The following is a 42537-nucleotide window of genomic DNA, read 5'->3' on the forward strand; positions in this document are numbered from 1 at the left end:
CGTTCCTCGGCCTGCTGTGGCCCCGGCTCAAGCGGTTCCAAGCGGGCGCGGTGGCGGTGGCCGCCGCGGTCGTCGCCACGCTCGCGACGCCGGTGCTCATGCCCGGACTGCCGGTGCTCGTCGCCGCGATCGTCGCCGTGATCGTCGCCGTGATCGTCGGCTGGTTCGACCTGTTCTCGAGGCGGAGGGGCACATGACGACCTGGCACGTCATCCTCATCGCCGCGGCGGCGACGCTCGCCCTGAAGCTCGGCGGCTACCTCGTGCCGGCCGGCCTGCTCGAGCGTGAGCGGCCCGCCCGCATCGCCGACCTCCTCACCGTCGCCCTGCTGGCGGCGCTCATCGCCGTGCAGACCCTGGGCGCCGGCCAGGCGATCGTCGTCGACGCGCGGGTGCCCGCGCTCATCGTCGCGGCGGCGCTCTTCGCGCTGCGCGTGCCGTTCCTCGTCGTGGTGATCGTGGCCGCTCTCGTCGCGGCGGGCATCCGCGCGCTCACCTGAGCGGATCGGCTCAGTCCTCGAGGTGGTCGACGCCCGGCATCCACGACACCCCGGGCTTGCCCCATCCGAGCTTGCGAGCGATCTTCGCCGCGATCCGCTGGTCGCGTTCGCCGAGCCGGTCGACGTAGAGGGTGCCGTCGAGGTGGTCGTACTCGTGCTGGAAGATGCGGGCGAGCCAGCCCTCCGCCGCGATCTCGAACCGCTCGCCGTCGAGGTCGGTGGCTCGCAGGATCGCGCGATCGGCGCGGCGCAGCCCGAACCGCTCACCGGGGAACGAGAGGCACCCCTCGGACTCCTCGTCCTCGTCGGGTTCGCCGGCGGGCGGCGGGGAGATCCAGAGCTCGGGGTTGATCGCCACGCCCCGCCACTTCGTGCCGTCCTCGTCGGTCCAGCCGTAGGTGAAGAGCCGCAGCGGCACGCCCACCTGCGGGGCGGCGAGGCCGACGCCGGGCGCGGCATCCATCGTCTCGAAGAGGTCGCGCACGAGGGAGCGCAGGTCGTCGTCGATGGTCTCGACGGGAAGGGCGGGGGAGTGCAGCACGGGGTCGCCGGAGATGCGGATGGGGAGGACGGCCATTCGCCAAGGATATCCACGGCGGACCCGGTAGGGTCGATGCGTGGATCCGGACCTGAGCGACCTCTCCGAGCAGATCGCACTCGACCCCACGTCGTTCATCGGAATTCCGTTGGCCCTCGTCGGTGCGGTATTCCTGTCCCTCGGTGCTCAGTTCCAGCACCGCGGCGTCGTCAAGGTCGAGGCGCGCACCGTCGACTCGCTCGGCAAGGGGCTGAACGGCAAGCAGCTCGCGTTGCTGCTCGCGCGCCCGTCGTGGGTGCTGGGCACGGTCATGCTCGGGCTGGCCATCATGTTCCAGCTCGGAAGCCTCTACTTCGCCCCGATCATCGTGGTCCAGCCGCTCGGGGCGATCGCGCTGGTGATCACGTCGATCCTCAATTCGCGGCTGAACCACGTGAAGCTGAACCGCAAGTCGATCACCGCGATCTTCATGTGCGTCGGGGGCGTGTTCCTCTTCGTGGGCGTCGCCGCGTTCACGGCCGTCGACAAGCCCGTCACCGACCGGCAGCTCGTCACGATCCTCATCATCCTCGCCGTCGTGCTCGCCCTGGCCGGCGTCGCGTTCGGGCTGCTCCGCCGCCGCATCCGTGCCATCTTCTACGTCATCATGGCGGGAGTGCTCTACGGCTTCGTTGCGACGCTCGCCAAGGTCGTGCTCGGCCGCATTCAGCAGGGCGAGGTCGAATGGCTCACCTGGACCTGCCTGCTCGGCCTGCTGCTGGCGACGGCGCTCGGCGCGTACTTCGTGCAGAACGCCTATGCGACCGGGCCTCCCGACCTCGTGATCGCCGGACTGACGGTGGTCGACCCGATGGTCGCGGTCGTGATCGGCATCGTGGTGCTGGGCGAAGCGTCGCAGGCCCCGCTCTGGGCGAACCTGGTGTTCCTCCTCGCCGGCGTGATCGCCGTGTGGGGCGTGTTCATGCTGGCCCGCAATCACCCGCAGACCCGGCTCTGACCGCCGTCGCGACATGCGCGCCCGCCGACGCGCCGACGCCGATGCGTAGACTATGTTCGGATTCAGTTCGCGAGGGTGACCCCCAGGACGACCACTCATCGAGGCCGATCGCCTCCATCCCAGAATTGCGAGGAACCACGCCACGTGTCTGACACACCCGGTGCGACTGCCCCCGCCGGCACCGACGGCGCGGAGACGGAACGTCCGCTCACGATCCTGATCGGCGCCGACACCTTCGCGCCCGACGTGAACGGCGCTGCGCGCTTCGCCGAGCGCCTCGCCGCCGGACTGGTCGAGCGCGGGCACGACGTGCACGTGATGGCCCCCGCCGCGAACCGCAAGCACGGCACGTGGAAGGAGGTGCACGAGGGTCAGGAGATCACCGCACACCGTCTCTACAGCTGGCGCTGGTACCCGCACGACTGGCTGCGGTTCGCGCTGCCGTGGCGTATCAAGCAGAACAGCTCGCGCGTCATCGACGCGGTGAAGCCCGATGTCGTGCACTTCCAGTCCCACATCATCGTGGGCCGCGGTCTCTCGCTCGAAGCGCAGAAGCGCGGCATCCGCATCATCGGCACCAACCACTTCATGCCCGAGAACATGCTGGAGTTCACCCTGCTGCCCAAGGCGTGGCAGGAATGGGCGGTCGGTCTCGCGTGGAAGGCGGCGGGCCGCACGTTCGGCCGGGCCGAGGCCGTCACCACGCCGACGCGCCGGGCCTCGCAGTTCCTCGAGAAGCACACCGGGCTCAGGGGAGTGCATGCGATCTCGTGCGGCATCGACGCGCACAAGTACTCGCCCGACTGGTCGCCCCGCACGGAGAACCGCATCCTGTTCGTCGGCCGCGTGACCGGCGAGAAGCAGATCGACGTGCTGCTGCGTGCGATCACGCTGCTGCCCGCCGAGCTCGACGCCAAGGTCGAGATCGTCGGCGGCGGCGACCAGCTGCGCAACCTGCAGCACATGGCGTCGGAACTCGGCATCGCCAACCGCGTCACCTTCACCGGGTACGTCACCGACGACGAACTGCGCGAGGCGTATCACCGCGCCTCCGTGCTGGCGATGCCCTCGATCGCCGAGCTGCAGAGCATCGTGACGATGGAGGCCATGGCCTCGGCGCTGCCCGTTGTCGCCGCGAACGCGATGGCCCTGCCGCACCTCGTGCACGACGGCGAGAACGGGTACCTCTTCGACCCGGGCAGCCCCGACGACCTCGCAGCGAAGCTGCGCACCGTGCTCGAAGCGTCGCCCGAGGAGTACCGCACCCTCAAGGAGGGCTCCCTGCGGCTCATCGCGGCGCACGACATCCAGCGCACGATCTCGACATTCGAGAGCCTGTATCGTGGAAGGCCGGTGACCGACCCGGTCACGGATGTCGCGCCCGCAGCACTCCCCGAGTGAGGCGCCGCGAGGGGCGGTAGCTCAGCCGGTCAGAGCAGTGGACTCATAATCCATCGGTCACGGGTTCAAGTCCCGTCCGCCCTACTCTGAAATCTCGTCTCATCAGGATTTCTTGTCCCGAACGAAGGGACGAGATTTGATGCGCAACACGTTTATCCGACACTCTTGGTCGAGAAGCGGTTTCGTAGGCTTCCCTGGACGTCGGGTGGTCGTCAGGATCAATACTGCCCTGAACTTAGTTCCGGTCTCGCTCACGGTCGCACAGGCACACGCGTTGCTGGCTCAGGGTCGTCAGTTCGTCACCCGACCGGTAGCGGATCCCCTTGCGGGGCCTCCGGATGCTGTGTGGCCGCTCCCTCAGGCCTTGCCGCCCGTCTCACGGCCGTCCTTAGCGCGGGTGAGATCGGTCTCCGCCCGTGCACCATCGACGCCCCTCGCGACCTCGCCGCCCATGCGCTGGTCGAGCGCGCTACCCCTGCCGAACCGATTCCACAGCGTTACGCCGACGGCGGCGAGCACGATGACACTGCCGATCACGATCCAGCTCACCAAGTCCATGGGAACTCCCGTCAGCCCGCCGCCTCATCGCGGCACCCTGGGGCGGAGGATACGCCCCGGTTGGATGGTCGGCGGCATCGGCAGGACGAATGGCGCCGCCGAGCCGACCCAAAGCGAGAGACCCGACCCGGAGAATTTGATCGGAGTTCAGCGTTCCCCTTGGTGCTGGGCTCGTCCGCTGAGCCGACCGACTCGCGGATCCCAATCGAACCCCTGACGTTCAGTTGGTCGTGGTGGTTCGAGTTGTCAGAGCTAGGCGGACGCGCGGCAGGTCTTCGCGGGCGATGACAACGGTGGTGGCTACGTGCGGGAGCAGTTGCGCGCCGATTGCGTAGACGAGCGGGTCGGTATCAATCTGGGCTGCCGGAGGTTCCGCCCCGTCGATCTCGAGCATGGCACGAACACGACGGGATAGGCGTCCTCGAATCGCATTTCTCCACGCGAGTCGGGGCTCTCAGCGACTGCGTGAGAATCGCCCCGGTCCGCTCACTGAGCAGGCTGCTCGGACGTCGAATACCGGATGGATGAGCTCTTGGCTTGATGAACCGCGTCCATCGGTTCGAGCCGCGGTCCTCGTCGCATCTTGTCGACGTCGATGATCGCCTGCGCGAAGGCGTCGGGCGCTTCCTGCGGCAGGTTGTGGCCGATCCCGCCGGTGATCACGCGATGCGCGTACGGCCCGGTGAACTTCGCCGCGTAGGCCGAGGCATCCGGGTGGGGTGCGCCGTTGGCGTCGCCCTCGAGCGTGATGGTCGGCACCGAAATCGTCGGAGTCCCGGCGAGTCGGTCCTCTACTTCGGCGTATCTCGGGTCGCCGTCGGCGAGGCCGAGGCGCCAACGGTAGTTGTGGATCACGATTTCGACGTGGTCAGCGTTGTCGAGCGCGACGGCGCTGGCGTCGAAGGTCGTGTCGTCGAACGCCCACTTCGGTGATGCGAGCCGCCAGACCAGCTTTGCGAAGTCGCGGCGGTACCGGTCGTACCCTGCCCGTCCCCGCTCGGTAGCGAAGTAGTACTGGTACCACCACTGCAGCTCGGCGGCCGGCGGGAGCGGTACGGTGCCGGCGGCCTGACTGCCGATGAGGTAGCCGCTTACCGAGACGAGGCCGATCGTGCGCTCCGGGTGCAGTACGGCCAGGATGTCGGCGGTGCGGGCACCCCAGTCGAAGCCGGCGACGATCACGCCCTCGATGGCGAGCGCGTCGAGGAACGCGATCGCGTCCGCCGCGAGCACGGACTGCTGCGCGTTGCGAGCGGTGTTGGCATCCCGGAAGACCGTTTCACCGTGCCCTCGCAGGTAGGGCACGAGCACCCGGTATCCGGCTTCCGTGAGCCGCTTGACCGACAAGCTCATCAGCCTTGGGCGCGAACCAGGTTCATTGCCCGGCACAACGCTCCAGCTCATCGAGTGGCATCGAGAACTGGCACCGATGATCATGGCCAAGAACTCCCGATCACGTTGAGATTCTTCGAGATCCCGGCTCGGGCCGAGGCGGCGTATCCATTGGTCCGCGGTTGTGCACCGGGCGGATCCTCTTCGAGTCTTCTCGATACGTGCCCGTTCGACTCGGATTGGTTGGCGAGGTGTCCCTCAGAGGAGTTCTTTCGGGGGGCGTGCCAGATCGCCTGCTCGATCTACGGACCCTTCTCGCGGACCAGTCGAGCGAGTACTTTCAGCCTCCGCGGTCCAGCTGGCGAGGAGCTGGAGGGCGTCGTGTGAGGGGCTTCCCGGTTCGGCGGTGTAAGCGATCAGCATCAGTTCACGTGCTGAGGAGAGTTCCATGGCTTCGTAGCTGAGGTCGAGGTGGCCGACGGTGGGGTGGGTGATGCGCTTGATCCCGGTGCGGTGTTCGCGGACATCGTGGGAGGCCCACAGCGTGCGGAACGCCTCGCTGCGTGTGGAGAGTTCGCCGACCAGGTCGCTGAGCGGGCGGTCGTGGGGCGCGCGGCCTGCTTCGGTGCGCAGGAGCGCGACGGTCTGCTGCGCGGCGTCGTCCCAGTCCCGATAGAACGCGGGGGCTCGTTCGTCGAGGAACACGAATCGACCGAAGTTCGCCGGGCGTTGCGGTTGCACGTACAACTCGGAGAAGACCGCGCGGGCGAGCCGGTTCGCGGCGATGATGTCGAGGCGACCGTTCTGCACGAACGCCGGCACATCGTGCATGGCGTCCAGGAGCTGCTGCACGCCTGGACGCACGTGCTGCGGCCTCGCCGGACCGCGGCGTCGTCGCGGGTGGATGCCCTCGTTCACGGTCCGAACGAGGTCGTAAAGGTGCGCGCGCTCGGCGCCGTTCAGCTGCAGGGCCCGGCTGACGCCTTCGAGCACGGCTTCGGACACTCCTTTGGCGTTGCCGCGTTCGAGCCGGGTGTAGTACTCGACGCTCATCCCGGCGACCAGGGCGACTTCTTGGCGGCGGAGCCCGGGGACGCGGCGTCGGCCGCCGAAGTCGGGCAGGCCGACCTGGCCGGGGGAGAGCCGGGCCCGTCGTGTGGTCAGGAACTCCCGGATCTCGTTCGGAGTGTCCATGCCACCGAATCTACGTCAGCGACCGCGACCGCAGGGGGTCCCTGGTGTTAACCGGATCGGCCGGGTCTGCCTCGGTTCGGTGAGCCGATCTTGACTGGGTACATCACACACGACCGGACCGGGATCCGACCGATACCGGAGCCACGTCCCAGTTCCGAGAGAAGGAAGCACCACATGAAGAACGCACGTCTCGGCGGCCTCGAGGTCTCCCGCATCGGCCTTGGCGCGATGACGATGGCCGGCACCTACACAACCGGCGGCGTGCTGGATGACGACGAGTCGGTCCGCACGATCCATCGCGCTCTGGATCTCGGGGTCACCCACATCGACACCGCGGAGATCTACGGCCCGTTCCTCAGCGAGGAGATCGTCGGACGCGCGATCAACGGCCGGCGTGACCAGGTGAAGATCGCCACGAAGTTCGGGCTCGTCTCCCACTTCGGTGCCGGGCCCGGCGTGGTCGACAGCAGCGCCCCGAACGTGAAGGCCGCCGTGGAAGGATCGCTGCGCCGGCTCGGAACCGAGCACATCGACCTCTACTACCAGCACCGGGTGGATCGGAGCACTCCCATCGAGGAGACCGCCGGCGCCGTTGCCGAGCTCATCACGGAGGGCAAGGTCCTTCACTTCGGCCTGTCCGAGGCCTCCCCGGAGACGATCCGGCGGGCGCACGCGGTGCAGCCGGTGACGGCGCTGCAGACGGAGTACTCGTTGTGGACCCGCGACGTCGAGGCGGAGATCCTGCCGCTTCTGCGGGAATTCGGGATCGGGTTCGTTCCCTACTCGCCGCTCGGTCACGGGCTGCTGACCGGGCAGATCCGTTCCGCCGCGGACATCCCCGAGAACGACTGGCGCAAGACCAACCCACGGTTCACCGGCGAGAACTTCGACCGGAACCTCCGAATCGTCGACGAGGTCCGCGCGATCGGAGCAGAAATCGGCGCCACCCCGGCGCAGACCGCGCTGGCCCGGATCCTCACCCGAGGCGACGACATCGCCCCCATCCCCGGCACCCGCCGCGTTGCACGCGTCGAGGAGAACACCGCGGCTGACGGCATCGAACTCAGTGCCGAGCAGCTAGACCGCTTGAACGCACTGCAGCCCGCCGCGGGGGAACGACACGACGAAGCCAACATGGCCTCCATCGACCGCTGAACCTACCGATGGCACGTGGCAGAAGGCATGGAGGCCACTCTGCGGCCAATCACCCGTTCATCGTCGGCAGGGAGTTCACCGAGTCCCTCGGCGTGTCCGGAGACAGAATTCCTTGGAAGGATCGCGTTCCAGGCACGTCCCGGCAAGTATCCGCGCAAGCTCGTGGACGCGCGGTCCGGATGATCGTCGAGGATGCCCGGCCCGGCACCGGCTCGGTCTTGGAATCGGCATCTCGGAGGCAATGCGGACATGGATCGCCGCCACCAGCTCGACGCGGGCGTGGCAGATCCCGCACTCGCCGGGCCGGCGGACCCTACCCATGGTTTGATCCGCGCACTGCTCCCGCCGAGACGGCGCGTGCAGGCCGAGGAGTTCCATCAGTCACGGGTTCAGTCCCGTCCGCCCTACCAATTGCTCTCGATCAGGGATTCTGGCCCAGCGGAGCGAACCGTGAGTGACGCCGAGCGGTGGCGTTCCGGACGTTATCGACGAGACTGGATTCGCCTCGTCCGGGTTCGCTTCCGCCTTGGGGATCTGGTCGCTGGGGTGCGAGATCAACGCCGACCGTGCCGGCAACACTGCATGACCCGCGCCGGGTGATCACGGTCCGGTGATGGTGCCGGTGAACGCGGGGGCGTCGCGGATGGTCGCTACGTCGTCGAAGGTGCCGATCGGGACGATTCCGTCGTAGTAGCCGACGTTGTCGTAGTAGAGGACGAGCGCCTGGCTGGGGGCGTAGTAGCCGATGGTGCCCGGTTCGGCGTCGCTTCCGGGCGGCATGCCATCGAGTGAGAGTGGGGCCGGAAGTGGAGCGATCTTCTCTTGCCCGCCGAAGTCGCCGAACGAGAGTTGCAGCGGAAGCTGGACGAGGAGCGAGGCCGTGGCGGCGTTGTCCTGCAGGGATCCGCGGACGGTCGTGCCGCCGAAGGTGATGAGAACGGAATGGTCGGTGGACACGGATGCCTCCTCGGTCAGGGCAGGTGCTTCGGCGCCCGAAGTGGGCGGCGGCGCCGGCGGTGCCGTTGATGCCGTGGATGGTGTCGCGTGCGTGATGCCCGGCAAGCGAGCCGCGTCGTCGGCTCCCGCGCAGCCCGAAGAGACGAGGATCACGGCAAGCACGGCGCTTCCATGCGTGAAGGCGACGCCGCCGCGTCCATCGGTATGGGTCATCATCGCGCCCCTCGTCTTCTCATCAGCCCAACGTCCTCTCTCATCTGTTCAGAACGTGAGCAGCACCTTGATCGCGCGCCGCTCGTCCATGGCCTTGTAGCCCTCGGCCGCCTGCTCGATCGGCAGGGTCAGGTCGAAGACGTCGCCCGGGGTTATCCCGTCGATCATGATCAGGTCGATCAGCTCAGGTAGGAACCGCCGCACGGGGGCCGGCCCGCCGTGCAGGTGCACGCCCGAGAAGAACAGCTCCAGGCCGTCGAGCGCGACGCCGTGCGCGACGCCGACGTATCCGACGTGCCCGCCGGCGCGGGTCGCGCGCATGGCCTGCATCATCGACTCCTGCGTGCCGACGGCCTCGACGGTCGAGTGCGCGCCGAGCCCGCCGGTGAGTTCCTTGACCTTCGCCACGCCCTCGTCGCCGCGCTCCTCGACGATGTCCGTCGCGCCGTACCTGCGCGCGAGCGCCTGCCGGTCGGCATGCCGGGAGAACGCGATGATCCGTTCGGCGCCGAGCTGCTTCGCGGCCAGGATGGCGAGCAGCCCGACCGCGCCGTCGCCGACGACCGCGACGGTTTTGCCCGGGCCGGCTTCGGCGGCGACGGCGGCGAACCACCCGGTGCCGAGCACGTCGGATGCCGCGAGCAGACCCCGCTCCTGCTCGGGCGTCGGCCGCGTCGGCGTGGCGACGAGGGTGCCGTCGGCGAGGGGGACGCGGAGGTACTCCGCCTGGGTGCCGAGTGAGCCCATGGGCACTGCGTGGACGCAGTGCGACTGGTACCCGGCCCGGCAGATCGCGCAGGTGTTGTCGGAGGCGAAGAACGACCCGACGACGAAGTCGCCGACTGCGACGTTCCGCACGTCCGCACCGATCTCCTCGACGATGCCGACGTACTCGTGACCCATCGGCACCGGCCACTCGGCGTCCTCCGCCCCACGGTACGGCCACAGGTCCGACCCGCAGATGCAGGCCGACGTGACGCGGATGATCGCGTCGGTCGGCTCGACGATCGTCGGCTTCTCACGGTCCTCGACGCGGACGTCGCCGGGGCCGTACATGATGACACCACGCATCGTGCGTGCTCCTTCTCTTCTGGGGTTATCGGGCTGATGGCGTAGGCGCGGCAGCGGGCTCGGGGTCGATGGCGGCCGGGTCATGACCGGGGTGACGCCGCGGGCCGAGTACGACGACGGATGCTGCGGCCAGCGCGATCGCCACCACGGCGACGATGCCGAGCGGCAGCATGGTCGCCGCGCCTCCGATGCCGACGAGCGGGGCGACGACGCCGCCGAGCGCGAAGCGCGCCATCCCGAGCAGCGACGATGCGGTACCCGCCATCCTTGGATGGTCGGCGAGCGCGATCGTCGTCGTGGGCGGGGTGGTCACGGCGACACCGCCCACCAGCAGGAACAGCGAGACGATCACCATGCTCGCGGGCACCGCGACGAGCCCGCCGAGGAGCACGCCGAGTGCGCCGGCACCGCACATCGCGAGGCCGGAGACAAGTGTGGCGTGGAGACTCCACCGCTGGCTCGAGCGCGCAGCGAGCCATCCGAAGGCCATGAACCCGGCGGAATTCAGCCCGAACGCGAGGGCGTACTGCTGCGGGGTGAGCCCGTAGATGCCCTGCAGCACGTAGGTCGCCCCGGCGAGGTAGGCGAAGAGTGCGGCATATGCGAGGCCGCTTGCGAGCACCGCGCCCACGAAGCGGCGGTCGCCCAACAAGGCATGGTAGTCACGTGCGATCTGCGCGAACCCGCCGCGGGTGCGGCGGTCGACGGGCAGCGTTTCGCTGAACTGCATGGCCACGGCGAGCAGGATGACGCCGCCGATGGCGGCGAGGAACACGAAGAGGCCGCGCCAGTCGGTGACGATCGCGAGCAGCCCGCCGAGCAGCGGGCCGACGATCGCTGCGAGGCCGCTCAGCACGGTCACCCGCCCGAAGTACCGGACCAGCGCGGCGCCCGAATAGAGGTCGCGGCCGGCGGCCTGCGCGATGACGATGCCGACGCCGCCCGCGAGCCCTTGCACGAAACGCGCGACGATCAGCACCTCGACGCTCGGTGCGATCGCGCACCAAGCCGAGGTCACGATGTAGGCGACGACGCCGATGAGCAGCGGCATCCGTCGCCCGAACCGGTCGGACAGGGGCCCTGCGATCAGTTGGCCGAGTGCCAGGCCGATGAGGCAGGCGGTGACGGTCAGCTGCGCCATCGACGTGGCGGCGCCGAGCTCCCGCGTGAGCGCCGGGAGCACGGGCAGGTACAGGTCCATCGAGATCGGGCCGAACACCGTGAGCAGGAGCAGCACGGCCGGAAGCATCCGCCCGGCAGTCGGGGGCGCGGCTGGCTGCGACCGGAGCGGTGACGTGGAAGCGGGCATGTCATCGAGTGAACCGGGTCGCGCGGAATCGGGGGAGTCCCTGAGGAGAGGTGTACCCGGAGGGCACCCCTCGCCGGCGGCATCCGACTTACGCTGTGGGCATGGACAACCGAAGCGAGGTGCGCGAGTTCCTGATGTCGCGCCGCGCGAAGCTCACCCCCGAGGCGGTGGGCCTGCCGGCCGGGCCGAACCGCCGCGTCGCCGGGCTGCGCCGCACCGAGGTGGCGGTGCTCGCGGGCGTCAGCGTCGAGTACTACTCGAAGCTCGAGCGCGGGGCGATCGCGGGCGCGTCCGCTTCCGTCCTCGAGTCGGTGGCGACGGCGTTGCAGCTGGATGACACGGAGCGCGCGCATCTCTTCGACCTCGCCCGCGCAGCTGACGGCATCCCCACGTCGGGACGGTCGCGCACTCGCACGGCTCGCCAGGCGCCGGCCCGCCCGAGCCTCGACTGGACGCTCGATTCGATCACCGGCGGCATCGCGTTCGTGCGCAACCAGTACCAGGACCTGCTCGCCACCAACGCCCTCGGCCGGGCGTTCTACTCACCGCTCATCGGCGACGGCGGCCGCACGCCGAACCTCGCCCGCTTCCAGTTCCTCGACCCGGCCGCCCGCGAGTTCTACCCCGACTGGGACAGGTTCGCGGAGATGTGCGTCGCCATCATGCGCGCCGAGGCCGGCCGCAACCCGCACGACCGTGCCATGCAGGACCTCGTCGGTGAGCTCTCGACGCGGAGCGAGACGTTCCGTCGCCTGTGGGGCGCGCACGACGTCCGCACGCACGGCACGGGAACGAAGCGGTTCGTCCACCCGGTGGTGGGCGAGCTCACGTTCGCGTACGAGGAGTTCGCGCTCACGGGGGAGCCCGGCCTCGTGATGCTCGTCTACACCGCCGAGCCGGGATCGCCGTCGGCCGAGCGAGTCGCGCTGCTCGCGTCGTGGACGGCGAGCCATCCACTCGTACGTGGAGGTACTGCGCCGTAGCGGCAGCCCTTGCACCGAACGGCTCGCGCCGACGATTCACCGGGGCCTGCGGAGTGAGCCGCCACGTCGAGGTGCGGGAGGGTGTTCACCGCCCCCGGTGGTCGGGCGTGGCGCTCGTTCGGTAGCGAAAGCCACAGGAGCACGAGGGACGTAGTGAAGAGCAGGGCGAAGACCCCGCCACAGCGGCGGCGGGCGGCGAGCTCAAGGCTCGCGGGGCTGGAGAATCAGCCGAGTTCGACATTCGATCTCCTTCGCAACTGCGCTCCCCGAGTCAGCCAAAGGTGCCGGACGAAGTGGATCCGAGGTGCGATGCTGAGCTGTCGCCGTGTTCCGGCATCCGGGCTGCGCGCCGATAGTCAGTAGTCATTCCGCGACGGCCGGTTGGGGCGATCGAAACCTACGTCTGCAGGCCCGCGTGCGCATCATCCGAAATGGGTGACCGATCGAGCTTGCCCGCTGCTGGTCCGGACGAACGAGATCTGATCGGATTTTCGCCCACTTGATCCGCGCACGTTTATCCAACATTTTTGACCCGAGATGGCCCGAGGGTGGTCGAGCTGATCCAGTCGCCTCGGGAACAGACAGCGACGATCGCGGCAAGGAATTCCTGATCACGCCGAGATCAGTCGAGGTATCCCGGCTCGCGCCGAGGTCGCGGACCGGGAGCCAGCAGCTCCGCAGCACGGAAGCGGTCGTGCGACAGGAAGGACGCCGCCAAGAGTCGGAGCGACTCGTGAGCTCCTTGCCGCGCTTGTGCAAGGAGGCGGCGCATTTTGCGTGGACAGCACTTCCTGCGTGGCGAGTTGGAGGACGAGCGTATCGATCGGGATCGCGGGCGGGCCGTGACCAGCGAACGAGGCCAGAGCAAGGGCGATTGACGTCTGACTCGTGCAACGTTGAGGGTCTGAGCGCGGGCCGGGGGGCCATTCTCAGCGAACATGCGGGCCGTCCAATGGGGGTCGATAGCCTTGGCGCCGACCATGTCCACATGGCTTTCCTCCTGCACGACGCACGGGGCCTCGAGCGCGGGTCGCGCGAGATCGCGGCGCCCGAGCGGCGCAGGGCCGCGCGTCGCCTGTGGCGGGTGGACCTGCTGCAGGCTGCCGCGGTGGCCACTGTGGCGATGGCGGTCGCGCTGTTCCTCGCCGACGGCGGCGCCGCGGGGATCGGCGACCCCGGCGGCGCCCTGACGGCGCTCGGGATCGTGACGGGGCTCATCGCGACGGACCTGGTGCTCGTCATGCTCGTGCTCGCGGCCCGGGTGCCGCTCATCGAGCGGTCCGTCGGGCAGGATGCCGCGATGGGGCTGCATCGCCGGCTCGGCAAGCCGGTGCTGGTCCTGCTGCTCGCGCACACGGTGCTGCTCGTGGCCGGGTACGCGGTCGCCGACGGCAGCGGGCTCATCGGCGAGGTCGTGTCGTTGTGGAACACGCCCGACATCCCGCTCGCGCTGCTGGGCCTCGGACTGTTCGTCGCGGTCGTGGTCACCTCGCTGGTGGCCGTGCGCCGACGGTTCCGGTACGAGGTGTGGCACGGCATCCACCTGCTCGTGTACGGGGCGGTGCTCGGCGCGCTGCCCCACCAGTTCAGCCTCGGCGGGCTGTTCGCTGAGGGGACGTGGCAGCGGTGGTACTGGCTGCTGCTGACGATCGCGGCGTTCGCGGCGGTCGTCGTGTACCGGTTCGGCGTGCCCGTGTACCGCACCCTGCGGCACCGGCTCGTGGTCGAGGCGGTCGAGCCGGTCGGGCCGGTCGGCGACGGCGTCGTCTCGATCCGGCTGCGCGGCGACGACCTCGAGCGGCTCGGCGCCACCGGCGGGCAGTTCTTCGTGTGGCGGTTCCTGACCCGAGGGCAGTGGTGGCAGGCGCATCCCTACTCGCTGTCGGCGGCGCCGCGGGGCGGAGCCCTCCGGATCACGGCGCGCGCCCTCGGTCGTGGGTCGGCGGGGCTGGCGAGCATCCGCCCAGGCACGCGGGTCGCGCTCGAGGGGCCGTACGGCATCTTCAGCGAGGCGTCCCGCAGCCGGAGCCGCCTGGTGCTCGTCGCGGCGGGCATCGGCGTCACGCCGGTCAGGTCGCTGCTCGAGTCGGCGCGGTTCCGGCCGGGCGAGGCGACCGTGCTCCTTCGCACCAGGAGCGTCGACGAGGGCTGGCTGCTGGAGGAGCTGCGCGAGCTCTGCCGCGCGCGCGGCGCCACGCTCATCACGATCCCGGGTGCGCGCGGTGCGGGATGGCTGAGCGCCGACGCCGAACAGCAGGGCCTCTCGCTCAAGGAGTTCGCGCCGTCCGTCGTCGACTCCGACGTCTACGTGTGCGGTCCGCTGGGCTGGTCCGAGGCGGTCGTCGCCGAGGCCCGGGCAGCGGGCCTGCGTCCCGAGCAGATCCACCACGAGAGGTTCGACTGGTGAGGGCACGAGCTTTCGTCATCGCGTCTGCGGCCTCGGCCGCGGTCCTCCTCACGGGTTGGCAGCTCGGCACCGCGGGCACCGATCCCGCCGCGACCACTGCGTCGAACGGCGGCACCTCGAAGACGACGGGCGGCACGGATGCCTCGTCTGGCTCGTCGAGTGGAACGACCGACGCGACGGATGCCGCCGCCACCGGCTCGACGACCCAGCAGGCCGGGTCCGGTGTCGCCGACGGCACCTACCCGGGCACGACCGTCGGCACGCGGTTCGGCGACGTGCAGGTGCAGGTCACGATCTCGGGGGGCGCCATCACCGACGTCACGCCGTTGCAGCTCACCGACCATGACGGACGCTCGGTGTCGATCAGCAACCGGGCCGCGCCGATCCTGCGGGACGAGGTGCTCCAGTCGCAATCCGCGTCGGTGTCATTCGTCAGCGGCGCCACCTACACGAGTGACGCCTACGTGCAGTCCCTCCAAGCCGCGCTCGACGCCGCGGGGTTCTGATGGTGCAGGCCCGTACGCTCCCGCCCAACGCGTTCGCCGCGATGGGCACGGTGGTGAGCGTGCGCGCGGGCGGAAGCGACGTGGTGGCGGCACGCGCGACAGTGATCGCGGCATCCGTCTTCGAGCGGTGGGACCGCCGGTGCAGCCTCTACCGGCCCGACTCCGAACTGAGCCGGGTCGCCAGGGGCGAGCTCGCCCTGAGCGACGCGTGCGTGGAGCTCCGCGACGCCTACGCGCTCGCCGTGGCGTGGCGGGCGCGCACCGGCGGCGCGTTCACGCCGCATCGGGCCGACGGGGTGATCGACCTGAACGGCGTCGTGAAGGCCCTTGCCATCGCCGAGGCGGGGGAGGCGATCGGGGCGACGGGTGTCGACGAGTGGGGAGTGGACGCGGGCGGGGACGTGCTCGTGAGTGGGCTGCGGGCAGGCGGCTCGCCATGGATCGTGGGCATCGCGGACCCGGGGGACCGCGGAGCGATGGTGGCGTCGCTGCCGCTCGGAGATGCCCGACGCGCGATCGCCACCTCGGGCACGGCCGAGCGCGGCGACCACATCTGGTCGCCCACCGACGTGAGGGATGCGTCGTTCGTGCAGGTCAGCGTCGCCGCGGCCGACATCGTCACCGCCGACGTCGTCGCCACCGCGATCATCGCCGGCGGCGAGGCAACCCTCGACGAGCTGACCGCCTGCGAGCAAGTCGACGTCCTCGCCGTGCGAAGCGACGGCACGCTCCTCGCCACGCCGCGGTGGCCGCGGGCTGCGTGATGAGATGCCTTCGGAGATGCGGGAACGTGGTCATTTCGGCCGAAGGGGAGGCCCCGCCGATCCGCATCGAGGCCGAGGGCACGCGGTCCGAGCTCGCCACCGGCGAGGTACGGGTCTTCTTCCTGTGACGTCACTGATCCGGGCGCACGATGATGGTCGGCGTCGTCACAGCGAGCAGCACGTCCTGGCTCACGGACCCGAGCAGAAACCGGGCGACACGACTGCGACCGTGGCTTCCGATCACGAGCACCGAAGCGTCGCGAGACTCGGCCAAGAGCACTTCTGCCGCGCCACCCTGCTCGAGACGTCCCCGCGGGGCGGCGTCGAGCGCGTTCGCGAAGGCGAGCGCGTCGTCGAGGATCTGGCGGTGCATCTCCTCGACCATCCCGATGCCCTCGGCATGCTCGTCGTAGGCGCTCTCCCAGAGCGACGGAGGCTCCCATGCGTGCACGAGGGTCACCGCCTCCCCGGATCGCTTCGCCTCGTCCGCGGCGATTGCGATGGCGTCGATCGAGGTGGCTGAGCCGTCGACGCCGACGATCACGCCGGATCGTTCGCTCGCGCCGTACTCGTCGGGGATCACGGCCACGGCCCCAGCCCCCGGCTGTCCAGCCAGGCGCCCACCGAAGCTCCATCGCCCTGGCCGGCCACGGGTACGTGCGCCGACGACCGTGAGCGTGCCCGCTGCGACGTAGTCGTCGAGCTCTTCGAGCGGGTCGCCCTGCACCGTCACTGTCGTGAGCCGAAGTTCGGGGTGCCGTTCACGGATGTCGTCGGTAGCCTCCAGCAGCTGGGCGCGTGCTTCGATGAGCTGGCCGCCAGCGGGGAGCCCGTCGCTCGAGCGGGCGCGCCCGGGAACGACATGGACGACGACGAGCGGAATTCCGTCTGCATGCGCGAGTGCCCACTGCAGCGCACGTCGGGACGAGTCGCTGCCGTTCCATCCGACCACCATCTTCTCGAACACGCCGGTCACCTGCCTCTTGGAGCGCGAGTCGCTTTCTGCCCACGGTCTCATCGGCGCGGGCGCTACCGTCGGGACGAAGGTCATATCCGGCGCCCCCCGTCTGGGACATCGCGTCGCGGGACCAAAGCCCTTGGCTGCCACCACCGACCGGCGACACGTGGCGATGATCGTGAAATCATGACCACGACGTGAAGGGTCGAGCGCAGCTCGAACATGGAGCATCTCGTCGAGTAGGGCTGACAGGGTGCACGAGCCCGCACGATTCGAGTGCTGCCCCTGCGACCCGCCGTTGCGGGAGGATCGACGTATGGCCCGCACCTTGAGGCTCGCCGTTCGATATCGGCTGGTCACGCTGACGATCGCGATCGGCGTGATCGGCATCATCCTCGCCGTCTCGGGCGCCGCCGCGGCGGTCCCGTGGGTGTTCGGCCTCTACGCGCTCGCGATCGCTGCATGGCAGGCGGTCGGTATGGTGCGCGACATGCTGCGCGGGCATTGGGGCCTCGACATCTTGGCGGTCACCGCGATCGTCGCGACGGTGCTCGTCGGCGAGTACATCGCCGCCCTTCTCGTGGTGCTCATGCTCACGGGCGGTGAGGCGCTGGAGGACTACGCCAGCCGCCGCGCGAAGCGCGAGCTCGATGCCCTGCTGACTCGGGCACCGCAGCTGGCGCATCGCATGCAGGACGACCACATCGTCGACATCCGCGCCGACGAGGTGCGCCCGGGCGACGTCCTGCTCGTGCGTCCGAGCGAGATCGTTCCGGTCGACGCGACGCTCAGCTCCGTCGAGGCCTCGATGGACGAGTCGTCGATCACGGGCGAGAGCGTGCCTGCCGAGAAGGTGGCCGGCGACCAGGTGCTGAGCGGCTCGGTGAACGGCCAACTCGCAGTGGAGATCATCGCCTCGGCGACCGCTGCCGACAGCCAGTACCAGCAGATCGTCGCGCTCGTCGCAGAAGCCGCCGACTCGAAGGCGCCGGTCGTGCGGCTGGCCGACCGATACGCGGTGCCGTTCACCGTGTTCTCGCTCGCGCTCGCCGGCGTCGCGTGGTGGCTCTCGGGCGATCCGGTGCGGTTCGCCGAGGTGCTCGTGCTCGCGACGCCGTGCCCCCTCCTGATCGCCGCGCCCGTCGCGTTCATCGGAGGGATGAGCCGCGCCGCACGCAACGGCGTGATCGTCAAGGGCGGGGGAGTGCTCGAGCAGCTTGCTGGCGCGAAGACCGCCGTCTTCGACAAGACCGGCACGCTCACCTACGGCGCGCCGACGCTCGTCGCGATCCGCCCCGAGAACGGCTTCGGAGCCGACGAGCTGCTCGGCCTCGTGGCATCCGCCGAGCAGTACTCCTCGCACGTGCTTGCGGCCTCGATGATCGACGCCGCACGGAGTCGCGGGATTCGGCTCACCGAGGCCGACCGAGCGAGCGAGCAGGCGACGAACGGCGTGCAAGCGAGCATCGAGGGTCGCGAGGTCGTGGTCGGGAAGTTCACGTTCGTCGCTGACCGTGCACCGGATGCCGCGCGCACCACGATCGCCGCGGGCGAGCTTGCGGTGTACGTCGCCATCGACGGGCGCTTCGCCGGCTCGCTGCTCGCGAGCGATCGCGTGCGCGACAACGCGAAGGCCACGCTGGACCGACTCGACGAGCTCGGCGTACACGAGACCATGATGCTCACCGGCGATGCACAGGCGACGGCCGACCACATCGCCGCGGAGATCGGCATCACGAGCGTCCGCGCCGAGTGCCTACCGGCCGACAAGGTGCATGAGGTGGCGGCGATTGCGAAACGCCCCGTCATCATGGTCGGTGACGGCGTGAACGATGCACCGGTGCTCGCGGCCGCCGACGTCGGTATCGCCATGGGAGCGAAGGGCGCGACCGCCGCGAGCGAGTCGGCCGATGCGGTGATCCTCGTCGACGACATCTCCCGCACCGCGAAGGCAGTGGAGATCGGGCGTGACACGGTGCATATCGCCCTCCAGAGCATCTGGCTCGGGATCATCGTGAGCGTCGCGCTGATGATCGTCGCAGCCTTCGGCCTCATTCCCGCGACGGCCGGTGCGCTGCTCCAGGAGGTCGTCGACCTGGCGACCATCCTGGCCGCCCTCCGCGCGATCGGCGTCAGACGCGACGAGAAGGCGGCGGTTCAGTCGTCGGCGGCTGAAGCGACGTCGCACTCGCGATCGCCACGGTGAGTGGCGCCGTCGTTCCTCGGCCGAGCTGATGGCGTCACAGGACGCAGCGGCACCCGCGCTCGACCTACTCGCCCAGCATCTGCTCCATCTGCTCGATTTCAGCGGACTGGCTCTCGACGATAGCGCGTCCGAGCGCCGCCACCTCGGGGTTCTCCGAGTTCAGGATCATCTGCGCCATCTGGATCGCACCCTCATGATGATCGATCATGCCCTCGAGGTACAGTCGGTCGAACTCGGCTGCCGTCGCACCTTCCAGTGCGGCCATCTCGCGCACGCTGAGCATCCCGCTCATGCCCACGCCCATGCCGTTGTCACCCACGGTCATGCGCCCTTCCGGCTCCTCGAGCCAGTTCTCCATCAGCTCGATCTCGGCACCCTGGGCATCGCGGATGCGCTCGGCCAATCCCCGAACGTCGGTGTCGGTCGCCTTCGCGAGCGCGAGTTCGGACATGTCGACGGCCTGCTGATGGTGAGGGATCATCATTCTGGCGAACATGATGTCCACGCGGCCGAACTCGTCCGACTCGCTCATCATGCCGCTGGCCGGTTCGGAGCCGTTCATCATCCCCGCGTGACGGTCGTCGTCGGGGCCGTCGAAGTCGATGGTGCAGCCTGAGAGGGCGACGCCGACCGTGATGACGACTGCGGCGATCCCGGCCGCGCGGTCCTTTCCTACCGACATGATCGTTCCCTGCAAGGTCAGCCGTCGTGCACGACCAGGACCGGGCAGTGGGCATGTGCGCTGCACGCGGAGCTGACCGATCCGAGGAGCAGGCCAGTGAAACCGCCATGCCCGCGCGTGCCCACGGCCAGCATCATCGCGTCCTTCGACTGTTCGATGAGGACGTCAGCCGGTCGACCTCGTTGGATGGCTGCGGTCACCCAGTCGGGGATGACAGTGCCGAAGGCAGCTTGCATCGCTCCTTCGACGACGCGCGTCGCGTCTTCCTCTGGAGTGACGTCCGACTCCGGGTAGTAGTAATTGCCATAGAGCAGCGTCGGGTAGTTCCACACGGCGAGCGCGTGGACGGCGACGCCGAGCCTGCCGCCCAGCTCGGCGGCGAACCGGAGTGCGGCGACGGATTGAGCGGATCCATCGACGCCGACCACGATCTCGCCGCCGGTCCCCTTCGGCTTCGCGGCGGGCGCCTCTCCCGGCGTGGTGGGTGTTGACATAGTGCGAGTGTCGGATGCACGGGGCGGTCGGGTTGGGTCGAAGGTCACATCGCCCCCGCGGCATCGCTGGGACATACGGCCCATGGCGCGGGCCAAGGGTCGTCGAGGACGTCGAAGGAACTCGCCGCCGTCGCGGCGAATCCCGTGCATCCGTCAGCTGAACAACGTGCGTGCCGAGCGGGCGGTGAGTGCCGCGACGGTGGCCGCCATCAAGAGACCGGCGACCGTGTAGATCCCAAGCAGGACGGCGATCTCGGTCGAGTCGTCGACGATCGGCGATGGCGCGAACGTCCAGAGGATGGCGATCGCCCAGGCCCCCATGTTCACGGGGATCCATCGCTTCGAATGCGTCCGCTGCCGAATGACCAGCCATTGCAGCACTGGGATGCTCGCCAGCAAGGCTGTCGCACCCGCGACGACCAGGACCATGCCGGGTGGCATGGCGAGTGGAACGCCCAGCGTGCTCGGAAGCAAGCCGATCGCCCACGCGATCATCGCCCCGAGTGCCGTTGCGGCGATCCACTTCCGGGGAGTCGGGCGGCGTGCGCCCATTCCGGCGAGCTGCGCCGCCCCGAGCATCGCCCCCTCGACCGCGCCCGCGCCGACGAGTACGAGATACCGCCATGGGTCTTCCAACGCAGAGCCGACCACGGTGAGTGCGACGGCAGCGACGAATGTGAACCCGAGTGCCTCGCCCGATGTGACCGCGACGATCCAGCGGCCGATGGAGAAGGGAGGGTCTCGCGGCGCGTTCGTGGGGTGCGAGGGCGGCGACGACGCTGCGCTCCGCGGCTCCTCAGCTGTCGGCACGAGGCTGCGCGTCGGCACGGGCGAATGTCCGGCCGTGAATCTCGGTGGGTGTGATGCGGACCCAGCGATCCTTCTCCTCGGGCGCCCATGGGGTGATGCCGAGTCGTTCCGCGGCGTACACCTCGCCCTGGCGGTCGAACTCTTCCGCGAGCCCTTTCACGACGACGCTGAAGGCGTCGGTCTCCGTGAAGGCGTCCACCTCGAACGCGACACGGTCGTTGATCGTGAGCTCGAGCAGCTTGGTACCGGCTGCCGTCCGGAAGACGACGGTCCCATGGTCGACCCCGTGATTGACCGGGAAGATGTCGATTTCTCCGGCGGCTGTCGCCGCGACGCGTCCGTATGGCGCGGCTTCGATCCGCTCCCAGCATTCTTCGGCCGAGAGCTCACGGGTGGCCCGAGTGTCATCGTTGGGTTCCATGCTGACAGGCTCCGTCAATCCGCGGGTCGTTCGCGGGTCGAAGGTCCCGCCGACGACACGACCCGGGTGTCGCCGTCGACGCCGTCGGCTTGGGGCGGGCTCACGAACGTGGCACGTCGATGTGTCGCCCGCGCGGTCGGGAGAAGGCCGAGTTGGAGCAGTACGAGGCCGAGTTCTACCGACCCAGCCGTGAAGTACACGGCCTGCAGGAAGCTGAACGGTATGACCATCATCTGCACGAAGATCCAGATGAGCGCGGCATAGCCGGCCGCCGCTGCAGCGAGCAACGCCGACGATCGCCGACGCAGGAGCAGGACGAACGCGATCGCGTTGACGCCTCCGAGTACCAACGTGAGGAGGAGGCCGGGCACGAGGTAGGACGAGAATGGCGAGCCCTCGAGATACTCCTCGGGCGGGGTGATCACCAACGAGAGATCTGGGATGATCGCACCCAGCGTGAGCGCGAGACCGCCGGCGAACGCCGTCACCGCGACGAACGCTTCGACGGCGAGGAGGGAGGTGCGAGTTGCCTGGTGCGGGTTCATGGCAACGATCGTGCTCCTGACCACGAACGGCCCTGGGGACGAAGGTCCCACCGTCGCCGGTCAGGGCTGCGTCACGTGCAGCGGTGGGGCGCGAGATGCTCGTCCTCGTCCTCGTCGCAGACGCTGGGCGCCCCGGGCGCCCCACTCGCCCTCAGGCGTCGGTCGAGTGCGGCACGATGACGACTGGGCCGCCGGCGTTCATGATCAGGTCGTTGTTGGTCCGCCCGAGGGGGCGGTAGCCGCGAGCACCAGGCACCGTCGGGCGGCCGCTGACGGTGAGCATCGCGCGCCTCGACGCACTCGCGAGCGCCTCTCCCGCCGACGTCGTGGTGTGCCGGAGTTCGATGTCCACGGGTGCGTCGTCAGCATCGGCGGCATCGAGGAGCGATCGCAGCGCGCGGTCATCGAACGGCGTGTCCCGGTCGGACCGGAGCACCACGACCGGCTCCGCGAGCCGAGCTGCCTCACGCACGGCGAAGCGCACCGCCTCGATCCAGCCCGGCGCAGTGCCTGCGCCGACGATCACGCCGCGGCGTCCGTTCGTCGACGATGACGGGACGATCGCGATCGGCACGGGGGCGGTGGCCGCGAGCTGCAGTCCGCGGGCGCCCAGCGCATGTCCGTGGAAGGTTCCAGACTTGTGCGAGCCGATCGCGACCGACTCGTATTCCGATGCGGAACCCGCGAGCTCGAGCATCGGGGCGCCGACCTCGACGGCAGCGGACACCGGCACGTCACCACCTGCGATTCCCCGTGCGAACTCCAGCTCACGTGCAGCGAGCTGTTCCGCGTCGCCGCGGAGTTCCCTCAGATCCCGATCGCTGATCGTGCCCCATTCGTCGTCGACGACGGTGAGCAGGGTGATGCCGGCATCGAGGGCGGCGGCTCGTTCGACCGTCCACGCGATCGCTGCGCGGCTCGCCACCGAACCGTCGATGCCGACGAGGATCGTCCTGTTCATCGTGGCCGCCTTCCGACGTCAACGGCCTCCCGTGCGCGCTCGCCGGGAGGATCCGGTACGCGGCCATGCTCTCCCGACCGGATCGTCGGTGGCGGGCCGTTGGTCCCGTGGCCCGCCTGTCGGCGGATTGTGCCCGATGGTAGCCTGCGGACAAGACGCTCCGGAGGTGCCCGTGCCCGGTCAGCTGCCATCAGGATCCGTCCCCGGCATGCCGGAGTCAGATCTCGACCGTGCGCTCCACGAGTTGGTGGATCGCGCCGGTGAGGTGATGCGCGCGCAGGACCGGCTCAGGGCACTGCTGCGCGCAACGCAGGCGGTCGTGCAACAACTGGAACTCAGGGTCGTCCTGGAGCGGATCGTCGAGGCCGCGGTCGAGCTCGTCGATGCCCGGTACGGGGCGCTCGGCGTCATCGCCGAGCACGGAGGCCTGGAGGCGTTCATCCACGTCGGGATGCCGCCCGAGCAGGTGGCGGCGATCGGCCACCTTCCCGAGGGTCGTGGGGTCCTCGGCGCGCTGATCGATGACCCGCATCCGATCCGACTCGAGCACATCACCGACGATCCCCGTTCGGTCGGCTTTCCCGCGGGACATCCACCGATGGACGGATTCCTCGGGGTGCCGGTGCGCGTCCGTGACGACGTGTACGGCAACCTGTACCTGACGGAGCCTCGGTCTGGGGAGTTCACCCGAGACGACGAGGAACTCGTCGCGGCGCTCGCGGGGACGGCGGGGTTTGCGATCGCGAATGCACGCCTGTTCGACGAGACGCTGCTGCGCCAGCAGTGGACGGCGTCGTCGGCCCAGATCGCCTCCGCGCTGCTCGACTCGGACAGCTCGACGGCGATCTCGCTGCTCGCCGATGAACTCGCCGCTCGGTCGACGGCTGACCGGATCTGCATTCTTCTTCCCGGCATCGAACCCCTCACGTTGCGTGTCGTCGAGGCACGGGGTCTCGGTGCCGACCGGATGTCGGGAGCCGTCGTCTCGGCCATGGACACCGTTGCATCGCTGTCAGTGGAGACGGGTGCGTCGCGGGCTGTTCCCGGCGCACGCGACTCCGACTCGTCGGACGCCCTTGCGATCACGGTCGGGCGCGACCCGGGCCCGGTGATGGCCGTGCCACTCAAGCACGGGAACTCGGTGTGGGCCGTCATCGTGGTCTCACGTGAGCCGGGCAGACCGCCGTTCGGCCCGGCCGATCTCGACATCGCCGACGACCTTGCCGGCCGGGTCGGCTTGGCGATCGAGCTGGCCGAGGCACGCGAACAGCGCCAGCGTGCCGAGCGGACCGAGGACCGGGCCCGGATCGCACGTGACCTGCACGACCACGTCATCCAACAGCTCTTCGGCGTGGGACTCGAACTCCAGGCCTTGGCGGGAGAGTCCTCGACGCCGGCCGCAGAGCGGCTTCTCGGCGCAACCGAGACGATCGATGACGCCATTGCGCAGATCCGCACGATCATCTTCGCCATGCGACCGCGTGGGACGGAGGACTCGCTACGCCACCGCATCCTCGACGTGGTCGCCGAGGCCTCCTCCGGTCTCGCCAATCCGGTTGCCGTGGGCTTCGCCGGGCCCGTCGACCTCGTCCTCGGCGGACCCATCGGAGGCGACATCACGGCGGTAGCTCGAGAGTTGCTGTCGAACGCGGTACGGCACTCGGAGGCAGAGCAGATCCGCGTCTCCGTCACCGTCGACGCGACGTCGGCGCGCGTCCTCGTCGAGGACGATGGAGTCGGCATACCCGAGCAGGGGCGCCGAAGCGGGCTCGACAACCTCCGGGCACGCGCCGAACGTCGGGGCGGCAACCTGCGGATCGACTCGGGGCCGGGCGCCACCACGATCGAGTGGACGGTGCCGGCGCCGGGCACAGAATCGAATGCCGATCACGACGCGATCGGAGGGCCCCGGTGACACGCATCTTCCTCGTCGACGATCACGAGATCGTCCGACGCGGCATCGCGGAACTGCTCGATCGCGAACCCGACCTCGAGGTCGTGGGGGAGGCCGGAGATGTGACGCACGCCCTCGCTCGCATCGCAGCGACGCTTCCCGACGTCGTGGTACTCGACGTGCGGCTACCGGATGGCGATGGCATCGAACTGTGCAGAGAGGTGCGATCGCGACATCCCGCGGTGGGCTGCCTCATCCTCACCGCCTACGATGACGACGAGGCCACCCTGTCCGCCGTCCTCGCCGGAGCGTCGGGCTACGTGTTGAAGAACGTGTCGGGGTCGCGCCTCGTCGAGGACATCCGCGCTGTAGCCAGCGGCCGATCCCTGCTCCACACTGCAGCCACTCGTCACGTCGCCGAGCGGGCCGCAGCCGGAGACCGTGATGACCCGAGATTCGGGTCGTTGCAGTTGCGCGAGCGACAGGTGCTGGCACTCATCGCCGAGGGACTCACCAACCGCCAGATCGGCGAGAAGCTCGGGCTTGCCGAGAAGACCGTGAAGAACTATGTCTCGGGGTTGCTGCGCAAACTCGGTCTCGAACGTCGCACCCAAGCCGCCGTCTTCGAGTTGGAGCGCCGCGACCCACCGGCATGACAGGTGCGGTCGCGATGCTCGTGCGTCGGATGGGCGGTCAGTCGCCCGTGCCAGGGGTGATCTCCACCTTGCGGGGAGAGGGCAGCTCCTTGAACGGCACGGTGACACGCAGCACGCCGTGATTGAAGGTCGCCGTCGCTGCGCCTTCGTCGGCCTGCTCGGGCAGGATGATGCGGCGGTAGTAGCTCGAGCTGCTCTCGCGTACGACGTACTTCTTCGTCGCGTCCTCATCTGCCTCGCGTTCCTGCCGCTGGGCACGAATGACGAGCGCGCCGCCATCGACGTCGACGTCGACGTCGTCCTCGGTGAAGCCGGGGAGGTGGGCCTCGATCGTGAGTTTCGAGTCGTCCTCGGTGTAGATGTCGGTGGTCGGCGCAGCGTGGCGTCCTGTCGCCGTGGACATCTCCGAGAGCAGTCGGTCTCGTAGCGCGGCGAGATCGCTGAACGGGTCGAACCGTGCGAGTGACGTGGCCATGATGGTCTCCTTCCAGATCGATTCCACGGTAGGAACGCCGCTTTCACACGCCCGGGCCGAAGGTCCCGCGCATGCGCGCCGGGTGGCCCGTCGAGATCAATGTGACCTTGGACCTATGCGAGGGGCGGCGACAACGAAATCCTGTCGGCATGTTCACCAAGGTCGTCGCAGGTTGGGACGGGTCGCCCGAGTCGGAGGCGGCAATCGAATGGGCCGCCGAGCACTGCGGCGAGTCCCCGCTGATATTGGTTCATGCCATCGGGGGCAGGTCCACCGGGAGTGAGTACCTCCAGGCGACCGGTGAACGATCAGCGGAGCGGATGAGAATGATGGACGTTGCGGAACGCCTTCGCGCGACGCATCCGGAGCTCCGCGTGGAGACGGAGACGGTGCACGGCTCCGCGCTCGAAGCGCTCGAGGAACGGCTCGGCGCCGACACGCTGGTCGTAGTCGGCGGGCCGAGTCACCGTCGAACGACCAGGTGGACGCTCGGATCGCGCCTGGCCGGCCGTCGCAACGGCGGGCCTGTCGCGGTCATCCCGGCGATGTCGATGTCGGAACGGCGGACGGCGGTGGTCGCCGGGGTCGACGGCTCGCAGGCGTCGCTGATGGCGGTGGACGTCGCCGCCGAGGAAGCCGCACGCCTCGGCGCACCGCTGGAGATCGTGCATGCCTGGCAGGTGCCCGTGCAGTGGGACAACGCCCTTCTGGACTACGGGTCCGACGTCGACACCCTCGAGGAGATCCACCGGGATCTGCTCGACGAGGCGGTCGAGTTCGCGCGGGCGTCGGGGGCGCGGCCGACGGGGCGACTGGAACGGGGCGTGCCGTCGGAGGTGCTTCGCGACATCGGCCGCACGTCGGTGCTGCTCGTCGTCGCAAGCCATGGTGCGGGCGGCTTCACCCGGTTCTTCCTCGGGTCGGTCAGCCACGACCTCTTGGTGGAGCCGCCCGCACCAGTGCTCATCGTCCAGCCATCCGCGTGAGGCACCTGCCCGCGCAGGCGCTGATCACCTCACAGGCTGATCACCTCACAGGCTGATCACCTCACAGGTCGACGCGCTCGAGATGTTCTGGAACCCGCGTCGACCAACCCAGTTCACGTTGAATGCGCGCACGGAGCGTGTCAGCCGCTGCCCGCTCCCCATGCGTGACGTATACCGACTCCGGCGGTTCCTCGACTGCTCGCATCCAGCCGAGCAACCCGTCCGCATCAGCGTGAGCGGACATCATGTCCATCGTGACGATTTCGGCGCGAATCGGCACGTCCTGCCCGAAGATCCGTAGGCTCCGTTGGCCGGCGAGCAGCGAAGAGCCGCGGGTGCCGCCCGCCTGGTAGCCGGTGAGCACGATCGCGTTGTGGCGATCCGGGCCGTACGCGGCGAGGTGGTGGAGAATGCGTCCGCCCGTGAGCATGCCGCTCGCCGAGATGATCACCATGGGGCCGCCGCGGAGGTTGAGGAGCTTGGACTCGTCGACCGAGTGGATCTGCGTCGCCAGCGAGTACATGCGGGCGAGTTCAGTGGCATCGAGACGGTGCTCCTCAGGATGACGGTAGTAGATGGCCGCGACGTCGACGGCCATCGGGCTGTTCAGGAAGATCGGCACGTCCGGCAGCTGACCGCGATCGCGCAGTCGCGAGAGGTGCAGCAGCACCGTCTCCGTGCGTCCCACGGCGAACGCAGGAATGAGTACGACGCCACTACGGCGCGTCACTCGCCGGATGACGTCACCCAGCACCGTCTCCGCATCGGTGGTCGAATGCCGTCGATCGCCGTAGGTCGACTCGGTGACCAGCACCGAGGCCGGCTGGAGCGGCCGGGGCGGCCGCATCAGCGGATCATCCGCACGCCCGAGGTCTCCCGTGAAGTGCGTCGTTCGTCCGCCAGTCGTGATTCTGACGCCCGCTGCGCCGAGGATATGACCGGCCGGCACGAGCGAGACGTCGATGTCGTCGGCGATCCGCCGGGTCTCATCGAAGTCGAGTGCGCGGAACCGGTCGAGCGCACGGACCGCGTCGTCGGCGGTGTAGAGCGGTCGCGGTTCGGAATGCTTGGCCCAACGTCCGGATGCGGCGTGCCGAGCCTCCTCTTCCATGAGGTAGCCGCTGTCGGGAAGGAGCTCGCCGCACAACTCGATCGTCCCCGGGGTCGCATACACCGGGCCGCGGAATCCGTCGCGGACCAGCGCCGGAAGGTACCCGCTGTGGTCCAAGTGCGCATGGCTCAAGACGACGGCGTCGATCCGGCCTGGTTCCACCGGGAACGGTGCGCGGTTCCTCGAACGCAGGACCTTGTAGCCCTGGAAGAGCCCGCAGTCCACGAGGACCCGTGCTGACCCGTTCTCGATGAGGTAGCGCGAGCCGGTGACGGTGTCGGCGGCACCCAGGAATTGCAGACGCGCATTCCGCTGATTCATGTCGGACCTCCCTGATCGTCCACCACGAGGACCAACGACCCGCGCGCGCGGCCGGCGCGGATGTCGTCAATCGCCTGGTCCAGCTGCTCGAAGGGAACCGTGGTCACTGTCGGCGTCAACCTGAGACTCGCGGCAACATCGAGGAGCCTTCGGCCGTCGTCCCGTGTGTTGGCAGTCACCGTTCGCAGGTCGCGCTCCCGGAACAGCGACGCCTCGTACGACATCGACGGAGTATCCGACATCTCGATGCCAGCCAGTACCACTGTGCCGCCGCTGCGAGTTGCGGCGAGCGCGACGGGTACGAGGGCACCGTCCGGGGCGAACACGATGGCGGAGTCGAGCGGGTCCGGCGGGACGCTCGCCTCCTCACCGACGAATCCGGCGCCGAGCTTCCGGGCGAGCTCCCGGTTCTGCGCGCCCCTCGTCATCACCGAGACGCGAGCGCCGAAGGCGATCGCGATCTGTGCCACGAGGTGAGCGCTCGAGCCGAAACCGTAGAGACCAAGACGTCCGCCCGGGGGGAGATTCGCACGGCTGAGGGCTCGGTACCCGATGATCCCGGCGCACAGCAGCGGCGCGGTCGTGATCGGGTCCACGTCGGCGGCAAGGGGATACACGTACGCAGCTGGAGCGACCGTGGTGTCAGCGAATCCGCCGTCGGCGTCCCAGCCGGTGTACTCGGAGTGCGGGCAGAGGTTCTCGGAGCCTGCCCTGCACCAGTCGCACGCGCCGCAGGTGTGACGCAACCATGCGACGCCCACCAGATCACCGATGGAGAGGGCCTCGACGTCGGCGCCGAGCTGCGTCACACGACCGACCACCTGGTGGCCAGGTGTGACGCCGGGGCGGTGCACCGGGATCTCCTGGTCGATGACGTGCAGGTCGGTGCGGCAGATGCCGCAGGCGAGCACGTGGACGAGCACCTCGCCGGCGGCCGGTACGGGCACTGGCGAGGCGACGAGATCGAGCGCTCCCGCGGACACGCCAGTCCTCCACGCACGCATCGTCGTCACGATCCCGCTCTGGTTCCGCGCATCTCGGTCACACCCGTGATCGGAACGACCGCCTCCCGAGGCCCCATCAACGGGCGGGCTGTCGGGTGGTCACAGCCTGTCCGAGCGAACGCCCCCACTCGCGGGCCCGGTCGAGCTCGCCATCCACCAGTGCGTTCTTCGTGGTCACGAGGAAGCACGCCGACTCGGCAACCGGTCGTGAGTGAAGCTGGTGGCGCATGCGTCGTTCGATGCCGGCGGACGCATCGCCCGCGAAGATCCGCGGGATGTCCACCCGCGTGCCGAATGCCGCCCAGGCGGTGGGCGCGGTCGAGAGGGACTCGAGCCACTCCCGCACTCCGGGCTTGAACGCGTCGGGCTCGAGGACGAGATGCTGTTCCGGATCAGCGGCCCATTTCGCCGCATCCTCCCTCGACGACGGCTGAGGCAGCGTGTGCGCATGGGTCGGCGCACCGACCACCACGAGTTCGTGATCCGCCAGTTCGGCACCGGCCGACACCGGCTTCACCTGAACATCCACGAAGTCCGAGAGGCCGTCGCCGATCGCTCGGGCGATCTCGCGGGTGTTCCCGAACATCGATTCGTAGAGCACGATGGCTGTCATCACGTCTCCCTTCCAGAGCCAGCCTCACGTGCCTGCGCCGGCGACGATGGGGCGAAGGTCCCACGCCCTGCAGGTTCACATGTCGGCACGTCGGCGCTCAGCCCGGAGCAGTGTCGACCAGTCGCGCGAGCTCGTCCTGCATGGCAACAGCGAACTCGAACCCCCGCACGTGCTGCGTGTCGAAGTGAACCGCGCAACGAAGACGACCGGCGTACGAGATCGCCGCAACGCCGAGTCGAACGTTGGCGGCCAGGACCGCGACGGGCCAGATGGCGACGATGGGTGCACCGGCGAGCCGCAATGGCGCCGCCGGCCCCGGCACGTTGGTCACGAAGCCGGCGACGACGTGCTGCCGGTGGGCGATACGATTCATGATGCGCGCTCCGAGCGGGCCCCGCATCAGTTCGAGCGTGCCCTGTTCTCGGGCGCGCGACTTCTCGATGTGCGTCTGAGCGCTGATGATTCGGAGGCGGTCACCGGATCCGGCCGCGGCGAGCGGGAGGCGTACCAGCATGACCCCGACCTGGTTGCTCGCCGGGCCGTTCCTCCGCAACGCGACCGGTGACGAAACCGGCAGCGCTGCCGGGACGGCCTCGCCGGCGGCCCGGAGCGCCGCTTCGAAGCCCACTGCGACGGAGGCGAGCAGGGCATCGTTGACGGTCGCAGCCACGGACGCCGCGCGGCGTTCGAGCGCACCCAGATCAGCATCGACGAAGGCCACACCTCGGTGCTGACTTCGCTCGCCGAGCAGCATCGTGGTGGAGACGCCTCGGCCTCCGATCGTGGTCAACACTCGTTGCAGTCCGAACCACACCTTGTGAGGCATCCGCCGCGCATGCCGTTCCGGCCCGGGTCCCCGGCGGTGTCCGGTTGGTTCGGTGGCAGCCATCGCGGATGGGGTCATCGGTTCCTCGGGGTCGAAGAGCTCGTGCACCAACGCCACGGCTGACGTCCCGTCGGCGATCGCGTGGTGGATCCGCAGGATGAAGGCGGCGTCGTACCCGTTCTCGCCCGGAACGAGCAGCAGCTCCCAGAGCGGACGGTGACCGTCGAGCGGAACGGTCATCAACTCGCCACATCGTCGTTCGAGCGTCATCGGCACGGTCTCCGGATCCACGAGCCGCACGTGGTGCGCCAAGTCGGGCAGAGCGTCGGCCCACGCATGCCGCCGGCCGACGCGCACCGCCACGTGGCGGAGCGCGGGCAGTCGTCGGATCCGCGTGGACAGGGCGGAGCGAAGCGTCGCGAGGTCGACGCCTCCGTCGTCCCCGACGAATCCACCAGGCGAGAGCGTGCCGGCCACGAGGAACACGTTGACCTGACCGGGACGATCGAGCACCAGGTTGGCCTCGTCGGCCGGTGCAAGTCGTTGCATGGAGGTGCGCACATGTCGACGGTAACCGGCCCGAACCTCCGCGCAGGACCGAAGGTCCTGTCGTTGGCGCGTGGACTCGTCGGGGGACTTTGGGCCCGAGCGGCGGCGGCAGCGAAGCGCAGAGTGATGGCGTCGAAGGAGGCTGCGATGTCCACGTATCCGCCCGTTGCACCGAGTTCCGGTGCGCCCGTTCCAGCCCAGCCCGCTCCAGCATCCGACCGGTCGTTCATCGCCACGTGGATGTTCGCGTGGTTGCTGGGCTTCTTCGGGGTCGACCGCTTCTACCTGGGCAAGGTCGGTACCGGCATCCTGAAGTTGTTGACGCTTGGGGGTTTCGGCATCTGGTGGCTCATCGACCTCATCCTGACGCTCGCCGGGGTGCAGCGCGACAAGGAAGGTCGCCTGCTGCCCGATTTCGAGCAGCACAGGATGATCGCCTGGATCATCACCGCCGCCGGCTTCGGGCTCTGGCTCTTGACGACCGCGATCTCGCGGGTCTTCGTCTACGTGCCGGAACAGTTCGGCCCGATGATGCCCTGGTGGCAGGGGCAGTGATGAGGTGAGATCAGGTGGTGAGCACCCACCCATGCGATGCCGAGGCACAGCGCCCACCGACCCGGCCCACTCGGCGAAGACGGAGGCGGGGTACCGTCTTCCTCGACGGCGCGTCGGTCACGCCGAAGCGCAGTGACGCCGTCCGGGACGTCAGCGGGGGCGCCGCCGCCTCGCGGTCCAGGCAAGGTAGGCGCTGAGCGCGCCGATGGCGCCGAGCCCGGCGCCGACCATCGTTCCCTCCCATGAGCGCCAGCGGCGTTCGGAGGCCACGAGTCCGCCGATCCCGCTGATCAATGCCGCCCCGACCATGCCGGCAACGAGTCGGTTCCCGATGCGCTCTGCACGCTCTACCAGCGGCTCCAGTTCGGCGGCTCGCAGGTGCACCTGGATGCCGGTCGTGTCTGCCACGTCGACGAGCCGGCGAGCGATGCCCGGGAGATCGAGCGCCAGCTCGCTGAGGTCGATCGAGGCTCTCGCGAAGCGTTTCGCGACGACTGAGGCTCGCAATCGCTCCCAGCCGAGCCGCTCCGCGTAGGGTTCGAGCGCTGCCCCGAGGCGGAAGTCGGGATCGAGCCGCATGGCCAGCGACTCGACGAGCAGGAGCGCCTTGAAGAGGAGGATCATCTCGCGTGGGAGGCGAACCCGGTTACTGCGCAGGATCACGAACAGCTCCGCGATCATCCTGGCGAACGGTGTCTGGGCCACGGATTGCAGGCGGTAGCGCGAGACGAATGTCCGAAGCTGGTCGCGCAGCGTCCTGCGGTCGACCGAGGCGCCGGTGACCGACACCTGGATCAGGGCGGTCGTGAGCATCTCGGCGTCGCCGTTGACCATGGCGATGAAGATGCGGCTGAGGTGATCTCGGAGCTCCTCGTCGATCACGCCCACCATTCCGAAGTCGATGAGGGCGATCGTGCCGTCGGGCTGGATGAAGAGGTTGCCGGGGTGGAGGTCGGCGTGGAAGAAGCGGTCCTCGAAGATCATCTTCAGCACGATGTCCGCGCCTCGTCGGGCCACGAGGTCCCGATTCACGCCGGCCTCATCGAGTGCCGCGCCGTCGGTCACGTTCAATCCGTCGACGCGTGCGAGCGTGAGGACGCGGGAGGTGGTGTGGTCCCAGTAGATGCGAGGAATGACGACGCTCGGGTCGTGTTCGAAGTCGTGGGCGAACCGGTCGGCGTTCCGTCCCTCCTTCAGGTAGTCGAGCTCGCTCCGGATGGTCTCGGCGAACTCCGCGACGAGTCCCACCGCATCGACGTCCCTGGCGAACGCCCACGTACGGCTCGCTCTCGTCGCGAGGTTCTGCAGGATCTCCAGGTCGGTCTGGACCTGGGCCACCGCGCCGGGTCGTCGCACCTTGACGACGACGGGTGTTCCGTCGTCGAGGGTCGCCGTGTGTGCCTGTCCGATCGAGGCGGATGCGAGCGGCCGGTCGTCGAAGGAGGCGAACACCTGTTCGGGCTCGGCGCCGAGCTCGCTGCGGACGACCTGCCGGATCACTTCGACAGGCACCGGTGGTGCGGCATCCTGCAGCTTGGCGAGTTCGGCGATGAACTCGGGAGGAAGCAGGTCCGACCTTGTGGAGAGCACCTGGCCGAGCTTGATGAACGTCGGGCCGAGTTCCTCGAGCGCCGCCCGCAGATGCGCCGCGGAATCGGCATTCGCTGTGGGTGCCGACTCCGCGGTTCCTCGATCGGGAATCACTCGATCGATCCCGATGAGTCCCGCCAGAAGTCCGAGTCCGTGGCGGCGCAAGGCAGAGGCGATCTCGAGGTACCGGCGGGCGTGCGTCTGGTCGGATCGGACCAGCTCCTCCTCGTTCATGGCTCCGACCCTACGCGCGGGGGGTATCGGGACGCACCGGTCGGCACCCGCTGCGCCAGCCGAGCGCGCCGTTCGAGGGCGACTCTGCCGCCTCAGCCGCGAGCAATCGCGCCGAGGGCGTCGGCGATCGAGTCCGCCCAGGCGTCGATCGCGTCCCACTCCCGGAAGTCGCCCTCCGGCAGGATGTCGCGGATGGCCGGCATCCACGCGACGATACGATCCCCGCCGCGGATCTTGTCATGGTGGTATGCGCCGCGGAAGACCTGAGCACCCCTCGGGTGGAGGAGGTCCGCGTAGTCAGCGAACTGCTTGGGCTCCGCCCCCTTCAGGACGTCGTTCCCGTCCTTGTCGACCGTCTCCGTGCCGAGCGGACCGCTGCTGAAGAGCCAAGTCGGGCGAGCCGAGAGCACGCCGGCGTTGCGCTCGACGAACTTCCGGGCATCCTTCCGCCAGTTGAACGCGTACGTCGCTGAGCCGATGACATAGGCGTCGTAGCCGGATGGATCGCGCACGTCGGCGCAGCGCGCGACGTCGATCTCGAGCCCGCGCTTCTGCAGTGTCTCGCCGATGCGCCGGGCGATGCCCTCGGTCGCGCCGTACTTGCTCGCGTAGGCGATGAGCACCTTCATGATGACCTCCTGGTCCGCCGCGGTGCGACTGGTACATCCGGAACGGTACGGCGACGCGGCACGGCGGTGAGTGACGAAGGTCCCGAGCGATGGCGGTGGGAGACGGGACGTTCGAAACTCGGAGGCCGGTGTCGAAGCGGATCACGAACTTGACCGGGCCAAGACCTGGAGGGAAGCGGAAGTGCCCGATCGTCCGGCGGACGCGGGCCCAAGGTCCCTGTTGATCCTCCTGCGCGACGCGGACGATGGATATCCGATCAGTGCGGCGACTGAGACTGAGGAGGAAACATGAAGGCAGCGGTGTATCACGGTCCGGGTTCGCTCACCTGGCAGGAGGTTCCTGCTCCTCGGATCCGGAAGCCCACGGACGCGATCGTCAAGATCGAGACGACGACGATCTGCGGCACGGACCTGCACATCCTCAAGGGTGACGTTCCGACCGTGGAGCCCGGACGCGTCCTCGGTCACGAAGGAGTCGGTGTCGTGACAGAGGTCGGCGACGCCGTGACCGAGATCGCCGTCGGGGATCGCGTCATCGTCTCGTGCATCTCCGCCTGCGGGAAGTGCGGCTACTGCCTCGAGGGCATGTACTCGCACTGCCTCGCCGACGAGGGAGCATCAGGCATCGGCTGGATCCTCGGACATCTCATCGACGGCACCCAGGCCGAATACGTGCGGGTGCCGTTCGCCGAGACCTCGCTGCACAAGGTGCCCGAGGGGGTGGCACCCGAAGAGGCCGCGATGATCAGCGACATCCTGCCCACGGGGCATGAGATCGGCATCAGATACGGCGCGGTCAAGCCGGGCGACGTCGTGGCGGTCATCGGGGCCGGCCCGGTCGGGCTCGCCGCGATGACCACCGCCGCGCTCTATGGACCGAGCCGTGTCATCGCGATCGACATCGACGCCAACCGGGTCGAGCAGGCGAAGCGCTTCGGCGCGAGCGACGGCATCGTCTCGTCGGATCCGGACTGGAAGGAGCAGGTCACCGCCTTCACGGACGGTCTCGGCGTGGATGTCGCCATCGAGGCTGTCGGTGTCCCCGCGACCTGGGACATGTCGCTGGCGATCGTGCGGCCCGGCGGCCACGTCGCCAACGTCGGCGTGCACGGCAAGCCCGTGAGCTTCCCGCTCGAGACGGCATGGATCCAGAACCTCACGATCACCACCGGGCTCGTCAACACGGACACATCGCGCATGCTCGTCAAGCTGCTGGCGCAGCCAAGACTCGACGTGGGCGGATTCATCAGCCACCGCTTCCGCCTCGAGGACATCCTGGATGCCTACGACACCTTCACCCGCGCGGCCGAGACGAAGGCGCTCAAGGTCATCCTCACGGCGTGATTGCGTTGCCTCTTGCAGTTCATTTCCCCGCGATCTCGCCGGGGGCGGGTTCCGCTATCCGGGGCACCGCCGAAGATCTCCGAATGCCGAGAGTTGAAGGACTGGGAACATCGCCCGGGCAACGAAGCCCTGATGATGCCGAGATCGGTCGAGACAACCGCGGTGCGTGGGTGGCGTTCACGTTCATCCAACGTTGATCACCGTGACCTCCGCTGGTTCCCGGACGAGCTTCGGGTGAATCGCCGCGGACGAAGAGGTGGCTGCGCCGTCCATTGCGCTGGGCCAAGGCGCGCGTGTTACGGCATGCGCGTGGTCAACCTGACAGTGACGATGCATCGAGGGTGCCGCGCCGGTCGTCGTCGGTCGTGATGAGTCGCATGAACGTCTCGAGGAGGGGCAGGGTCTCGCGCGACGGATCGAGAAGGGCCTGGATGCGAAGTCCGTCGATCATTGCCATGAGCATGGTGACCTTGTCGTCTGCGGTGAGCTCTTCACCGTCGTGTGCGGTGGTGAGTTGACCGCTCGAGAAGTGCACGCGCATGCGCTCGCGTCGCGCGATGAAGAAATCGTGCGCCGGGTGCTCGGGGTTCGTCGCGGCCACGGTGATCGCCAACCAGTTGCGCTGGTGTTCCGGGTGGGCGAACTCGTCGGCGAGCACGCTGGAGAGCACGCGCTCGGCCGAGACCTTCGACTGCATGATGCGGCGCGCCATCTCCTCGTCGTCGTCGTCGCGCTGCGCGAGGGCGGCGAGGAGGAGATCGTCTTTGCTGGCGAAGTGCCGGAGGAGTGCGGCGTGCGTCAGGTTGGCCCTGGCGGCGATGTCGCGGAGAGATGCACGCTCGTAACCGTGCTCGGCGAAGCTCGCGAGTGCGGCGCGGACGATCTCGGCGCGGCGTGCCGGCGTGCTCGCGTACGGCCCACGGCGGCCCCGGGGCGCGGAGGTCGGCACCGGGGCGTCAAGCCCCACCGCGATCGCCGAGGAGTTCGAACCGTGCATGTCTTCTCCCTGTCGGCGCATTCATCGAGTGTGGCAGACCTGCATCCGAAGCCGACTTGCCAATCGTAACCGCTGTGGTTACTCTTGGCCACAAGGTAACCATTCTGGTTACTTTTGAGGAATCCCTCAGCACGGCCCGCGTACGATCGCGTGGTCGGCTTCAGCGATGAAGGAGTCAATGGTGACGAAGAACGAGCCGGGCGCGGAGCAAGCCGCCGGTCTCGCCGTGTCCGACGCGGATATCGCGCCGGTGGTCGACAGCGCGGTGGCCGAGCCGCAGCAGCGGATGAGCAAGGGCTACATCGTCTGGCTCATGCTCGCGAGCTTCGGGGCATCGATGGCGATGATGGTCCCGCTCTCGTACGGCATCGCGGTGCGGATCACCGAGCTCGCGCCGGGCCACGAAGAGTTCCTCGGCTTCATCACGGGCATCGCACAGGCCGTCTACCTCGTCATCAGCCCACTCGTCGGCATCTGGAGCGACCGCACGCGCTCGCGGTTCGGCCGTCGGAGCCCGTTCATCTACCTCGGCACGGCGATCGGCCTCGCGGGACTCGTCGTCATCGGCCTTGCGCCGAGCCTGCTCGTCGTCGGTGCCGGTTGGGTGCTCGGCATGGTCGGCTGGTCGATCGCCGGTGCGGCCCTGCAGACGATCCAGGCCGACAAGCTGCCCGAGTCGCAACGCGGCAAGGTGTCGGCGCTCACCGGCCTCATGACGCAGATCGCACCGGTGCTCGGCATCGGCGTCGCCTATGCGGTGTCGTCGAACACGTTCCTTGTCTTCGTCGTGCCGGGCGCGATCGGCGCCGTGCTGCTCGCGCTCTTCCCGCTCATCAAGCCGGAGGGCAGCTCGAAGGATCTCGCTCCCTCGACGCAGGTCACCGTCAAGTCGGTCTTCGCGAGCTACGGCTTCAACATCCGCAAGTACCCCGACTTCGCGTGGAACTGGCTCGGTCGTTTCGTCTTCTTCATCGGCCTGTACTTCAACACGACCTTCGGCACGTTCTTCTACGCTCAGCGCCTCGACATGCCGGTGCGAGAGGTCGCCGGCGTGGTCGCCACGGTGGGCATGATCGGCGTGCTCGCAGCCGCCATCGGTGCGATCGCCGGCGGGTTCCTCTCCGACAAGCTCCAGCGTCGTCGCCTGTTCGTGATGATCGCCGCCGTGCTGTTCGTCGTCGGCGCCGTCGTCGAAGCCACCGCGTGGTCGCTTCCGCAGATCGTCGCCGGCGCCGTGCTCATGCAGCTCACGATCGCCGTGTTCGCGACCGTCGACCAGGCGATCGTCTACGCGATCATTCCCGAGCGCGACCAAGCGGGTCGATACATGGCAGTCATCCAGTTCGCCCAGAAGATCCCGAGCGCGGTCGCGCCACTGCTGGCCGGTCTGGTGATCATGCTCGGCGCGACCGGCGGTGAGAAGAACTACACCCTGCTGTACCTGCTCGGTGGCGGGTTCGCCTTCTTCGGCGGCCTCATCATCCTGCTCAAGGTCAAGTCGATCCGCTGACCAGGGCGCCCCCGCCCCGATCTCCCAGCAGCAGCAGCGAAGGAAGCGATCCACCATGCTCACCGCACCCTCCGAACTGGCCGTCGACGCAGGCGGCGACGGCTTCACCGTCACCGGCGCCACGCCGCGGCTCTCGTGGAAGGACCCCGTCGACCGCGACATCCGCACCGCCTATGTGGTCGAAGCCGTGATCGACGATGCTGAGCCGCTCGTCGCCGAGGTGACCGGCCGTCGTCTGGTCGACTGGCCGTTCCAGGCTCTGCGAAGCGGTCAGCACGTGCGGTGGCGCGTTCGCGTCGCGTCCGAGGGAGCGACGGATGCCGCGTGGGCGGCGTTCGCGATGTTCGAGGCGGGTCTCCTCGACGAAGACTGGACCGCGCACTGGATCTCGCCGGTCGAGGCGCCCGTCGGCTCTGACGACGACTCCGGATACGGGCGGCGCGCGGCCCACGTCCTCGCGGGCGGCTTCACGGTCGACGAAGCGGTCGTGACCGCACGGCTCTACACGACTGCGCTTGGTGTCTACACGGCGACCGTGAACGGCGAGCGCGTCGGCACGGTCGAGCTCGCGCCGGGTTCCACGTCGTACGACCGCACGCTCTATGCGCAGGCTGCCGACGTCACGGCCCTCGTCCGCGACGGTGGCAACGCGATCGAGCTTGAGCTCTCCGACGGCTGGTTCCGCGGTCAGGTCGGCGCGTTCCGGCTTCCCGCCGGATGGGGCACGACGCTCGGCGCCCGCATCGAACTGCACCTCCAGTTCGCCGACGGAACTCGGCGGGTGGTGGTCAGCGACGAGACGTGGACGAGTCGCCGCTCGGCGATCACGCGCGCTGACCTCATGGACGGGCAGACACTCGACCTCTCGGCGCCGCGCGCTGCCGAAGCATCCGTACTCGTCGATGTCGTCGACGCACCATCGATCGACTGGTCGCCCGCGCCACCGGTCCGCGTCGTCGACACGCGCACGCCGGTTGAGCTCCGCCGCCTCGCCGACGGCGCGTGGCTCGCCGACTTCGGGCAGAACGCGTCCGGGTGGGTCCGGCTCACCGACCTCGGCGCACCGGGCACCCGCACGGTGCTCGAGTACGGCGAGGCCCTCGGCCGTGACGGCGATCTCGACACATCGCACCTCGACGCCGAGCGGCCCGAGGGGCGCAAGGCGTTCGTGCAGCGTGACGAGGTCGTCGCGGGAGAGCAGGTGGGCCACTTCGAGCCCCGCCACACGGTGCACGGCTTCCGGTACGCGCGGATCACGAGGTCCGACGGCGGCACACTCGCACCGGCATCCCTCGAGTTGCGCATCGTGCAGACCGACCTCCGCCGTACCGGAGCGTTCGCATGCAGCGACGACCACCTGAACCGCCTGCACGAGATCGCCGACTGGAGCTTCCGCGGCAACGCGGTCGACGTGCCCACCGACTGCCCGACCCGCGAGCGACTCGCCTGGACCGGCGACTACCAGGTCTTCGCGCCGATGGCGACGCGCCTCTACGACGTGAACGGGTTCAGCCGCAAGTGGCTCCGCTCGGTGCGCGACGACCAGCTCGACGACGGCCGCATCGCGAACTTCTCGCCCGACGGCCGGCGCATCAAGCACCACCTCGACGACCAGTTCGCCATGATGACCGGTTCGTCGGGCTGGGGCGACGCGATCGTCGCCGTGCCGTGGGAGCTCTACCGGGCGTACGGCGACGAACAGGTGCTCGCAGAGAACGTCGACTCGATGGTGCGCTGGGTCGAGTGGGCGCTCGAGCAGGCGCGCACGACCAGGCACTTCGCCCGCGTGCAGGCCTCCGCTGAGCCCCAGCCGTTCGAGCAGTACCTCTGGGACGGCACGTTCCACTGGGGCGAATGGACCGAGCCCCGGCAGCGCGACGCCGACGGCAATCGCATCGACCCGATCACGCACAACCCGATGGCCTGGTTCATGGCAGACAAGGGTGAGGTCGGCACCGCGTACCTGCATCGGTCGACCGCGACGCTCGCGCGCATCTGCGCGATCCTGGGCCGCGACGAGGATGCCGCCTGCTACGCGGCGAGCGCCGAGCGCATCGCCGACGCCTGGCGGCAGGCGTACCTCCGCCCCGACGGCACGACCACGACCGACACCCAGGCCGCCTACGTCCGCGCTCTCGCGTTCGGCCTCGTGCCCGACGAGCTCCGCGAGGCCGCGGCCGACCGCCTCGTCGCGCTGATCACGGCGGCAGGCACGCACGTCGGTACCGGCTTCCTGGCGACCGGCGACCTGCTCCCCGTGCTCGCAGACCACGGGAGGGCCGATGTCGCGTACGAACTCCTGCAGCAGCGGAGCGCACCGTCGTGGCGGTACATGCTCGACCGCGGCGCGACCACGGTCTGGGAGGACTGGGAGGGCATCGACGAGCACGGCGACGCCCACGAGTCCCTCAACCACTACAGCAAGGGCGCCGCGATGCGGTTCCTGCACACCCACACCCTCGGGCTCCGGCAGGACGCCGACTCGATCGGCTGGGAGCGCGTCGTCATCGAGCCGGTTCCGGGGGGCGGGCTCACGTGGGCACGTGGTTCCCACGACGGCCCGCAGGGCACGATCACGGTCGAGTGGCGGATCGAGGGCGAGCGGATGTCGCTGACCGCCGACATCCCGTCGGGCACGAGCGCCCGCGTCGTCATGCCCGACGGCGCCGAGCACCGGATCCCGGCGGGCCGATTCACGACATCGGCACCAGTGCCCGCGCACGATGCCGCGCCCGCCACGGCGTGACCCCGTCGCCGCGGCATCGGCACGCGGCATCCAGAACCGAGATCACACCCGCCCAACGAACGAGAGGAACGAACCCATGACCACATTCCCCGATGGATTCCTGTGGGGTGCGGCGACCGCCGGCCACCAGATCGAGGGCAACAACGTGAACAGCGACTGGTGGGCGCGCGAGCAGATGATGCCCGGCATGGAGCTCTCCGGCGACGCCGTCGACAGCTACCACCGCTACGCCGAGGACATCCGCCTGCTGGCCGAAGCCGGACTGACGTCGTACCGGTTCAGCCTGGAGTGGTCGCGCATCGAGCCGGTGCGAGGGTACTTCTCGAAGGCCGAACTCGCGCACTACCGACGGGTGATCGACTGCTGCCTCGGGAATGACGTGACCCCGGTCGTGACGCTGCAGCACTTCACCACGCCGCAGTGGTTCGCCGCGCTCGGCGGCTGGGACGGTCCCGAGGCGCAGGAGCTGTTCTGCGCGTACGTCGAGCAGGCCTGCACGATCCTCGACGGCGTCGAGTGGGTCGCGACCATGAACGAGCCGAACATGCAGGCCGCGATCATGACCGCGATGCGCCACCTCGCGGCATCAGGCGGTGAGTGGACCAGTCCAACGGTCGAGGCCGACGGCGACGCCGAGAAGAAGCAGACCCACAGCGAGTTCCTCACCTACGCCGATCCCGAGATCGGGCGCCTGTTCACCCGCATCCACCATGCGGCCCGCGAGATCGTACGCGAGCGCACCGGCGCGAAGGTCGGTTGGACGATCGCGGCCGGCGCGCTGACCGCGGCGCCCGGCGGCCAGGAGAAGCTCCTCCAGATCCGCTACGGCAAGGAGGACGTGTACTGGGAGGGCAGCCGGGGCGACGACTTCGTCGGAGTGCAGGCCTACTCGAGCCAGCAGGTCGACGCGAACGGACTCGTGCCGCACCCGCCCGCCCCCGACAACACGCTCGTCGGGACGTCGTTCCGGCCCGACTCGCTGGCGATGGCGGTGCGCCACGCCTGGGAAGTGAGTGAGCACACCCCGATCGTGATCACCGAGAACGGCATCGCGACGGCTGACGACACCCAGCGCATCCGATACACCGACGAAGCCCTGCGGGGCCTCGCGGGCACGATCGCCGAGGGCATCGACGTGCGCGGCTACCTGCACTGGTCGCTGCTCGACAACTTCGAATGGGGCCACTGGGAGCCGACGTTCGGCCTGATCGCGGTCGACCGCGACACGTTCGTGCGAACCCCGAAGCCGAGCCTCGCCTGGCTCGGGGCGGTCGCCCAGCGCAACGGGCTCGAGTCGGCGGAGGTCGCGGCGTGAGCTTCCCGTTCGCAGACGTCTCGACTCGCTCGCTGACCGACCTGCTCTCGCTCGCCGGCCGTCGCGCCGTCGTCACCGGTGCCGCACAGGGGCTGGGCAAGGCCATCGCGGCGCGTCTGGCCGAAGCCGGTGCCGACCTGCTGCTGATCGACTTGAACGAGGACGCCGCGCGCGCGGCAGCCGGGGAGCTCGCCGACCGGTACGGCGTTCGCGCCGCGAGC

41 protein-coding genes, 1 tRNA gene and 1 pseudogene are annotated in these 42537 nt (G+C 68.9%); 20 read left to right on the forward strand and 23 right to left on the reverse strand.

Features of this window, described 5'->3' with window-relative positions; all coding sequences use genetic code 11:
• Nucleotides 1-197: pseudogene (locus GH736_RS01435) on the forward strand (AzlC family ABC transporter permease); the annotation flags it as partial.
• Nucleotides 194-499, forward strand: coding sequence for an AzlD domain-containing protein (locus GH736_RS01440; protein ID WP_159599546.1), 306 nt, complete (start codon nucleotides 194-196; stop codon nucleotides 497-499). The pseudogene GH736_RS01435 and the gene GH736_RS01440, both read left to right, overlap by 4 nt.
• A gap of 10 nt (nucleotides 500-509) precedes the next feature.
• Here the strand turns inward: GH736_RS01440 and def are convergent, their stop codons facing one another.
• A complete protein-coding gene (gene def / locus GH736_RS01445; RefSeq protein ID WP_159599548.1) occupies nucleotides 510-1076 on the reverse strand; it encodes a peptide deformylase in 567 nt (188 codons plus the stop codon).
• Between the two features lie 40 nt (nucleotides 1077-1116).
• Between def and GH736_RS01450 the strand changes: the two genes are divergently transcribed.
• From GH736_RS01450 to GH736_RS01460, 3 genes are all read left to right on the forward strand, one after another.
• Entirely contained in the window at nucleotides 1117-2034 is a 918-nt protein-coding gene (locus GH736_RS01450; RefSeq protein WP_159599550.1) for a DMT family transporter, read from the forward strand.
• A gap of 144 nt (nucleotides 2035-2178) precedes the next feature.
• A complete protein-coding gene (locus tag GH736_RS01455) occupies nucleotides 2179-3435 on the forward strand; it encodes a glycosyltransferase (RefSeq protein ID WP_235933788.1) in 1257 nt (418 codons plus the stop codon).
• A gap of 10 nt (nucleotides 3436-3445) precedes the next feature.
• Nucleotides 3446-3519 (forward strand) — tRNA-Ile (locus GH736_RS01460).
• A 273-nt stretch (nucleotides 3520-3792) separates the two neighbouring features.
• On the opposite strand, the gene GH736_RS01465 is transcribed toward GH736_RS01460, so the two are convergent.
• From GH736_RS01465 to GH736_RS01480, 4 genes are all read right to left on the reverse strand, one after another.
• Nucleotides 3793-3984 (reverse strand): hypothetical protein, encoded by a 192-nt coding sequence (locus GH736_RS01465; protein ID WP_159599552.1) that lies wholly within the window; start codon nucleotides 3982-3984, stop codon nucleotides 3793-3795.
• Nucleotides 3985-4213: 229 nt separating this feature from the next.
• Nucleotides 4214-4387: a hypothetical protein gene (locus tag GH736_RS01470; RefSeq protein ID WP_159599554.1), complete on the reverse strand. Its 174-nt coding sequence runs from the start codon at nucleotides 4385-4387 to the stop codon at nucleotides 4214-4216.
• A gap of 92 nt (nucleotides 4388-4479) precedes the next feature.
• On the reverse strand, nucleotides 4480-5346 hold the full coding sequence (locus GH736_RS01475) for an alpha/beta fold hydrolase (RefSeq protein WP_235933789.1): 867 nt from the start codon (nucleotides 5344-5346) through the stop codon (nucleotides 4480-4482).
• Nucleotides 5347-5583: 237 nt separating this feature from the next.
• A complete protein-coding gene (locus GH736_RS01480) occupies nucleotides 5584-6519 on the reverse strand; it encodes a helix-turn-helix transcriptional regulator (protein WP_159599558.1) in 936 nt (311 codons plus the stop codon).
• 174 nt (nucleotides 6520-6693) lie between these two features.
• On the opposite strand from GH736_RS01480, the gene GH736_RS01485 reads away from it, so the two are divergent.
• Nucleotides 6694-7674 carry an aldo/keto reductase gene (locus GH736_RS01485; RefSeq protein ID WP_159599560.1) on the forward strand — a complete coding sequence of 327 codons (981 nt, stop codon included), beginning with the start codon at nucleotides 6694-6696 and terminating at the stop codon, nucleotides 7672-7674.
• A 600-nt stretch (nucleotides 7675-8274) separates the two neighbouring features.
• On the opposite strand, the gene GH736_RS01490 is transcribed toward GH736_RS01485, so the two are convergent.
• From GH736_RS01490 to GH736_RS01500, 3 genes are all read right to left on the reverse strand, one after another.
• Entirely contained in the window at nucleotides 8275-8631 is a 357-nt protein-coding gene (locus tag GH736_RS01490) for a cyclophilin-like fold protein (RefSeq protein WP_159599562.1), read from the reverse strand.
• Between the two features lie 261 nt (nucleotides 8632-8892).
• A complete protein-coding gene (locus GH736_RS01495; protein ID WP_159599564.1) occupies nucleotides 8893-9915 on the reverse strand; it encodes a zinc-dependent alcohol dehydrogenase family protein in 1023 nt (340 codons plus the stop codon).
• A 25-nt stretch (nucleotides 9916-9940) separates the two neighbouring features.
• The gene (locus GH736_RS01500) at nucleotides 9941-11152 is read right to left on the reverse strand and encodes a multidrug effflux MFS transporter (protein ID WP_407922316.1); all 1212 of its coding nucleotides are present in this window, start codon (nucleotides 11150-11152) and stop codon (nucleotides 9941-9943) included.
• Between the two features lie 173 nt (nucleotides 11153-11325).
• Between GH736_RS01500 and GH736_RS01505 the strand changes: the two genes are divergently transcribed.
• The 4 genes from GH736_RS01505 to GH736_RS01520 all read left to right on the forward strand — a co-directional run bounded on the left by GH736_RS01505 (nucleotide 11326) and on the right by GH736_RS01520 (nucleotide 15884).
• Nucleotides 11326-12207: a helix-turn-helix transcriptional regulator gene (locus GH736_RS01505; protein WP_159599568.1), complete on the forward strand. Its 882-nt coding sequence runs from the start codon at nucleotides 11326-11328 to the stop codon at nucleotides 12205-12207.
• 988 nt (nucleotides 12208-13195) lie between these two features.
• A complete protein-coding gene (locus GH736_RS01510; RefSeq protein WP_235933790.1) occupies nucleotides 13196-14614 on the forward strand; it encodes a ferredoxin reductase family protein in 1419 nt (472 codons plus the stop codon).
• Entirely contained in the window at nucleotides 14611-15120 is a 510-nt protein-coding gene (locus GH736_RS01515; protein WP_159599570.1) for an FMN-binding protein, read from the forward strand. The genes GH736_RS01510 and GH736_RS01515 overlap by 4 nt, the downstream gene beginning before the upstream one ends.
• Complete coding sequence (locus GH736_RS01520; RefSeq protein WP_235933791.1) at nucleotides 15120-15884, forward strand: FAD:protein FMN transferase; 765 nt, start codon at nucleotides 15120-15122, stop codon at nucleotides 15882-15884. Before GH736_RS01515 ends, GH736_RS01520 begins: the two co-directional genes overlap by 1 nt.
• Before the next feature lie 130 nt (nucleotides 15885-16014).
• Here GH736_RS01520 and GH736_RS01525 read toward each other — a convergent pair whose 3' ends face one another.
• Nucleotides 16015-16860, reverse strand: coding sequence for a universal stress protein (locus tag GH736_RS01525; protein WP_159599572.1), 846 nt, complete (start codon nucleotides 16858-16860; stop codon nucleotides 16015-16017).
• 298 nt (nucleotides 16861-17158) lie between these two features.
• On the opposite strand from GH736_RS01525, the gene GH736_RS01530 reads away from it, so the two are divergent.
• Nucleotides 17159-19048, forward strand: a complete 1890-nt coding sequence (locus GH736_RS01530; RefSeq protein WP_159599574.1) for a heavy metal translocating P-type ATPase — start codon at nucleotides 17159-17161, stop codon at nucleotides 19046-19048.
• Between the two features lie 64 nt (nucleotides 19049-19112).
• On the opposite strand, the gene GH736_RS01535 is transcribed toward GH736_RS01530, so the two are convergent.
• The 6 genes from GH736_RS01535 to GH736_RS01560 all read right to left on the reverse strand — a co-directional run bounded on the left by GH736_RS01535 (nucleotide 19113) and on the right by GH736_RS01560 (nucleotide 22961).
• Nucleotides 19113-19613, reverse strand: a complete 501-nt coding sequence (locus tag GH736_RS01535; RefSeq protein ID WP_159599576.1) for a DUF305 domain-containing protein — start codon at nucleotides 19611-19613, stop codon at nucleotides 19113-19115.
• A gap of 134 nt (nucleotides 19614-19747) precedes the next feature.
• Entirely contained in the window at nucleotides 19748-20158 is a 411-nt protein-coding gene (locus tag GH736_RS01540) for a universal stress protein (RefSeq protein ID WP_235933792.1), read from the reverse strand.
• A gap of 219 nt (nucleotides 20159-20377) precedes the next feature.
• Complete coding sequence (locus GH736_RS01545; protein ID WP_159599580.1) at nucleotides 20378-20719, reverse strand: hypothetical protein; 342 nt, start codon at nucleotides 20717-20719, stop codon at nucleotides 20378-20380.
• 301 nt (nucleotides 20720-21020) lie between these two features.
• Complete coding sequence (locus GH736_RS01550) at nucleotides 21021-21455, reverse strand: pyridoxamine 5'-phosphate oxidase family protein (RefSeq protein ID WP_159599582.1); 435 nt, start codon at nucleotides 21453-21455, stop codon at nucleotides 21021-21023.
• Between the two features lie 14 nt (nucleotides 21456-21469).
• Nucleotides 21470-22000, reverse strand: coding sequence for a hypothetical protein (locus GH736_RS01555; protein ID WP_203230616.1), 531 nt, complete (start codon nucleotides 21998-22000; stop codon nucleotides 21470-21472).
• Nucleotides 22001-22151: 151 nt separating this feature from the next.
• Complete coding sequence (locus GH736_RS01560) at nucleotides 22152-22961, reverse strand: universal stress protein (RefSeq protein WP_159599584.1); 810 nt, start codon at nucleotides 22959-22961, stop codon at nucleotides 22152-22154.
• A 208-nt stretch (nucleotides 22962-23169) separates the two neighbouring features.
• Here GH736_RS01560 and GH736_RS01565 point away from each other — a divergent pair, with 208 nt between their 5' ends.
• Nucleotides 23170-24876 carry a sensor histidine kinase gene (locus GH736_RS01565; protein ID WP_159599586.1) on the forward strand — a complete coding sequence of 569 codons (1707 nt, stop codon included), beginning with the start codon at nucleotides 23170-23172 and terminating at the stop codon, nucleotides 24874-24876.
• Nucleotides 24873-25511: a response regulator gene (locus tag GH736_RS01570; RefSeq protein WP_159599588.1), complete on the forward strand. Its 639-nt coding sequence runs from the start codon at nucleotides 24873-24875 to the stop codon at nucleotides 25509-25511. The genes GH736_RS01565 and GH736_RS01570 overlap by 4 nt, the downstream gene beginning before the upstream one ends.
• A 37-nt stretch (nucleotides 25512-25548) precedes the next feature.
• On the opposite strand, the gene GH736_RS01575 is transcribed toward GH736_RS01570, so the two are convergent.
• Complete coding sequence (locus GH736_RS01575; RefSeq protein ID WP_159599590.1) at nucleotides 25549-25986, reverse strand: Hsp20/alpha crystallin family protein; 438 nt, start codon at nucleotides 25984-25986, stop codon at nucleotides 25549-25551.
• Between the two features lie 149 nt (nucleotides 25987-26135).
• Between GH736_RS01575 and GH736_RS01580 the strand changes: the two genes are divergently transcribed.
• Entirely contained in the window at nucleotides 26136-26972 is an 837-nt protein-coding gene (locus GH736_RS01580) for a universal stress protein (RefSeq protein WP_159599592.1), read from the forward strand.
• Between the two features lie 61 nt (nucleotides 26973-27033).
• On the opposite strand, the gene GH736_RS01585 is transcribed toward GH736_RS01580, so the two are convergent.
• The 4 genes from GH736_RS01585 to GH736_RS01600 form a co-directional block, all read right to left on the reverse strand.
• Nucleotides 27034-28404, reverse strand: coding sequence for an MBL fold metallo-hydrolase RNA specificity domain-containing protein (locus GH736_RS01585; protein WP_159599594.1), 1371 nt, complete (start codon nucleotides 28402-28404; stop codon nucleotides 27034-27036).
• Complete coding sequence (locus GH736_RS01590) at nucleotides 28401-29408, reverse strand: zinc-binding alcohol dehydrogenase family protein (RefSeq protein WP_159599623.1); 1008 nt, start codon at nucleotides 29406-29408, stop codon at nucleotides 28401-28403. The genes GH736_RS01585 and GH736_RS01590 overlap by 4 nt, the downstream gene beginning before the upstream one ends.
• Before the next feature lie 76 nt (nucleotides 29409-29484).
• On the reverse strand, nucleotides 29485-30021 hold the full coding sequence (locus GH736_RS01595) for a flavodoxin family protein (protein ID WP_159599596.1): 537 nt from the start codon (nucleotides 30019-30021) through the stop codon (nucleotides 29485-29487).
• A gap of 97 nt (nucleotides 30022-30118) precedes the next feature.
• Entirely contained in the window at nucleotides 30119-31408 is a 1290-nt protein-coding gene (locus GH736_RS01600; RefSeq protein ID WP_235933793.1) for a wax ester/triacylglycerol synthase domain-containing protein, read from the reverse strand.
• A gap of 135 nt (nucleotides 31409-31543) precedes the next feature.
• Here GH736_RS01600 and GH736_RS01605 point away from each other — a divergent pair, with 135 nt between their 5' ends.
• The gene (locus GH736_RS01605; RefSeq protein WP_159599598.1) at nucleotides 31544-31951 is read left to right on the forward strand and encodes a TM2 domain-containing protein; all 408 of its coding nucleotides are present in this window, start codon (nucleotides 31544-31546) and stop codon (nucleotides 31949-31951) included.
• 150 nt (nucleotides 31952-32101) lie between these two features.
• Here GH736_RS01605 and GH736_RS01610 read toward each other — a convergent pair whose 3' ends face one another.
• Complete coding sequence (locus GH736_RS01610) at nucleotides 32102-33775, reverse strand: ABC1 kinase family protein (protein ID WP_159599600.1); 1674 nt, start codon at nucleotides 33773-33775, stop codon at nucleotides 32102-32104.
• 92 nt (nucleotides 33776-33867) lie between these two features.
• Nucleotides 33868-34404 carry a flavodoxin domain-containing protein gene (locus GH736_RS01615; protein ID WP_159599602.1) on the reverse strand — a complete coding sequence of 179 codons (537 nt, stop codon included), beginning with the start codon at nucleotides 34402-34404 and terminating at the stop codon, nucleotides 33868-33870.
• Between the two features lie 288 nt (nucleotides 34405-34692).
• Here GH736_RS01615 and GH736_RS01620 point away from each other — a divergent pair, with 288 nt between their 5' ends.
• The gene (locus GH736_RS01620) at nucleotides 34693-35748 is read left to right on the forward strand and encodes a zinc-dependent alcohol dehydrogenase family protein (RefSeq protein WP_159599604.1); all 1056 of its coding nucleotides are present in this window, start codon (nucleotides 34693-34695) and stop codon (nucleotides 35746-35748) included.
• A 313-nt stretch (nucleotides 35749-36061) separates the two neighbouring features.
• Here GH736_RS01620 and GH736_RS01625 read toward each other — a convergent pair whose 3' ends face one another.
• Nucleotides 36062-36745, reverse strand: a complete 684-nt coding sequence (locus tag GH736_RS01625) for a TetR/AcrR family transcriptional regulator (protein ID WP_159599606.1) — start codon at nucleotides 36743-36745, stop codon at nucleotides 36062-36064.
• Nucleotides 36746-36923: 178 nt separating this feature from the next.
• On the opposite strand from GH736_RS01625, the gene GH736_RS01630 reads away from it, so the two are divergent.
• The 4 genes from GH736_RS01630 to GH736_RS24415 all read left to right on the forward strand — a co-directional run.
• On the forward strand, nucleotides 36924-38255 hold the full coding sequence (locus GH736_RS01630; protein WP_407922317.1) for an MFS transporter: 1332 nt from the start codon (nucleotides 36924-36926) through the stop codon (nucleotides 38253-38255).
• Between the two features lie 55 nt (nucleotides 38256-38310).
• Nucleotides 38311-41001: a family 78 glycoside hydrolase catalytic domain gene (locus GH736_RS01635; RefSeq protein WP_159599610.1), complete on the forward strand. Its 2691-nt coding sequence runs from the start codon at nucleotides 38311-38313 to the stop codon at nucleotides 40999-41001.
• A gap of 76 nt (nucleotides 41002-41077) precedes the next feature.
• On the forward strand, nucleotides 41078-42316 hold the full coding sequence (locus tag GH736_RS01640; RefSeq protein ID WP_159599612.1) for a glycoside hydrolase family 1 protein: 1239 nt from the start codon (nucleotides 41078-41080) through the stop codon (nucleotides 42314-42316).
• The coding region (locus tag GH736_RS24415) for an SDR family NAD(P)-dependent oxidoreductase (protein WP_203230617.1) at nucleotides 42313-42537 on the forward strand (225 nt) is incomplete at its 3' end. The genes GH736_RS01640 and GH736_RS24415, both read left to right, overlap by 4 nt.

This window comes from Agromyces humi (assembly GCF_009720255.1).
GTDB lineage: Bacteria > Actinomycetota > Actinomycetes > Actinomycetales > Microbacteriaceae > Agromyces > Agromyces humi.

Coding starts and splice junctions, on each gene's coding strand:
- GH736_RS01485 (WP_159599560.1), top strand. CDS start 6,694: ATGAAGAACGCACGTCTCGGCGGCCTCGAGGTCTCCCGCATCGGCCTT.
- GH736_RS01585 (WP_159599594.1), bottom strand. CDS start 28,404: ATGAATCAGCGGAATGCGCGTCTGCAATTCCTGGGTGCCGCCGACACC.
- GH736_RS01630 (WP_407922317.1), top strand. CDS start 36,924: ATGGTGACGAAGAACGAGCCGGGCGCGGAGCAAGCCGCCGGTCTCGCC.
- GH736_RS01610 (WP_159599600.1), bottom strand. CDS start 33,775: ATGAACGAGGAGGAGCTGGTCCGATCCGACCAGACGCACGCCCGCCGG.
- GH736_RS01520 (WP_235933791.1), top strand. CDS start 15,120: ATGGTGCAGGCCCGTACGCTCCCGCCCAACGCGTTCGCCGCGATGGGC.
- GH736_RS01635 (WP_159599610.1), top strand. CDS start 38,311: ATGCTCACCGCACCCTCCGAACTGGCCGTCGACGCAGGCGGCGACGGC.
- GH736_RS01620 (WP_159599604.1), top strand. CDS start 34,693: ATGAAGGCAGCGGTGTATCACGGTCCGGGTTCGCTCACCTGGCAGGAG.
- GH736_RS01590 (WP_159599623.1), bottom strand. CDS start 29,408: ATGCGTGCGTGGAGGACTGGCGTGTCCGCGGGAGCGCTCGATCTCGTC.
- GH736_RS01560 (WP_159599584.1), bottom strand. CDS start 22,961: ATGAACAGGACGATCCTCGTCGGCATCGACGGTTCGGTGGCGAGCCGC.
- GH736_RS01640 (WP_159599612.1), top strand. CDS start 41,078: ATGACCACATTCCCCGATGGATTCCTGTGGGGTGCGGCGACCGCCGGC.
- GH736_RS01555 (WP_203230616.1), bottom strand. CDS start 22,000: ATGAACCCGCACCAGGCAACTCGCACCTCCCTCCTCGCCGTCGAAGCG.
- GH736_RS01480 (WP_159599558.1), bottom strand. CDS start 6,519: ATGGACACTCCGAACGAGATCCGGGAGTTCCTGACCACACGACGGGCC.
- GH736_RS01470 (WP_159599554.1), bottom strand. CDS start 4,387: ATGCTCGAGATCGACGGGGCGGAACCTCCGGCAGCCCAGATTGATACC.
- def (WP_159599548.1), bottom strand. CDS start 1,076: ATGGCCGTCCTCCCCATCCGCATCTCCGGCGACCCCGTGCTGCACTCC.
- GH736_RS01475 (WP_235933789.1), bottom strand. CDS start 5,346: ATGAGCTTGTCGGTCAAGCGGCTCACGGAAGCCGGATACCGGGTGCTC.
- GH736_RS01575 (WP_159599590.1), bottom strand. CDS start 25,986: ATGGCCACGTCACTCGCACGGTTCGACCCGTTCAGCGATCTCGCCGCG.
- GH736_RS01550 (WP_159599582.1), bottom strand. CDS start 21,455: ATGGAACCCAACGATGACACTCGGGCCACCCGTGAGCTCTCGGCCGAA.
- GH736_RS01440 (WP_159599546.1), top strand. CDS start 194: ATGACGACCTGGCACGTCATCCTCATCGCCGCGGCGGCGACGCTCGCC.
- GH736_RS01510 (WP_235933790.1), top strand. CDS start 13,196: ATGGCTTTCCTCCTGCACGACGCACGGGGCCTCGAGCGCGGGTCGCGC.
- GH736_RS01595 (WP_159599596.1), bottom strand. CDS start 30,021: ATGACAGCCATCGTGCTCTACGAATCGATGTTCGGGAACACCCGCGAG.
- GH736_RS01605 (WP_159599598.1), top strand. CDS start 31,544: ATGTCCACGTATCCGCCCGTTGCACCGAGTTCCGGTGCGCCCGTTCCA.
- GH736_RS01495 (WP_159599564.1), bottom strand. CDS start 9,915: ATGCGTGGTGTCATCATGTACGGCCCCGGCGACGTCCGCGTCGAGGAC.
- GH736_RS01565 (WP_159599586.1), top strand. CDS start 23,170: ATGCCGGAGTCAGATCTCGACCGTGCGCTCCACGAGTTGGTGGATCGC.
- GH736_RS01530 (WP_159599574.1), top strand. CDS start 17,159: ATGGCCCGCACCTTGAGGCTCGCCGTTCGATATCGGCTGGTCACGCTG.
- GH736_RS01625 (WP_159599606.1), bottom strand. CDS start 36,745: ATGCACGGTTCGAACTCCTCGGCGATCGCGGTGGGGCTTGACGCCCCG.
- GH736_RS01615 (WP_159599602.1), bottom strand. CDS start 34,404: ATGAAGGTGCTCATCGCCTACGCGAGCAAGTACGGCGCGACCGAGGGC.
- GH736_RS01580 (WP_159599592.1), top strand. CDS start 26,136: ATGTTCACCAAGGTCGTCGCAGGTTGGGACGGGTCGCCCGAGTCGGAG.
- GH736_RS01545 (WP_159599580.1), bottom strand. CDS start 20,719: ATGATCGCGTGGGCGATCGGCTTGCTTCCGAGCACGCTGGGCGTTCCA.
- GH736_RS01505 (WP_159599568.1), top strand. CDS start 11,326: ATGGACAACCGAAGCGAGGTGCGCGAGTTCCTGATGTCGCGCCGCGCG.
- GH736_RS01535 (WP_159599576.1), bottom strand. CDS start 19,613: ATGATGAACGGCTCCGAACCGGCCAGCGGCATGATGAGCGAGTCGGAC.